Annotated in this window: 44 protein-coding genes and 1 riboswitch (2 of these 45 only partly in view); of the genes, 32 read left to right on the plus strand and 12 right to left on the minus strand. The window is 72.9% G+C overall.

The window, feature by feature from the left end:
- From ACIGXE_RS23070 to ACIGXE_RS23090, 5 genes are all read left to right on the plus strand, one after another.
- On the plus strand, positions 1-1,062 hold the 3' portion of the coding sequence (locus ACIGXE_RS23070; protein WP_399750252.1) for a diaminobutyrate--2-oxoglutarate transaminase family protein. Its footprint begins 369 nt before the window's first position; 1,062 of the gene's 1,431 nt are visible here — the last part of the coding sequence; the start codon falls outside the window, past its left edge; it ends in the stop codon at positions 1,060-1,062.
- Between the two features lie 49 nt (positions 1,063-1,111).
- Positions 1,112-3,040 carry an IucA/IucC family protein gene (locus ACIGXE_RS23075; RefSeq protein WP_399750254.1) on the plus strand — a complete coding sequence of 643 codons (1,929 nt, stop codon included), beginning with the start codon at positions 1,112-1,114 and terminating at the stop codon, positions 3,038-3,040.
- Positions 3,041-3,142: 102 nt separating this feature from the next.
- A complete protein-coding gene (locus ACIGXE_RS23080; protein WP_399750256.1) occupies positions 3,143-3,853 on the plus strand; it encodes a GNAT family N-acetyltransferase in 711 nt (236 codons plus the stop codon).
- Between the two features lie 60 nt (positions 3,854-3,913).
- Positions 3,914-5,716 carry an IucA/IucC family protein gene (locus ACIGXE_RS23085; RefSeq protein WP_399750258.1) on the plus strand — a complete coding sequence of 601 codons (1,803 nt, stop codon included), beginning with the start codon at positions 3,914-3,916 and terminating at the stop codon, positions 5,714-5,716.
- A gap of 50 nt (positions 5,717-5,766) precedes the next feature.
- On the plus strand, positions 5,767-7,743 hold the full coding sequence (locus ACIGXE_RS23090; RefSeq protein ID WP_399750260.1) for an ATP-dependent DNA helicase: 1,977 nt from the start codon (positions 5,767-5,769) through the stop codon (positions 7,741-7,743).
- Between the two features lie 145 nt (positions 7,744-7,888).
- Here ACIGXE_RS23090 and lexA read toward each other — a convergent pair whose 3' ends face one another.
- Positions 7,889-8,680 (minus strand): transcriptional repressor LexA, encoded by a 792-nt coding sequence (gene lexA, locus ACIGXE_RS23095; protein ID WP_399750262.1) that lies wholly within the window; start codon positions 8,678-8,680, stop codon positions 7,889-7,891.
- A 525-nt stretch (positions 8,681-9,205) separates the two neighbouring features.
- Between lexA and nrdR the strand changes: the two genes are divergently transcribed.
- The 3 genes from nrdR to ACIGXE_RS23110 all read left to right on the plus strand — a co-directional run bounded on the left by nrdR (position 9,206) and on the right by ACIGXE_RS23110 (position 13,610).
- The gene (gene nrdR / locus ACIGXE_RS23100) at positions 9,206-9,715 is read left to right on the plus strand and encodes a transcriptional regulator NrdR (protein ID WP_399750552.1); all 510 of its coding nucleotides are present in this window, start codon (positions 9,206-9,208) and stop codon (positions 9,713-9,715) included.
- 175 nt (positions 9,716-9,890) lie between these two features.
- Positions 9,891-12,782 (plus strand): vitamin B12-dependent ribonucleotide reductase, encoded by a 2,892-nt coding sequence (locus ACIGXE_RS23105; protein ID WP_399750264.1) that lies wholly within the window; start codon positions 9,891-9,893, stop codon positions 12,780-12,782.
- A 141-nt stretch (positions 12,783-12,923) separates the two neighbouring features.
- Positions 12,924-13,610, plus strand: a complete 687-nt coding sequence (locus tag ACIGXE_RS23110; protein WP_399750266.1) for a DUF6215 domain-containing protein — start codon at positions 12,924-12,926, stop codon at positions 13,608-13,610.
- A 135-nt stretch (positions 13,611-13,745) separates the two neighbouring features.
- Here ACIGXE_RS23110 and ACIGXE_RS23115 read toward each other — a convergent pair whose 3' ends face one another.
- The gene (locus ACIGXE_RS23115) at positions 13,746-14,276 is read right to left on the minus strand and encodes a TerD family protein (RefSeq protein ID WP_399750554.1); all 531 of its coding nucleotides are present in this window, start codon (positions 14,274-14,276) and stop codon (positions 13,746-13,748) included.
- Between the two features lie 60 nt (positions 14,277-14,336).
- Between ACIGXE_RS23115 and ACIGXE_RS23120 the strand changes: the two genes are divergently transcribed.
- Together ACIGXE_RS23120 and ACIGXE_RS23125 are read left to right on the plus strand one after the other, a co-directional pair.
- Positions 14,337-15,182: an arylamine N-acetyltransferase gene (locus ACIGXE_RS23120; RefSeq protein ID WP_399750268.1), complete on the plus strand. Its 846-nt coding sequence runs from the start codon at positions 14,337-14,339 to the stop codon at positions 15,180-15,182.
- Positions 15,183-15,214: 32 nt separating this feature from the next.
- Complete coding sequence (locus tag ACIGXE_RS23125) at positions 15,215-15,820, plus strand: YdbC family protein (protein ID WP_399750270.1); 606 nt, start codon at positions 15,215-15,217, stop codon at positions 15,818-15,820.
- A gap of 125 nt (positions 15,821-15,945) precedes the next feature.
- On the opposite strand, the gene ACIGXE_RS23130 is transcribed toward ACIGXE_RS23125, so the two are convergent.
- The gene (locus ACIGXE_RS23130; RefSeq protein ID WP_399750271.1) at positions 15,946-16,197 is read right to left on the minus strand and encodes a hypothetical protein; all 252 of its coding nucleotides are present in this window, start codon (positions 16,195-16,197) and stop codon (positions 15,946-15,948) included.
- Positions 16,198-16,264: 67 nt separating this feature from the next.
- Here ACIGXE_RS23130 and ACIGXE_RS23135 point away from each other — a divergent pair, with 67 nt between their 5' ends.
- From ACIGXE_RS23135 to ACIGXE_RS23145, 3 genes are all read left to right on the plus strand, one after another.
- Entirely contained in the window at positions 16,265-16,924 is a 660-nt protein-coding gene (locus tag ACIGXE_RS23135; RefSeq protein WP_399750273.1) for a phosphoglycerate mutase family protein, read from the plus strand.
- A 12-nt stretch (positions 16,925-16,936) separates the two neighbouring features.
- Complete coding sequence (locus tag ACIGXE_RS23140; RefSeq protein WP_399750276.1) at positions 16,937-17,848, plus strand: ADP-ribosylglycohydrolase family protein; 912 nt, start codon at positions 16,937-16,939, stop codon at positions 17,846-17,848.
- Between the two features lie 231 nt (positions 17,849-18,079).
- Complete coding sequence (locus tag ACIGXE_RS23145; RefSeq protein WP_399750279.1) at positions 18,080-20,137, plus strand: DUF4153 domain-containing protein; 2,058 nt, start codon at positions 18,080-18,082, stop codon at positions 20,135-20,137.
- Between the two features lie 71 nt (positions 20,138-20,208).
- Here ACIGXE_RS23145 and ACIGXE_RS23150 read toward each other — a convergent pair whose 3' ends face one another.
- Positions 20,209-21,762, minus strand: coding sequence for an MFS transporter (locus ACIGXE_RS23150; protein WP_399750282.1), 1,554 nt, complete (start codon positions 21,760-21,762; stop codon positions 20,209-20,211).
- A 134-nt stretch (positions 21,763-21,896) separates the two neighbouring features.
- Here ACIGXE_RS23150 and ACIGXE_RS23155 point away from each other — a divergent pair, with 134 nt between their 5' ends.
- From ACIGXE_RS23155 to ACIGXE_RS23165, 3 genes are all read left to right on the plus strand, one after another.
- On the plus strand, positions 21,897-22,514 hold the full coding sequence (locus tag ACIGXE_RS23155) for a TetR/AcrR family transcriptional regulator (RefSeq protein ID WP_399750285.1): 618 nt from the start codon (positions 21,897-21,899) through the stop codon (positions 22,512-22,514).
- A gap of 152 nt (positions 22,515-22,666) precedes the next feature.
- Positions 22,667-23,377: a ribonuclease HII gene (locus tag ACIGXE_RS23160; protein ID WP_399750287.1), complete on the plus strand. Its 711-nt coding sequence runs from the start codon at positions 22,667-22,669 to the stop codon at positions 23,375-23,377.
- Between the two features lie 128 nt (positions 23,378-23,505).
- On the plus strand, positions 23,506-24,135 hold the full coding sequence (locus ACIGXE_RS23165; RefSeq protein ID WP_399750289.1) for a hypothetical protein: 630 nt from the start codon (positions 23,506-23,508) through the stop codon (positions 24,133-24,135).
- A 94-nt stretch (positions 24,136-24,229) separates the two neighbouring features.
- Here ACIGXE_RS23165 and ACIGXE_RS23170 read toward each other — a convergent pair whose 3' ends face one another.
- Positions 24,230-24,856 (minus strand): hypothetical protein, encoded by a 627-nt coding sequence (locus ACIGXE_RS23170; protein WP_399750291.1) that lies wholly within the window; start codon positions 24,854-24,856, stop codon positions 24,230-24,232.
- A 216-nt stretch (positions 24,857-25,072) separates the two neighbouring features.
- The gene (locus tag ACIGXE_RS23175) at positions 25,073-27,256 is read right to left on the minus strand and encodes a RecQ family ATP-dependent DNA helicase (protein WP_399750293.1); all 2,184 of its coding nucleotides are present in this window, start codon (positions 27,254-27,256) and stop codon (positions 25,073-25,075) included.
- A gap of 133 nt (positions 27,257-27,389) precedes the next feature.
- Between ACIGXE_RS23175 and ACIGXE_RS23180 the strand changes: the two genes are divergently transcribed.
- The 7 genes from ACIGXE_RS23180 to ACIGXE_RS23210 all read left to right on the plus strand — a co-directional run bounded on the left by ACIGXE_RS23180 (position 27,390) and on the right by ACIGXE_RS23210 (position 38,455).
- Positions 27,390-28,898, plus strand: coding sequence for a DUF4192 domain-containing protein (locus ACIGXE_RS23180; RefSeq protein WP_399750296.1), 1,509 nt, complete (start codon positions 27,390-27,392; stop codon positions 28,896-28,898).
- 340 nt (positions 28,899-29,238) lie between these two features.
- On the plus strand, positions 29,239-31,170 hold the full coding sequence (locus ACIGXE_RS23185; RefSeq protein WP_399750556.1) for a glycogen debranching N-terminal domain-containing protein: 1,932 nt from the start codon (positions 29,239-29,241) through the stop codon (positions 31,168-31,170).
- Between the two features lie 142 nt (positions 31,171-31,312).
- Positions 31,313-32,077: an NUDIX domain-containing protein gene (locus ACIGXE_RS23190; protein ID WP_399750298.1), complete on the plus strand. Its 765-nt coding sequence runs from the start codon at positions 31,313-31,315 to the stop codon at positions 32,075-32,077.
- Positions 32,078-32,197: 120 nt separating this feature from the next.
- Positions 32,198-34,450, plus strand: coding sequence for an ATP-binding cassette domain-containing protein (locus ACIGXE_RS23195; RefSeq protein WP_399750301.1), 2,253 nt, complete (start codon positions 32,198-32,200; stop codon positions 34,448-34,450).
- A gap of 160 nt (positions 34,451-34,610) precedes the next feature.
- On the plus strand, positions 34,611-35,495 hold the full coding sequence (locus ACIGXE_RS23200; protein WP_399750303.1) for a FadR/GntR family transcriptional regulator: 885 nt from the start codon (positions 34,611-34,613) through the stop codon (positions 35,493-35,495).
- A gap of 428 nt (positions 35,496-35,923) precedes the next feature.
- Positions 35,924-37,471, plus strand: a complete 1,548-nt coding sequence (locus tag ACIGXE_RS23205) for an RNA polymerase sigma factor (protein WP_399750305.1) — start codon at positions 35,924-35,926, stop codon at positions 37,469-37,471.
- A 165-nt stretch (positions 37,472-37,636) separates the two neighbouring features.
- The gene (locus ACIGXE_RS23210) at positions 37,637-38,455 is read left to right on the plus strand and encodes a serine protease (RefSeq protein WP_399750307.1); all 819 of its coding nucleotides are present in this window, start codon (positions 37,637-37,639) and stop codon (positions 38,453-38,455) included.
- Between the two features lie 121 nt (positions 38,456-38,576).
- Here the strand turns inward: ACIGXE_RS23210 and ACIGXE_RS23215 are convergent, their stop codons facing one another.
- Positions 38,577-38,807, minus strand: a complete 231-nt coding sequence (locus tag ACIGXE_RS23215; RefSeq protein WP_365340701.1) for a hypothetical protein — start codon at positions 38,805-38,807, stop codon at positions 38,577-38,579.
- Between the two features lie 429 nt (positions 38,808-39,236).
- Here ACIGXE_RS23215 and ACIGXE_RS23220 point away from each other — a divergent pair, with 429 nt between their 5' ends.
- The 3 genes from ACIGXE_RS23220 (at position 39,237) to ACIGXE_RS23230 (ending at position 43,743) form a co-directional block, all read left to right on the plus strand.
- Positions 39,237-41,354 (plus strand): type IIA DNA topoisomerase subunit B, encoded by a 2,118-nt coding sequence (locus ACIGXE_RS23220; RefSeq protein WP_399750310.1) that lies wholly within the window; start codon positions 39,237-39,239, stop codon positions 41,352-41,354.
- A 320-nt stretch (positions 41,355-41,674) separates the two neighbouring features.
- Positions 41,675-42,154 carry a DUF485 domain-containing protein gene (locus ACIGXE_RS23225; RefSeq protein WP_399750312.1) on the plus strand — a complete coding sequence of 160 codons (480 nt, stop codon included), beginning with the start codon at positions 41,675-41,677 and terminating at the stop codon, positions 42,152-42,154.
- Complete coding sequence (locus ACIGXE_RS23230) at positions 42,151-43,743, plus strand: cation acetate symporter (RefSeq protein ID WP_399750314.1); 1,593 nt, start codon at positions 42,151-42,153, stop codon at positions 43,741-43,743. The genes ACIGXE_RS23225 and ACIGXE_RS23230 overlap by 4 nt, the downstream gene beginning before the upstream one ends.
- 6 nt (positions 43,744-43,749) lie before the next feature.
- Here the strand turns inward: ACIGXE_RS23230 and ACIGXE_RS23235 are convergent, their stop codons facing one another.
- Positions 43,750-44,469: a response regulator gene (locus ACIGXE_RS23235; protein ID WP_399750316.1), complete on the minus strand. Its 720-nt coding sequence runs from the start codon at positions 44,467-44,469 to the stop codon at positions 43,750-43,752.
- Positions 44,466-46,145: an ATP-binding protein gene (locus tag ACIGXE_RS23240; RefSeq protein ID WP_399750318.1), complete on the minus strand. Its 1,680-nt coding sequence runs from the start codon at positions 46,143-46,145 to the stop codon at positions 44,466-44,468. Before ACIGXE_RS23240 ends, ACIGXE_RS23235 begins: the two co-directional genes overlap by 4 nt.
- Before the next feature lie 169 nt (positions 46,146-46,314).
- Here ACIGXE_RS23240 and ACIGXE_RS23245 point away from each other — a divergent pair, with 169 nt between their 5' ends.
- Positions 46,315-47,427: a CobW family GTP-binding protein gene (locus tag ACIGXE_RS23245; RefSeq protein ID WP_399750320.1), complete on the plus strand. Its 1,113-nt coding sequence runs from the start codon at positions 46,315-46,317 to the stop codon at positions 47,425-47,427.
- Positions 47,428-47,566: 139 nt separating this feature from the next.
- Here the strand turns inward: ACIGXE_RS23245 and ACIGXE_RS23250 are convergent, their stop codons facing one another.
- Entirely contained in the window at positions 47,567-49,003 is a 1,437-nt protein-coding gene (locus tag ACIGXE_RS23250; protein WP_399750322.1) for an FAD-dependent monooxygenase, read from the minus strand.
- A gap of 92 nt (positions 49,004-49,095) precedes the next feature.
- Here ACIGXE_RS23250 and ACIGXE_RS23255 point away from each other — a divergent pair, with 92 nt between their 5' ends.
- On the plus strand, positions 49,096-49,755 hold the full coding sequence (locus tag ACIGXE_RS23255) for a TetR/AcrR family transcriptional regulator C-terminal domain-containing protein (protein ID WP_399750324.1): 660 nt from the start codon (positions 49,096-49,098) through the stop codon (positions 49,753-49,755).
- 69 nt (positions 49,756-49,824) lie between these two features.
- Here the strand turns inward: ACIGXE_RS23255 and ACIGXE_RS23260 are convergent, their stop codons facing one another.
- Positions 49,825-52,281, minus strand: a complete 2,457-nt coding sequence (locus tag ACIGXE_RS23260) for a DNA topoisomerase (ATP-hydrolyzing) subunit A (RefSeq protein WP_399750326.1) — start codon at positions 52,279-52,281, stop codon at positions 49,825-49,827.
- Positions 52,282-52,462: 181 nt separating this feature from the next.
- Between ACIGXE_RS23260 and ACIGXE_RS23265 the strand changes: the two genes are divergently transcribed.
- The 4 genes from ACIGXE_RS23265 (at position 52,463) to ACIGXE_RS23280 (ending at position 57,206) form a co-directional block, all read left to right on the plus strand.
- Complete coding sequence (locus ACIGXE_RS23265) at positions 52,463-53,818, plus strand: M16 family metallopeptidase (protein ID WP_399750328.1); 1,356 nt, start codon at positions 52,463-52,465, stop codon at positions 53,816-53,818.
- Between the two features lie 26 nt (positions 53,819-53,844).
- Positions 53,845-55,212, plus strand: coding sequence for a M16 family metallopeptidase (locus ACIGXE_RS23270; protein ID WP_399750558.1), 1,368 nt, complete (start codon positions 53,845-53,847; stop codon positions 55,210-55,212).
- A 202-nt stretch (positions 55,213-55,414) separates the two neighbouring features.
- A riboswitch (cyclic di-AMP (ydaO/yuaA leader) is annotated at positions 55,415-55,581 on the plus strand.
- A 12-nt stretch (positions 55,582-55,593) separates the two neighbouring features.
- The gene (locus tag ACIGXE_RS23275; RefSeq protein ID WP_399750330.1) at positions 55,594-56,364 is read left to right on the plus strand and encodes a M23 family metallopeptidase; all 771 of its coding nucleotides are present in this window, start codon (positions 55,594-55,596) and stop codon (positions 56,362-56,364) included.
- 158 nt (positions 56,365-56,522) lie between these two features.
- The gene (locus tag ACIGXE_RS23280) at positions 56,523-57,206 is read left to right on the plus strand and encodes a GntR family transcriptional regulator (RefSeq protein ID WP_399750332.1); all 684 of its coding nucleotides are present in this window, start codon (positions 56,523-56,525) and stop codon (positions 57,204-57,206) included.
- A gap of 281 nt (positions 57,207-57,487) precedes the next feature.
- Here the strand turns inward: ACIGXE_RS23280 and ACIGXE_RS23285 are convergent, their stop codons facing one another.
- Positions 57,488-57,671: the 3' portion of an HPr family phosphocarrier protein gene (locus ACIGXE_RS23285; protein ID WP_128976898.1), read on the minus strand. The gene runs 98 nt beyond the window's last position; 184 of the gene's 282 nt are visible here — the last part of the coding sequence; the start codon falls outside the window, past its right edge — the gene reads right to left on this strand; it ends in the stop codon at positions 57,488-57,490.

Below are 57,671 nucleotides of genomic sequence, written 5' to 3' on the forward strand. Positions count from 1 at the left end.
CTGCCGGAGAAGCTCGCCGCCGACGCCCGCATCCAGTTCTGCGGGCCCGCCGGCACGGACGCCGTCGAAGCCGCCCTCAAACTCGTCCGCACCGCCACCGGCCGGCGCGGCGTCCTCTCCTTCAGCGGCGCCTACCACGGCATGACCGCCGGAGCCCTCGACGCCTCCGGGGGCGCCACCGACGTCCGCGTCGCCCGGCTGCCCTACCCGCGCGACTACCGCTGCCCCTTCGGCGTCGGCGGCGAACGCGGCGCCGAACTCGCCGCCCGCTGGACCGAGTCCCTGCTCGACGACCCCAAGAGCGGCGTCCCCGCCCCCGCCGGGATGATCCTCGAACCCGTCCAGGGCGAAGGCGGCGTCATCCCCGCCCCGGACAGCTGGCTGCGCCGTATGCGGGAGATCACCGAGGCCCGCTCCATCCCGCTCGTCGCCGACGAGATCCAGACCGGCGTCGGCCGCACCGGCGCCTTCTGGGCCGTCGAACACAGCGGCGTCGTCCCCGACGTGATGGTCCTGTCCAAGGCCATCGGCGGCTCCCTCCCGCTCGCCGTCGTCGTCTACAAGGCGGAACTCGACGCCTGGGAACCGGGCGCCCACGCCGGCACCTTCCGCGGCAACCAGCTCGCCATGGCCGCCGGCGCCGCCACCCTCGCCTACGTCAGGGAGAACGGGCTCGCCGAACGCGCCGGTACTCTCGGCGCCCGCATGCTCGGACAGCTCCAGGGCCTCGCCGCCACCGACCCCCGCATCGGCGACGTCCGCGGCCGCGGCCTGATGATCGGCGTCGAACTGGTCGACCCCGAGGCCACCCCCACCGAGGCCCCCGGCACCCACGACCTCGCCCCGCCGCCCGACCCCGAGCTCGCCCTCGCCGTCCAGCGCAACTGCCTCGACCGCGGCCTCATCGTCGAACTCGGCGGCCGCCACAACGCCGTCGTCCGCCTGCTGCCCCCGCTCACGCTCACCGACGAGCAGGCGGCCGCCGTCCTCGACCGCTTCGCCGACGCCCTGGCCGCCGCCGAACGGACCGACCGGCCCCGCCCGTCCCAGCCGTCCCGCTGAACCCGGACCGATCCCGCCCGGCCCGCTCCCCCCTCCCAAGGAAGCCCCCGTGAACCCCACTCCCGCCCCCGAGACCACCGGCACCGGAACCGGCACCGGAACCGGCGCCGCCGGCGGCCCGCTGACCGTCGAGCACACCGTCCCCCGCCAGTACCCGGGACACCACCCCAGCCCCCACACCGTCCTCGGCCCGCCCCCCGCCTCCGCCCCCACCCTCACCTCCGACCGGCTCTCCGCCGCCTCGCCCGGCCCCTCGGCCGATCCGCTGGACGACCCCGACCCCGCCCGGGCCGCCGACAGCGCCACCGTCGAGAACCTGCTGCGCTGCTGGGTACGGGAGAAGAACCTGCCCGCCCCTGACGGCGCCGGCCCCCTGCGCATCCCCCTCGACGCGAGCGGCACCGCCCTCCTCGTGCCCGTCCGCCACTGGTCGCCCACCGGCTGGCACCGCTTCGGCGCCCCCGTCCTCGAAGGCCTCCCCGCCACCGCGCCCGCCGTCGACGCGGTGACCGTCGCGGCCCTGCTCAGCCGCGAGACCGGCCGCCCCGAAGGCACCGAACTCGTCGGCCGCGTCGCCGACTCCGCCCGCCGCACCACCGAGTTCATCGCCGAACGCCGACGCGACCCGCGCCCCCACCCCGAGGCCGACCTCTTCCTCACCGCCGAACAGTCCCTCCTGCTCGGCCACCCGCTGCACCCCACCGCCAAGAGCCGCGAAGGCCTCTCCGAGGCCGAAGCCCGGCTCTACTCACCCGAGTTGCACGGCTCCTTCCCCCTCCACTGGATGGCCGTCGACCACACCGTCCTCGCCACCGACTCCGCCTGGACCGAACAGGGCCGCCCCGTCGCCGCCCCCCAGCTCACCACCGCCCTCGCCGACGGCCTCGACCTCCCCGCCGGCACCGCCGCCCTGCCCCTCCACCCCTGGCAGGCCCGCGAGCTCCGGCACCGCCCCGCCGTCGCCGCCCTCCTCGACGCCGGCCTGCTCCACGACCTCGGCCCCCACGGGAGCCACTGGCACCCCACCTCCTCCGTGCGCACCGTGCACCGCCCCGGCGCCCGCGCCATGCTCAAGCTCTCCCTCGGCCTGCGGATCACCAACTCCCGCCGGGAGAACCTCCGCAAGGAACTCCACCGCGGCGTCGAGGTGCACCGCCTCCTGCGCACCGGCCTCGTCGACCAGTGGCAGGCCGCACATCCGGCCTTCGACATCGTCCGCGACCCGGCCTGGCTCGCCGTCGACACCCCCGACGGCGAGCCCGTCCCCGGACTCGACGTCATGATCCGCCACAACCCCTTCGCCGCCGGCGACGACGCCGTCTGCCTCGCCGCGCTCACCGCCCCGCGCCCCTGGCCCGGCTCGATCCGGATGCGCTCCCGCCTCGCGGAACTCGTCCTCCGGCTCGCCGCCCGCACCGGCCGCCCCACCACGGCCGTGGCCACCGAGTGGTTCCTCCGCTACCTCGACCTCGTGGTCCGCCCCGTCCTGTGGCTCGACGGCCAGGCCGGCGTCGCCCTGGAGGCCCACCAGCAGAACACCCTCGTCCTCCTCGACCCCGAAGGCTGGCCCGTCGGCGGCCGCTACCGCGACAACCAGGGCTACTACTTCCGCGAGTCCCGGCGCGACGAGCTGGAGAGCCGCCTCCCCGGCATCGGGGCCGCCAGCGACACCTTCGTCTCCGACCAGGTCACCGACGAACGCTTCGCCTACTACCTGGGCATCAACAACGTCCTCGGCCTCATCGGGGCCTTCGGCTCCCAGCAGCTCGCCGACGAACGCGTCCTGCTCGCCGCCCTGCGCCGGTTCCTCGCCACCGCCACCAGCCTCGGCTCCCCGCTGCCGCACCGACTCCTGGAGGCCGCGACCCTGCGCTGCAAGGCCAACCTCCTCACCCGGCTGCACGGCCTGGACGAACTCGTCGGACCCGTCGACACCCAGTCCGTCTACGTCACCATCACCAACCCCCTCCGACCCTGAACCACACCCGCCCGGCCACCCCGCCCGGACACCCCGCCCCGAAGCCCCGGGCCGACCCGTGCCCGTCCCACGTCACCGACCCGCCGAGAGGAGAGCGCCCCCGTGCCTCCCACCGAAGCGCACCCCGGCACCACCACCCCGCCCGGCGCGGACCGGGGCGCCGACGACACCCTGGACCTCCACCTGTCCGAGGAACTCGTCGCCCTCCTCGCCCCGGGCGAGCCGAGCGCCGGCACCCGCGGCGACCTTCTCGACGACCTCGCCGGCTGGCAGCCGGCCGTCACCCCGGTCGGCAGCTTCCAGCTGGTCCCCGTCCGGCTCGACCGTGACCTGCCGCTCATCGCCCGCTGGATGAACGACCCGGCCGTGGCCGCCTTCTGGGAACTCGAAGGCCCCGAGAGCGTGACCGCCGAGCACATCCGCGCCCAACTCGACGGCGACGGACGCAGCGTGCCCTGCCTCGGCGTCCTCGACTCCACGCCGATGAGCTACTTCGAGATCTACCGCGCCGATCTCGACCCGCTCGCCCGCCACTACCCCGCGCGCCCGCACGACACCGGCATCCACCTCCTCATCGGCGGCATCTCCGACCGCGGCCGAGGAGTCGGCACCACCCTCCTGCGGGCCGTGGCTGACCTGGTCCTCGACCACCGTCCCCGGTGCACCCGCGTCCTCGCCGAACCCGACCTGCGCAACACCCCCTCCGTGGCCGCCTTCCTCGGCGCCGGCTTCCGGCTCTCCGCGGAAGTCGACCTGCCCGACAAACGAGCCGCGCTCATGGTCCGCGACCGCGCCCTGCGTCACGTCCTCTGAACACCCTCTGCCTTACATACACCGCTCGACCCACAGCGGTTCCCACCCCGAGGAGTCCTCGTGTCGACGTCCCCTGCACCCCACGACTCCGCACAGCCCGCGCCGCCGGCCCTCTTCTCGCCACCCGAGCTCAACCCCGACGCCTGGTCGCGGGCCGCCTCCCGGCTGCTCGCCAAGGCCGTCGCGGAGTTCGCGTACGAGGAGATCGTCCGACCACGGCCGGCCGACGGCCCCGACCGCTACACCCTCACCCTCGACGACGGCGCCACGCTCGCCTTCAGCGCCCGCCGCGGCGCGTACGACGGCTGGCTCGTCGACCCCGACTCGCTCACGCTCGACGGGCGCCCCGCCACCGACCCCCTCGACTTCCTGGCCCGGGCACGCCGCCTCCTCGGCCTCGACGGCGCCACCCTCGGGCACCTCATCCGCGAACTCACCACCACCCTCGCCGCCGACGCCCGGCTCGCCCACACCGCCCTGCCCGCCGCCCGCCTCGCGGACCTCGGCTACGCGGAACTCGAAGGACACCAGACCGGGCACCCGTGGCTCGTCGTCAGCAAGGGCCGCATCGGCTTCTCCGCCACCGACGCCGCCCGCTGGGCCCCCGAGGCCCGCCGCCCCACCCCGCTGCCGTGGATCGCCGTCAGCAGCCGGATCGCCGCCTACCGCGGCGTCGCCGGCCTCGACACCCCCGACCTGCTCTACGCCCGGGAACTCGACCCCGAGGTACGCGAGACCTTCCACGCGACGCTGCGCGCCCGCGGCCTCGACCCGGACGCGTACCTCCTGCTGCCCGTCCACCCCTGGCAGTGGGACGAGATCCTGCTGCCGCTCTTCGCCCCCGCCGTCGCCTCCGGAGCGGTCATCCCGCTGCCGTCCGACGGCGACCTCCGGCTGCCGCAGCAGTCCATCCGCACCTTCCTCAACACCAGCCGCCCCGACCGGCACACCGTCAAGCTGCCGCTGTCCGTCCTCAACACCCTGGTCTGGCGCGGCCTGCCCACCGAGCGCACCCTCGCCGCGCCCGCCGTCACCGCCTGGGTCCACGGGCTGCGCGACGCAGACCCCTTCCTCCGCGAGGAGTGCGGCGTGATCCTGCTCGGCGAGGTCGCCTCCGTCACCGTCGAGCACCCGCTGTACGACCGCCTGCCGGAGGTGCCGTACCAGTACAAGGAGCTCCTCGGCGCGATCTGGCGCGAGCCCCTGCGGCTGCCGCCGGGCGAGCGCGCCCGCACCCTCGCCTCGCTGCTCCACACCGACCCCGAGGGCCGGGCCTTCGTCGCCGAGCTCGTCGAGCGCTCGGGACTCGCCCCGCGGGCCTGGCTCCAGCGCCTCTTCGCCGCGCTGCTGCCCCCGCTGCTGCACTTCCTCTACCAGTACGGCACGGTCTTCTCCCCGCACGGCGAGAACGCCATCGTCGTCTACGACGAGCAGGACGTGCCCGTCCGCCTGGCGATCAAGGACTTCGTCGACGACGTGAACATCAGCGCCGTCCCCCTGCCCGAGCACGCCACGATGCCGGACGACGTGCGGGCCGTGCTGCTCACGGAGGAGCCGGACTTCCTCACCCAGTTCATCCATTCGGGCCTTTTCGTGGGTGTCTTCCGCTACCTGGCGCCGCTGTGCGAGGAGCAACTGGAGGTTCCCGAGGAGGAGTTCTGGACGCTCGTGCGCGCCGAGATCCTGCGCCACCAGGCGCGCTTCCCGGAGCTGAAGGAACGGTTCGAGCTGTTCGATCTCCTCGTCCCCCGGATCGACCGGCTCTGTCTCAACCGCAACCGCCTCCACCTCGACGGCTACCGCGACCGCCCCGAGCGGCCGCACGCCGCCGTCCACGGCACCGTCCCGAACCCGCTCGCGTGATCACCGGCACGGCCCCGGCTGTCGGTGCCGCCCCGTAGGGTGGAAGGGCTATGACGAAGCCATCCCTCCCCGATCTCCTCCACGCCGCCGTCTCCGCCGTCGGCGGTGTGGAGCGCCCCGGCCAGGTCACCATGGCCGAGGCCGTGGCCGAGGCCATCGACGACGGTTCCCACCTCCTCGTCCAGGCCGGCACCGGCACCGGTAAGTCCCTCGGCTATCTCGTGCCGGCGCTGGCGCAGGGGGAGCGGGTGGTGGTCGCCACGGCGACGCTGGCGCTCCAGCGCCAGCTCGTCGAGCGGGACCTGCCGCGGACGGTCGACGCGCTGCACCCGCAGCTGCGGCGCCGCCCGGAGTTCGCCATGCTCAAGGGCCGGTCGAACTATCTGTGTCTGCACCGTCTCCACGAGGGCGTGCCGCAGGACGAGGAGGAGGGCCTCTTCGACCCCTTCGAGGCGGCGGCCCCCACCAGCAAGCTCGGGCAGGACCTGCTGCGGCTGCGGGACTGGTCCGACGAGACCGAGACCGGCGACCGCGACGACCTCACGCCGGGCGTTTCCGACCGGGCCTGGGCCCAGGTCTCCGTCTCCTCGCGCGAGTGCCTGGGCGCGAGCAAGTGCGCGTACGGGGCCGAGTGCTTCGCCGAGGCGGCCCGCGAGCGCGCCAAGCTCGCCGAGGTCGTCGTCACCAACCACGCGCTGCTCGCCATCGACGCGATCGAGGGCGCGCCGGTGCTGCCGCAGCACGAGGTGCTGATCGTCGACGAGGCCCACGAGCTGGTCTCCCGGGTGACCGGGGTCGCCACCGGTGAGCTCACGCCGGGGCAGGTCAACCGGGCCGTGCGGCGGGCGGCGAAGCTGGTCGACGAGAAGGTCGCCGATCAGCTGCAGACCGCGGCCGAGGGCTTCGAGAAGCTGATGGAGCTGGCCCTGCCCGGCCGCCTGGAGGAGATCCCGGAGGACCTGGGGTACGCGCTGATGGCGCTGCGTGACGCCTCGCGTGCGGTGATCACGGCCCTCGGCTCCACGCGGGACCGCTCGGTGCAGGACGAGGACGCGGTCCGCAAGCAGGCCCTGGCCTCGGTGGAGACCGTCCACGGGGTCGCCGAGCGGATCACCCAGGGATCCGAGTACGACGTCGTCTGGTACGAGCGGCACGACCGTTTCGGCGCGTCGCTGCGGGTCGCGCCGCTGACGGTGTCGGGCCTGCTGCGCGAGAAGCTGTTCGCCGACCGCTCGGTCGTCCTCACCTCCGCCACCCTCAAGCTGGGCGGCGACTTCAACGGGGTGGGAGCCTCGCTGGGCCTGGCCCCGGAGGGCACCCAGGGCGACGACCTTCCGGTCTGGAGGGGCATCGACGTCGGCTCGCCCTTCGACTACCCCAAGCAGGGCATCCTGTACGTCGCCAAGCACCTGAACCGGCCCGCGCGGGACGGCGAGCGCGGCGACATGCTGGACGAGCTGACCGAGCTGATGCAGGCCGCCGGCGGGCGCACCCTCGGCCTGTTCTCCTCGATGCGCGCCGCCCAGCAGGCGGCCGAGGAGCTGCGGAGCAGGATTCCGGAGCTGCCGATCCTGCTCCAGGGCGAGGACACCCTCGGTGAGCTGATCAAGAACTTCGCCGCCGATCCGAAGACCTGCCTCTTCGGCACGCTCTCCCTCTGGCAGGGCGTGGACGTCCCCGGGCCGAACTGCCAGCTGGTCGTGATGGACAAGATCCCCTTCCCGCGTCCGGACGACCCGCTGATGAGCGCGCGCCAGAAGGCGGTCGAGGACGCCGGCGGCAACGGGTTCATGGCGGTGGCCGCGACGCACGCGGCGCTGCTCATGGCGCAGGGCGCCGGCCGACTCGTACGGGCGACGGGGGATCGCGGTGTGGTCGCCGTGCTCGATCCGCGGCTGGCGACGGCGCGGTACGGCAGCTATCTCAAGGCCTCGCTGCCCGACTTCTGGTACACGACGGACCGCAACCAGGTGCGGAAGTCCCTGGCGGCGATCGACGCGGCCGCCGGCGCCGCGGCGGGGGTCTAGCGGCCGCAGCCGGCGGACGGGTGTGGGCCATGGGAAGAGCCCGATCGCCGTTGGCGACGGAGCCGCTGCCTGTGCAGGACACAAGCAGGGCCCCGGGACCGGCGCAGTGGGTCCCGGGGCCCGGTTCAGGGCCGACGAGGTGGGGTCACACCCGTCGCAGCACGGCGACGACCTTGCCGAGGATGGTGGCCTCGTCGCCAGGGATCGGCTGGTACGCCGCGTTGTGCGGCAGCAGCCAGACGTGGCCGTCCTCGCGCTTGAAGCGCTTGACCGTGGCCTCGCCGTCGAGCATGGCGGCCACGATGTCACCGTTCTCGGCGACGGGCTGGCGGCGGACCGTGACCCAGTCCCCGTCACAGATCGCGGCCTCGATCATGGAGTCGCCGACCACCTTGAGGACGAACAGCTCGCCGTCACCGACCAGCTGCCGGGGGAGCGGGAAGACGTCCTCGACGGACTCCTCGGCCAGGATGGGGCCACCGGCCGCGATGCGGCCGACCAGGGGGACGTAGGAGGCGGCGGGCTTGCCCGTGGTGTCCGTCGGCTGGGTGCTCGGCTGGTCGGAGCCACGCACCTCGTACGCCCGGGGCCGGTGCGGGTCGCGACGGAGGAAGCCCTTGCGCTCCAGAGCCATGAGCTGGTGGGCCACGGAGGAGGTGCTGGAGAGGCCGACGGCCTGGCCGATCTCGCGCATCGACGGCGGGTAGCCACGGCGCTGCACCGAGTCCCGGATGACCTCGATGACCCGGCGCTGCCGGTCGGTGAGGCCGGAGCTGTCGGCCCGGATGCCTGGAGGTCGTCCGGGGAGCGAGCGCGCGGGTCGCCCGGGCTCCCCCTCCCCGTTCATGAGTGCGTCATTCATCGCGTGTACCGGCTCGAGTCGGCCCTGGGAGCGGTCCTGGGCAGTGATGGTGGCACTGTCTGCGGTGGTGGTCACGTCGGCGGCCCCTCTCGAATGGTCTCCCTGGCTGGCACAACGGTAGTGGCTTTCGAAAGGTTGCGCCAAACACACGTTCGAGTGAAAATTCGCAGTTCGCCTTACGTGGGTGCGCGTGTGGGTGTATATGCAGACCCGGCCGCCGTCTCAAATCGGTCATTACGGTAGCCTTCGCGACCGGGCCGGACCGACCGGGGCGGGTCGCGCCGGAAGGCCCGGCGCCCGCCGGAGCCGCTCTCCCAGTGTGGCACCGGCCACCCCGGAATCGGCGCCGCCGCGCCCTTCCCGTACGCTCGTGGCCGGCCGCAGGCGCCCCGGAGCGCCCGCCGCGAGCGCGACACGCGCACGGGGGCGAAATTGCGGACCAACCCAAGATCTAGTGGTTGCATGTCAGCTGCAACCCACAAGTAGTGGTCCCCGGTCGGCCGGGGGTGCTCGGATCGCCTATGCTGGTGGTCGCTTCGAGGGGCCTTGACGGGCCCGGCGAGGCTATTCAGTCGTGCCGTGAGGGAGGGTCGGAACCACATGCACTGCCCCTTCTGCAGGCACCCCGACAGCCGCGTCGTCGACAGTCGCACCACCGACGACGGGACGTCGATCCGACGCCGCCGCCAGTGCCCCGACTGCTCCCGTCGTTTCACGACGGTGGAGACGTGTTCGCTCATGGTGGTCAAGCGGTCCGGGGTCACCGAACCCTTCAGTCGCACCAAGGTCATCTCCGGCGTCCGCAAGGCATGCCAGGGGCGGCCCGTCACCGAGGACGCCCTCGCCAAGCTCGGCCAGCGGGTCGAGGAGGCGGTGCGCGCCACCGGGAGCGCCGAGCTGACCACCCACGACGTGGGTCTGGCCATCCTCGGCCCGCTGCAGGAGCTCGACCTCGTCGCGTACCTGCGATTCGCGTCCGTCTACAAGGCCTTCGACAGCCTCGAAGACTTCGAGGCCGCCATCGCGGAGCTCCGCGAGCGGCCTCCCGCTGAGAACGGCGGGACCGGAGCGACCCCCGCGGTCCCCGTTCCCGCCACCGCCGCCGACTGACCGGCGGGCCGGACCGGAAGGGTCCGGCGACCGGCCGCCACGCGGCCCCACAAGACCTGCCCCGAACGATCCGCGAGGCGTTCGTGGCAAGAGCACTACAGACAGCAGTACAGAAAACGGAGCCCTGGAATTTTCCGGGCGCTCCAGGGTGTTTTGCCCGTATATGGGAGGCGGCATGACAGAGACGGCGAGCGGTCCGGCACGTGGTTCCCGCGCCAAGGGAGCCAAGGCGGCGAGCAAGGGCCTGCGTATCGAGCGCATCCACACCACCCCCGGCGTGCATCCGTACGACGAGGTGAACTGGGAGCGTCGTGACGTCGTCATGACCAACTGGCGCGACGGCTCGATCAACTTCGAGCAGCGCGGCGTCGAGTTCCCCGACTTCTGGTCGGTGAACGCGGTCAACATCGTCACCAGCAAGTACTTCCGCGGGGCCGTCGGCACCCCGCAGCGCGAGACCGGTCTCAAGCAGCTCATCGACCGGATCGTGAAGACCTACACGAAGGCCGGCGAGGAGTACGGCTACTTCGCCTCGCCCGCCGACGCCGAGATCTTCGAGCACGAGCTGGCCTACGCCCTCCTGCACCAGATCTTCAGCTTCAACTCCCCGGTGTGGTTCAACGTCGGTACGCCGCAGCCCCAGCAGGTCTCCGCCTGCTTCATCCTGTCCGTCGACGACTCCATGGAGTCGATCCTCGACTGGTACAAGGAAGAGGGCATGATCTTCAAGGGCGGCTCCGGCGCCGGCCTGAACCTCTCCCGCATCCGCTCCTCCAAGGAGCTGCTCTCCTCCGGCGGCAACGCCTCCGGCCCGGTCTCCTTCATGCGCGGCGCCGACGCCTCCGCCGGAACGATCAAGTCCGGTGGCGCCACCCGCCGCGCCGCCAAGATGGTCATCCTCGACGTCGACCACCCCGACATCGAGGACTTCATCGAGACCAAGGTCAAGGAGGAGGAGAAGATCCGCGCCCTGCGTGACGCGGGCTTCGACATGGACCTGGGCGGCGACGACATCACGTCCGTCCAGTACCAGAACGCCAACAACTCCGTCCGCGTGAACGACGAGTTCATGAAGGCCGTGGAGTCCGGCGGCAAGTTCGGCCTGCGCGCCCGCATGACCGGCGAGGTCATCGAGGAGGTCGACGCCAAGGCGCTCTTCCGCAAGATGGCCGAGGCCGCCTGGGCCTGCGCCGACCCGGGCATCCAGTACGACGACACGATCAACCACTGGCACACCTGCCCCGAGTCCGGCCGCATCAACGGCTCGAACCCGTGCAGCGAGTACATGCACCTGGACAACACGTCCTGCAACCTCGCCTCGCTGAACCTGATGAAGTTCCTCAAGGACGACGGCAAGGGCAACCAGTCCTTCGACGTCGAGCGCTTCGCCAAGGTCGTCGAGCTCGTCATCACCGCGATGGACATCTCCATCTGCTTCGCCGACTTCCCGACCCAGAAGATCGGCGAGAACACCCGCGCCTTCCGCCAGCTCGGCATCGGCTACGCCAACCTCGGCGCCCTGCTGATGGCGACCGGCCACGCGTACGACTCCGACGGCGGCCGCGCCCTCGCCGGTGCCATCACCTCCCTGATGACCGGCACCTCGTACAAGCGCTCCGCCGAGCTCGCCGCGGTCGTCGGCGCGTACGACGGCTACGCCCGCAACGCCGAGCCGCACCAGCGCGTCATGCGGCAGCACGCCGACGCCAACGACAAGGCCGTCCGCATGGACGACCTCGACTCGCCGATCTGGGCCGCCGCCACGGAGGCCTGGCAGGACGTCGTCCGCCTCGGCGCCAAGAACGGCTTCCGCAACGCGCAGGCCTCGGTCATCGCCCCGACCGGCACCATCGGTCTCGCGATGTCCTGCGACACCACCGGCCTCGAGCCCGACCTCGCCCTGGTCAAGTTCAAGAAGCTGGTCGGCGGCGGCTCGATGCAGATCGTCAACGGCACCGTCCCGCAGGCCCTGCGCCGCCTGGGTTACCAGGAGGAGCAGATCGAGGCGATCGTCGCCCACATCGCCGAGCACGGCAACGTGATCGACGCCCCCGGCCTGAAGACCGAGCACTACGAGGTCTTCGACTGCGCCATGGGCGAGCGTTCCATCTCCGCGATGGGCCACGTCCGCATGATGGCCGCCATCCAGCCGTGGATCTCCGGCGCCCTCTCCAAGACCGTCAACCTGCCGGAGACGGCCACGGTCGAGGACGTCGAGGAGGTCTACTTCGAGGCCTGGAAGATGGGCGTCAAGGCGCTCGCCATCTACCGCGACAACTGCAAGGTCGGCCAGCCGCTCTCCGCCAAGAAGAAGGAGGACGAGAAGGCCGAGGTGACCGCGAAGACCGAGGCGACGATCCGTGAGGCCGTCGAGAAGGTCGTCGAGTACCGCCCGGTCCGCAAGCGCCTCCCGAAGGGCCGCCCGGGGATCACCACCTCCTTCACCGTCGGTGGCGCCGAGGGCTACATGACCGCCAACTCCTACCCGGACGACGGTCTCGGCGAGGTCTTCCTGAAGATGTCCAAGCAGGGTTCGACCCTCGCCGGCATGATGGACGCCTTCTCCATCGCCGTCTCCGTCGGTCTGCAGTACGGCGTGCCGCTGGAGACCTACGTCTCGAAGTTCACCAACATGCGCTTCGAGCCGGCCGGCATGACGGACGACCCGGACGTGCGGATGGCGCAGTCGATCGTCGACTACATCTTCCGCCGCCTGGCGCTCGACTTCCTGCCGTTCGAGACCCGCTCCGCGCTCGGCATCCACTCCGCCGAGGAGCGCCAGCGTCACCTGGAGACGGGCTCGTACGAGGTGGCCGAGGACGAGGTCGACGTCGAGGGCCTGGCCCAGTCGGCCCCGCGCGCCCAGGAGCTGAAGGCCGTCGAGACCCCGGTCGCCAAGGCCGAGATCCCCGCCCCGAAGCAGGCGCACACCTCCGCGGAACTCGTCGAGATGCAGCTCGGCATCAGCGCGGACGCCCCGCTCTGCTTCTCCTGCGGCACGAAGATGCAGCGCGCCGGCTCCTGCTACATCTGCGAGGGCTGCGGCTCGACCAGCGGTTGCAGCTGACCGTCCTGAACAGCGCATGAGAGAGGGCGCCGGCCACGAGCCGGCGCCCTCTCTTGCGTCCGCGCACCGCTCGGGTCCGCCTCGGAACGATCACCGGCTACGCTCTGCGGCGCATGACGTGCACGGAGAGCAGGGGGAAACATGGCTGGTGACGAGGCCGGGGCGGCCGGGCGGCCGAACGTGGGCGCTCAGGTGGCGACCGCGCTGATCCTGGGCGGCATGCTCGCCGGGGGCTTCTGGTACATGGCGAAGACCTCGCAGGAGAGTGTCGCCGCGGAGAAGCCGGCCGTGTGCACGGCGTCGACCGGACACCTGCCGGCCCGGTACGTCTCCGGGACGCGGCTGTGCGAGGTGCTGAACCGTCCGGATCTTCCCGCGCTGCTGGGCACCCCCGCGGAGCAGGCGCGCACGGCCTGGGGCAGCGACGGCTGGACCGGCGGCGACGACAAGAGCCCTTCGCCCGAGGGGAACGTGACCCTGCCGACGTACTCCGTGAAGCTCGGGGTCTCGTACGACCGGCTCCCCGTGGCCCAGTTGGGCCGGCTCCTGGGCAACATGGCGGAGCCCACGAAGGTTCTGGGGCGCCAGGCCTTCTTCTACTCGGACCGCACCATCGCGTTCTCCGTGCCGCTCGGCGGCGGGGGCAAGGCCGAGACCCGCACCGGCGGCATCGCCCGCCATCTGCTCGTCGCCAAGGACGCCAGGGACGGCGGCGGCTCCTACGAGCTCGTCATCTGGCGCTACGACACGGCGGCCCCCGACGACGCGGCCCTGCTGCGTATGGCCGAGAGCGTGCTGCCGACGGTCCCGGGGTGGGACGGGCGCTGAGGGACGGTTTCGGGCTGGGACGGGCTCCACGGGCGGGCGCTGAGGACGGTCCGGGCTGGGGCGGGTGCCGGTGGAAGAGGGGCGGCCCGCGGCCGGTCCCTCTTCCATGCCGTCCTGAGGCGTCGGTACCGCGTCTCAGGTGCGCCGCTCGCCCATCACGGTGCCGAAGTCACGCGGATCCATGTCGAAGCCGTGAAGGAGGGCGCGGAAGACCCAGCCCTCCGCGCCGTCGCGGACGAACTCGACGATCGTCGCCGCGGTCGTGTCCGCCACGGACGAGAGGTCGTCGTTCAGGAGGTCCGTGTACCCCTCGCGGACGCGTACGCCCCGTCCCGCCACCTGACCGAAGGTGAGCCGTCCGCCGCCCTGCTGTATGGCCACGCCCACCACCACGCGCGCGTACCGCGGTGCTAGCCGCGTGAGCTCCAGGGTCATCGCCTCGTCGTAGCCGAAGCCCTGCCCCGTACGGCTGTCGCGGTGCAGGGTGATCGTGCCGTCGGGGGAGCGGCTGTCGAAGTGCACGAGATAGGCCGGAGGACCGTACGGGGCGTCCTCGGCGTAGACCCCCGCGACGATGTCCAGATCGTGCGCCGGAGCGCCCGCCGGGCTGGGGTCCCACTTGAGCGCCACCTCGGCCTTGCCGACCCCCTTGTTGAGCCCGCTCATCATGAATCCCCTCTCTCCGCACGGTTCCTGACGAGCCGTTCATGGTGTCATGTGATCAACATGTCATCGGAAGAGGGGGGCCGCGGAATGTGGGGCGGGGAAGAGCTGGATCTGGACGCATATCTGGCGCGGATCGGGTACTCGGGGAGGGTCGCGCCCGATCTCGCGACCCTGCGCGCCCTGCACCGGGCGCACGTGGCGGCGATCCCCTTCGAGAACCTGGACGTGGCGCTGGGACGGCGCGTCTCCCTCGACGTCAAGGATCTCGAGGCCAAGCTCGTCGGCCGGCGGCGCGGCGGCTACTGCTACGAACAGAACAGCCTGCTCGCCGCCGCCCTGGAGCGGATCGGCTTCCAGGTGGCGGGGCGGGGCGCCAGGAACCGCACGCGAGGGGACGTGCTGACGCCGATCACCCACGCCCTGCTCGTCGTCACTGTCGACGGCGGACAGTGGCTGGCGGACGCCGGCTTCGGGTGGCAGGGCCCCCTGGAGCCGGTGCCGCTCGTCGACGGCGCACGCGTCGAGCAGGACGGCTGGGTCTTCGGCGTCGCCACTGAGGCGGAGGGCGTCCACGTGCTGCGCTCGCTTCGCCCGGAGGGGTGGACCGACCTCTACTCCTTCGCGCCGCACACCCTGTACCCCGTCGACTTCGAGCTCATGAACCACTACAGCTCGAGCCATCCGCGCTCGCGCTTCCTCGGGCAGGTGGTGGCCCACCAGCCCGGCGCCGAGGTCCGCAGGGCCCTGGTCCGCGACGGTCTCACCGCCATGGGCCTGGACTGGGCGCCAGAGGAACGGCGTGTCGGGCCCGAGGAGTTGGCCGGGACCCTCGCCGAACTCTTCGGAATCGAACTGGACGACGAGGAGGTCGACGGTCTCGTCCGGGTGCAGTCCGGAGAGATCTGACGGGGCTTCGCTCCGCCCCGTACCATGGCGCGGTGCTGGTCAAGTGGATTCGCTGCACCGTGGTGGACCGTCGAGGGTTCGAGCGGGGGCAGCGGAAGTGGGCGGGGCTGCTCGGTGAGCCGGGATTCCGGGGGCAGGGTGGGGGCTGGAGCCGGCGGAGGCCGGATGTCGCCCACATCTTCGCGTTCTGGGAGAGCAGGGCGTTCTACGACTCGTTCATGGCGAGGTCGCACGACCGGCTCGCGGCCGCGCAGGTCGGCACGCACCGGAATCTCCAGGCCAAGCTCTTCGACCACCGCTTCGACGTGAAGACGGGCTTCGAGCCGCTCTTCACCGACGCCGACGTGGTCCGGGTCGCGCACTGCCGGGTGCACGAGGAGCGCGTGGAGCACTTCGCCCTGATGCAGGAGAAGGTGTGGAACCCGGCGATGGCCGGGTCTCCCGGCATGCTCCGGGGGATGTTCGGTGACGCGCCCGGGCACGAGTTCCTGGTCCTGTCGATGTGGAAGTCGGCGGCGGAGCACGGCAAGTACCGGGTCGAACGGCTGGAGCGCCTCGGCCTGCGGGCGCAGACCGAGGCGGACGTCGCCGCGATGACGGGCGACGTGGTCCAGCTCGAGCCGGCGTGGACGGTCTGAGGGGCGTCCGTGGTTCGCACGGTCCGAGGGGCGTCTGCCGTTCGCGCGGCCTGAGGGGCGTCTGCCGTTCGCACGGTCCGAGGGGCGCCGCCGTTCGCCTGGCCGGCCGGGGAGGCGGTCGGTGATCAGCCGTCTCGACCGTCCGGGAGCGCCGGGTAGCCGTGCTCGGCCAGGCCCGTCAGCAGGACGGCGGCGCGGACGGCTGCGCAGACGGCGGCGCGGGTGCGGGCGGCGCGCCCGCCGGGGCGCCGGCTGCCGGGAGCGGGGGAGGGGCGGCGGCCGGGCTGGGGCCGGACCTCAGGTCGGGGGCAGTGGCAGGGGGCCGTGGTCGTCGTCTGCCACGACCGTGAACCGCGCCGCAGGTTCACCGGCCGCATACGCCGGATGGACTCCGGACGCCTCCTCGACTGAGCCGTCCGGCAGACGGCCGTCTAGGGTCGTCGCATGGCAAGACCGCGACGCATCGTTCTCGTACGGCACGGAGAGTCCGAGGGCAATGTCGATGACACGGTGTACGAGCGGGAGCCCGACCATGCCCTCCGGCTCACCGCGACCGGATGGCGGCAGGCGGAGGAGACGGGGGAGCGACTGCGGGAGCTGTTCGGGGAGGAGCGGGTCAGCGTCTACGTCTCGCCGTACCGCCGCACCCACGAGACGCTGCGCGCGTTCCGGCTCGACCCCCGTCGCGTCCGGGTCAGGGAGGAGCCCCGGCTGCGCGAGCAGGACTGGGGAAACTGGCAGGAGCGGGAGGACGTGCGCCTCCAGAAAATCTACCGGGACGCCTACGGGCACTTCTTCTACCGCTTCGCCCAGGGCGAGTCGGGGGCCGATGTGTACGACCGGGTCGGCGCCTTCCTGGAGAGCCTCTACCGGAGCTTCGAGGCGCCCGACCACCCTCCCAACGTCCTGCTCGTCACCCACGGGCTGACCATGCGCCTGTTCTGCATGCGCTGGTTCCACTGGACCGTCGCCGAATTCGAGTCCCTGTCCAACCCCGGGAACGCCGAGACCCGGATGCTGCTGCTCGGAGCGGACGGCAAGTACCGGCTCGACCGGCCCTTCGAACGCTGGCATACCCCGGAACCGTACGGCCCCACCGGATAGAGTGGCAGGGCGATGACCGCTGACTCCTCTCTCGACCGGCGCTTCGACCGCGCCCTGGCCAGCCTGCGCGGGCTGGCCGTGGGAGACGCCCTGGGCTCCCAGTACTTCGTCCCCGCCAACTACCCCCTGCTGAAGCGGCACGAGCCGCCGACCGGTCCCTGGCAGTGGACCGACGACACGGAGATGGCCTGCTCGGTCCTCGCCGTGCTCGTCTCCCACGGCCGCATCGACCAGGACGCGCTCGCCCAGTCCTTCGCCCGGCACCACGACTTCGACCGCGGCTACGGCCCCGCCGTCAACCGGATGCTCCGGCTCATCCGCGAGGGAGGGGACTGGCGGCAGCTCGCGGCAGAGCTCTTCAACGGACAGGGCTCGTGGGGCAACGGTGCCGCCATGCGGATCGCGCCGCTCGGCGCCTGGTACGCCGACGATCCCGAACAGGCGACCCATCAGGCCGAGATCTCCGCGTACACGACCCACCAGCACCGCGAGGCCGTGGTCGGGGCGATGGCCGTCGCCGCCGCGGCCGCGCTCGTCGCGGACCCGGCCGGACCGCCGACGCCCGAGGCGCTGCTCGACGGAGTCGTGGCGCTCATCCCGCGCAGCGCGGTCGGGGCCGGGCTGCGCCGGGCCCGCGACATGCTCGACTACGGCGACGCCGGGACGGTCGCGGCGGTCCTCGGCAGCGGCCGGCGCACCAGCGCGCACGACACCGTGCCGTTCGCGCTCTGGTCCGCGGCCCGGTCCCTCGGCGACTTCGAGCGCATGTTCTGGACGACCGCGGGCGTGGGCGGTGACGTGGACACCACCTGCGCCATCGCCGGTGGCGTCGTCGCCGCCGGTTCGGCCGGTGCCCCGCCGGCCGCGTGGCTGGAGCAGACCGAGGAGCTGCCCGACTGGGTGCCCGCCGCGGCCCACTCCTAGGCGTACCACCAGTGGCGCCCGCGCCCCCGGCGCCCTCGGGACCCGGGCGTCGGCAGGACGGGCCGAGTGTCACGGTCCTGCCACAGCTGCGGCCGGGCCGGTTCACCTGGGGGTACCGCGGTTAGAGTCGGCCACTCCCAGCGCTGATCATGACAACAGCGTGCCGACGAGACACCCGGGACCGCCGCCTTCGGCCGTAAGGCCGCGCGGACCGGGCCGGGAGGGGGTCCCGTGACCGACACACCATCCGCAGAGCCGCCGAAGGACAGCCCGCCGCCGCAGGGAGGCGCGTCACCGCAGGGAGGCGCGTCACCGCAGGACGGCGCCGAACCCAGGGCCGCCGTCGGCGACGCCGCGAACGGCAGCGCCGGCGGCGCCTCGAGCGAGCAGGCCGAATCGCCGAAGCCGCCGGCCTCGGCCGCGTCGCCCACCGAGAAGCCGGCCTCGGCCGCGTCGCCCACCGAGGAGCCGGCCGCAGGCGCGTCGCCCACCGAGAAGCCCGCAGCGGCGACGCCCACCACGCCGCCGACCGCGGCCGGGCAGCCGCCCGTAGGACCGGCGGCCACTGCGGCGGCTGCCGCCGGCGGGCCCGCCGGTCCACAGGGCGTGACGTCAGCCGCCGGTCCACAGGGCGTGACGTCAGCCGCCGGGCAGCCCGCCGCCGCGGCGGGCGGGTTCGCCGGGCCGGCCGGTTGGCGACCCGCTCCCGGCGGGAGGGCTCCCGGGCCGTACGGGCCGGGAACCTATCCGCCGTACCAGGCCTGGGGGCCGCCGCGGAAGCCGGCGCCGAGCAAGCTGCGGCCCGCGGAGCCGGCCCGCCCGACCGTCGCGACCCTCTGGGCGATCCTGGCCACCGCGCTGTTCGCCGCGCTCTTCATCGGTGCGGGCGCCGGCGTGAACCTGCTGCTCGTCGCCGTGCCCGCGACCCTCGCCGGCGCCTTCGCCGCCCGTGCGGCCGGCCGCCGGCTGCGCCCCTGGACACTGGTCTGGGCGATCGGCGGCGGGGGCCTGCTCGTCGTACCCGCGCTGAGCGACGCGGGCTGGCCGACCTTCCTCGCGATCGTCGCCGCCCTGGGGCTCACCGGCTACGCCCTGCACGGCGGCCGGGGCTGGCCGAGCATGCTGCTCGGACCGCTCGGCCTCTTCGACTCCGTCGGCACCGGCATGGCGTGGACGTGGCGCGGCGTGCGCGAGCGGGCGAGCGGTTCACAGGGACGCCTGGTGCCGGTGCTGCGGACCCTGCTGATCGCCTTCGGCCTGCTGGTCGTCTTCGGCGCGCTGTTCGCCGGGGCCGACGCCGCCTTCGCCGACCTGCTCGGCTCGCTCATGCCCGACATCTCGCTCGAGCAGGCGCCCTGGCGGGTGCTCTGCTTCCTCCTCGGCCTGTTCGGCGCCCTCGCCGTCGCCCGCACCGGCGCGGCCCCGCTGCGCTGGGACCGGCTGACCTTCAGCCCCGGCCGGGCCCGCGGCCGGTTCGAGTGGGCGCTCCCGCTGATCGTCCTGAACCTGCTCTTCGCGGCCTTCAACGCGATCCAGCTCGCCGTGCTCTTCGGCGGCTACGACAAGGTGCTCCGCGAGACCGGGCTCACCTACTCCGAGTACGCCCGGCAGGGCTTCTGGCAGCTGCTGTGGGCCACGCTGCTCACCCTCGTCGTGATCGGCCTGGCGCTCCGCTGGGCGCCGCGTGACGGCGCCGGCGACCGGCGGCTGGTCCGGTCGGTGCTCGGCACCCTGTGCGTCCTCACCCTGGTCGTGGTCGCCTCGGCCCTGCGCCGGATGGACCTGTACGTGGACGCGTACGGGCTCACCCGGCTGCGGATCTCCGTCCTCACCATGGAGCTCTGGCTCGGCGTGACGATCCTGCTGATCATGGCCGCCGGCATCTGGGGCGCCCGCATGCTGCCCCGGGCCCTCGCGGTGAGCGCCGCCGGGTTCGTCCTCGCCTTCGGCGTGATCCGGCCGGACGCGGTCATCGCGCAGCAGAACGTCGAGCGTTACGAGCGGCTCGACAAGATCGACGTCCGCTATCTGCGGGGCCTGTCGGCCGACGCCGTACCCGCCCTCGACCGGCTGCCCGAGCCGCTGCGCTCCTGCGCCCTCCGGGACGTCGCCGAGCACCTCCAGGAGGAGCCCGAGGAGAGCTGGTACGAGACGAGCCTGTCCGAGGCCCGGGCCAGGGACATCCTGGCCGAGCGGGGCGTGAGCCGCGCGGCCTCGTGCCGCGGCGCCACCCGTGACGAGGACTACGACCCGGACGCGGATCCGTACCCGGACCCGTACGCCCCCTGATCCGCCCGGCCCGGCACAGCGGACGGCGTGCTCCCTTCCCGTACGGGAAGGGAGCACGCCGTCCGCGTGTGTCAGGCGACCGGCCCGGCGGCCTCCGCCCTGCCGCTGAGGGCCTCCAGGTCGCTCTTGCGGACCCGGATGACGGTCACGGCCGTGACGAGCGCGATCAGCGCCATGACGACGGCGGCGGTGAACGCGCTGGATATGCCGGCCGTCAGCACGTCGTGGGACCACGGCGCCGGCAGCTGCTTGTCCTTGAGGAACGCCGCCTGCTGCTCCGGGGTCGCGTGGGCGAGGAAGTCCGGGACCTGCCGCTTGCCCTCGTCCTTGCTCGCCGTGCCGAAGACCGTGACCAGGATCGACAGACCGAGCGAACCGCCCACCTGCTGGGTGGCGTTGAGCAGGCCCGAGGCGGCGCCGGCCTCGTGCTGGGCGACTCCGGAGACCGCGGTCAGCGTGAGCGTCACGAAGTTGAGGCCCATGCCGAAGCCGAAGGTCACCATCGGACCGAGCACGCCGGTCAGATAGGAGCTGTCCGGCCCGATGAAGGTCAGCCAGAACAGGCCGGTCCCGGTGAGCGCCGCGCCCGTCACCATGAACGGCTTCGGGCCGAGGACGGGCAGCAGCCGCTGGGCGAGTCCGGCGCCGACGCCGATCGCGAGCGTGACCGGAAGGAAGGCGAGTCCGGCGCGGATCGGGCTGTAGCCCAGCACGTTCTGCACGAAGAGGACGATGAAGAAGAACATGCCGAACATGGCGGCGGCCAGGCTGAGCATGATCACGTACGTGCCCGAGCGGTTGCGGTCCGCGAACATCCGCAGCGGCGTGATGGGTTCGCGCGCCCGCGACTCGACGACGGCGAAGGCGGCGAGCAGGACCACCGCGGCGATGAACGAGCCGATGGTCAGCGAGTCCTTCCAGCCCTCCTCGGAGGCGCGGATGAAGCCGTACACCAGCGCGGCCATGCCGAGCGTGGAGGAGAGCGCGCCCGCGAGGTCGAAGCGGCCCGGGTGCCGCTCGGACTCGTTGATGAAACGGGGTGTCAGGAAGGCGATGAGCAGGCCGATCGGCACGTTCACGAAGAACACCCAGCGCCAGTCGAGCCACTCGGTGAGCATGCCGCCCGCGAGCAGACCGATCGCGCCGCCACCGGCCGAGACCGCCGCGAAGACGCCGAACGCGCGGTTGCGCTCGGGGCCCTCGGGGAACGTCGTGGTGATCAGGGCGAGCGAGGTGGGCGAGGCGATGGCACCGCCGGCGCCCTGGAGGGCGCGCGCGGCGAGGAGCTGCCACGGCTCCTGCGCGAAGCCGCCCAGCAGGGAGGCGAGGGTGAAGAGCAGGATGCCGGTCAGGAACACCCGGCGACGCCCGAGGATGTCGCCGGCCCGGCCGCCGAGCAGCAGCAGCCCGCCGAAGGTCAGCGTGTACGCGCTGAGCACCCAGGACAGGTCGGTCGTCGAGAAGGAGAGCGCCTCCTGGATGTGCGGAAGCGCGATGTTCACGATCGTGGCGTCCAGAACGACCATCAACTGGCAGGCGGCGATGACGGCGAGGGCGATTCCCGGCCGATTCGGATACCGGGCGGTCCCGGGATCGGTCTGGGTGTCCACCGGCGATGTTGTCACTATGTATCCCCCACGGAAGAATTTAGTGAACGCACTCGTTCACTGTCGTCCACGGTAGTGACTCCCCCTCAAGGAACGCAACCGTTCACTGAGCACCGCCGGACGATCCGATCGATCTCAACAGAGAGGTAGCGATGGGCACTTCGCACTCCGAGGCCGCCGCTCGGCCGCACGGGGCGACGCCGCGGCGGCGCGGTCCGGTACTGGAACGCGCCATTCTGGAAGCCGCTCTCGAGCAGCTCAGCACCGTCGGCTGGAACGGTCTGACCATGGAGGGTGTCGCCGTCGGCGCGCAGACGGGCAAGGCCGCGGTGTACCGCCGGTGGCCGTCCAAAGAAGATCTGGTCGCGGACGCGCTCAGGACGGGGCTCCCCGCCCTCGACGAGACACCGGACCACGGCGGCGTGCGCGAGGACCTGTACGAGCTGTGCCGACGGGTGCGGGCCGCGATGTACTCGAAGCCCGGCTACGCCCTCCGGTCCGTTCTTCACGAATGCGACAACGAGTCGGCCGAACGCTTCCACGAGCTGATCCTCAAGGGAGTGATCGAGCCCTCGCAGCGACTGCTGCGCGAGGTGGTGGGGCGCGGCATCGCCCGGGGCGAGGTGCGTGAGGAGGCCGCCCACGAGGTGGTCTACGACGTGATCCCGGCGATGATGATGTACCGCGCCAAGGTGTGCGGCAGCGAATGGGACGACGCCGAGCTTGCCGAGATGATCGACCTGGTCATGGTGCCCCTGCTGCGGCGGTAGCCGGGCGGGCGGGGCGGCCGGGCGCGGACCGAGGGCGGAGGGAAGGGGCGGCGAAGAGGGCGCGTGGGCGGGGGGTCTTTCGGCCTGGAGTGGATCATCACGTGGAATCCGGGTACCGAGGGAGGTATTCCGCGGCGTAACCTGAGGGCGCCATGCCGTACGAACCACCCACCCACAGTGTCGAGCGCTCGATCCGAGCCACCACCGGCGCCAAGATCATCGCCGGGATCGACGAGGTCGGACGCGGGGCATGGGCCGGTCCCGTCACGGTGTGCGCCGCCGTCACCGGCCTGCGCCGCCCGCCCACCGGACTCACCGACTCCAAGCTGATCACGCCGAAGCGCCGTACGACGCTCGCCGCGGAGCTCGAGCAGTGGGTCACGGCGTACGCGCTGGGCGACGCCTCGCCCGCCGAGATAGACGAGCTCGGGATGACCGCGGCGCTGCGGCTGGCCGCGGTCCGCGCCCTGGAGGGCCTGCCGGTCCGTCCCGACGCCGTGATCCTCGACGGCAAGCACGACTACCTGGGCGGTCCTTGGCAGGTCCGTACGGTGATCAAGGGTGACCAGTCCTGCGTCGCCGTCGCCGCCGCCTCCGTGATCGCCAAGGTCCGGCGCGACGCGCTGATGGCCGAGCTGGAGGCCGAGGCGGAGACATACGTCCCGTACGCCTTCGCGGCCAACGCGGGCTACCCTTCGCCGGTCCACAAGGCGGCGCTGCAGGAGCTCGGGCCCAGCCCGCAGCACCGGCTCTCCTGGGCCTACCTCGACGCGATGCCCCGCTGGCGGCATCTCAAGAAGGTCCGCATCTCCGCCGAGGCGGCCGCACTGGAAAGCGGGGGCCAACTCGGCTTCGACTTCTGACTTCCGGCTTCTGGATTCTCCGGCGGACCCCTAGGGAACCTTCCGGCAGAGCCCTTTCAGCAGCCGGGGCACGCCTGTGTGCCCACCCGCCGGAGCCCCGCGCGACGGCGTTTGATAGACATCCACCCATGCCTCTCATCCCCGAGGAGCCTCAGATTCACGAGAGTGCCCAGGGTCCCCGCGCGACCGCGGCCGCCGGCCGCCCCGTGCCGACCCCTCGACCCGTACCCGGCCCGCGTTCCGCGGCCTCCCCGCGTCCCGGGCGTCCGGGCCCCGGTCCGGCCAGGCCCGCACCGCCGGGGCCGCGCCCGCCCGTTGCCGGAGCGGCCCCCGCCGCCCCGGCGGAGAATCGTTCCGACGAACGGTCCGGCCCGCAGATCCAACTGATCCCCGCCCCCGCCGACGGCGCGATCGACGCCGCCGAGGAGGCCGTGGACCTGCTCCTGGAGTCCGGACGCGCCCCCGGCGACGTCCTCGTGCTCACCACCGGTGAGCAGCACCCGTGGGCGGCGCACGAGCTGTCCTTCGGCGAGGCCGCCTACTGGGCGCAGCAGGACGCCCGCGAGGACGTGTTCTTCGCGGACGCCGCCGCCGTGACCCGGGCCACCGCCCGGCCCGTGGTGGTCGTCGCGGTCAACGGCGGCTCCGACGAGGACGTCGCGCGCCGGCTGCCCGAGGCGCTGACCCGGGCGACCGCTCTGCTGATCGTCTGCGGCGATCCGCAGCGCGTCGACGCCGTGCTCGGCGCCGGCGTCTGATCCCACCGGTCCACACCCCGGCCGCCCGACGGGCGGCCGGGTGGCCGTCCGCCACTGCTGACCGCTCCGGCTCCGGGCGCCCCCGGATCTCCGCTCAGCGGGCGGCGGCCCGCCGCAGGGGCTCGGGGGCACCGCTCGCGATCCGCGGCACCAGCCGGTCGAGCGCGGAGTCCTCGCCCAGCGGCGTCGGGGGCGAGTCGGAACTGGGACTGCGCCCGCCCCGGCCCTCGCCCAGCACCTGCCAGCCGCCCGAGGTCAGCGTGATGTACGCGCCGCAGCGCAGCCCGTGGAGCGTGCAGGCGTCCCGCAGCCCCCACATCCAGGCCCCGTCCTCCTCGGTCCAGCGCTCGTCGCCCTCGCGGCAGTAGAGCAGCACGGCCGTGCGCACGGGCGTCCGCCGGCGCAGGTCGTGCGGCAGGACCCGGCGCAGATGGGCGAGCAGCGCGTTGCGGAACTCCCAGCCGTCCGCCGGAGTGGGCCGACGGAGGAACGAGGCGCTGGCGGCGAGCCGTTCCTCGTGGTCGAGGACGGCCACCACCGCCGTCGAGGGCGTCGGCCTGTGACGGGAGTGCAGGCCGCTGACGACCTCACGGGGACTGCGCAGCAAGGGGATTCCGGCGGCTGCCCACTCGGCCGGTTCGAGCATCCGAGCGAGGCGGCTGGCCGACCCGGACGACGATGCGGCAGGAGCGGATGAGGACGGAGCGAATCCGAGGGTCACGATCCTCCCTTCGGAGACGCGCCCGCTCCGCGGGCAGGGTCGGGTGAGGGCGCACCACGGCACGGTCCAACCGGACCGCGTTCGGGCCGTGCGGGGCGGATTCCCAATTCTTCCTGGCCCGTGCGCGGGCGGCAACGAGCAATTGAGGCCGCTGACTGGAATCATCCGGTATGCCTCTCATATCCCTGCCCAGTTACCTATTCTTCACTCGCCGTTTCATGCCTGGACAGCGAGCACCAGTGGGAACACTCCCTCCGCCCCCGCCCGTCGCAGCAGCCGCGCCGCCACCGCCAACGTCCAGCCGCTGTCGGCGAGATCGTCCACGAGCAGGACCGGTCCTCCCGCCGAGGCCAGACGCTCCGTCAGTCCGGCCGGGACGACCAGCGCCCGCTGCAGACCGACCACCCGCTGCGCGCTGTTCGTCCGCGAGATCCGCAGGTCCTCCGCCTCCGGCGCGTACTCGACCGAGCCGAGCAGCGGCATCCGCCCGATCTCGGCGATCCGGTGGCCGAGCGAGCCCACGAGCCGCGGCTTGCGGTGCGAGGCGACCGTCACCACGCCGGCCGGCCGGGGCGGGGCGTCCGCCGCGCCCGACGCCCAACCCCCGGGCCCCTTCGCCCAGTCGGCGAGCACCCGCACCACCGCCTGCACGACGTCGTCCGGCACCTCCCCGTCCGGAGCGGACTCGGCGAGCATCGGACGCAGGCGGTTGCCCCAGCCGATGTCCGAGAGCCGGCCGAGCGCGCGGCCCGCGTACGCCTGCTCGCCCGCCGGGATACGCCCCTTCAGATCCACGCCGACCGCGGCGAGTCCGGTCGGCCACATCTTGCGCGGCTCCACCTCCACACCGGCCCGGCCCAGCTCGCCGCGGGCGGTGTCGAGCGCCGCGTCCGAGACCTTCGGGTCGAACCTGACGCCCGCGCAGTTGTCACACCGCCCGCACGGGGCCGCCGCCTCGTCGTCCAGCTGACGGCGCAGGAACTCCATCCGGCAGCCGTCCGTCGCCGCGTACTCCCGCATGGCCTGCTGCTCGGCCTCCCGCTGCCGGGCCACCCACGCGTACCGCTCCGTGTCGTAGACCCAGGGCCGCCCCGTGCTCTCCCAGCCGCCCTTGACCCGCTTGACAGCCCCGTCCACGTCGAGGACCTTCAGCATCGTCTCCAGGCGTGTCCTGCGCAGCTCGACCAGCGGTTCGAGAGCGGGCAGCGACAGCGGTCGGCCCGCCTGGGCGAGGACGTCCAGGGTGCGCCGCACCTGCTCCTCCGGCGGGAAGGCCACCGAGGCGAAGTACTGCCAGATCGCCTCGTCCTCCTTGCCGGGCAGCAGAAGCACCTCCGCGTGCTCCACACCGCGCCCGGCCCGCCCCACCTGCTGGTAGTAGGCGATGGGGGAGGAGGGCGAACCGAGGTGCACCACGAAGCCCAGGTCGGGCTTGTCGAAGCCCATGCCGAGCGCCGAGGTCGCGACGAGAGCCTTGACGCGGTTGGCGAGCAGATCGTCCTCGGCCTGCTGCCGGTCGGCGTTCTCCGTCCGGCCCGTGTACGAGGCGACCGCGTACCCGCACTGGCGCAGATGGGCGGTCACCTCCTCGGCCGCCGCCACCGTCAGCGTGTAGACGATCCCCGAGCCGGGCAGCTCGCCGAGGTGGTCGGCCAGCCAGGCCAGCCGGTGCGCCGCGTCCGGCAGCCGCACCACGCCGAGGCTGAGGCTCTCGCGGTCCAGCGGCCCGCGCAGCACCAGCGCGTCCGTGTCCGTGCCGGTCCCCAGCTGCTCGGCGACGTCCGCGGTCACCCGGGCGTTGGCCGTGGCCGTCGTCGCCAGCACCGGCACCCCGCTCGGCAGGTCCGCGAGCATCGTGCGGAGCCGCCGGTAGTCGGGCCGGAAGTCGTGGCCCCAGTCGGAGATGCAATGCGCCTCGTCGACGACGAGCAGCCCCGTCGCCGCCGCGAGGCGCGGCAGCACCTGGTCCCGGAAGTCCGGGTTGTTGAGCCGCTCGGGGCTGACCAGCAGCACGTCGACCTCGCCGGCCGCGACCTCCTGCTGGACGGTGTCCCACTCCTCGGTGTTCGACGAGTTGATCGTGCGGGCGCGGATGCCCGCCCGCGCGGCCGCGTCCACCTGGTTGCGCATCAGCGCGAGCAGCGGCGAGACGATCACGGTCGGACCCGCGCCGCGCTCGCGCAGCAGCGAGGTCGCCACGAAGTACACCGCCGACTTGCCCCAGCCCGTCCGCTGCACGACCAGCGCCCGGCGCCGGTCCGCGACCAGGGCCTCGATGGCGCGCCACTGGTCCTCGCGCAGTCTCGCGGCACCCGTCGGGTCCGAGACGAGACGGGCGAGCACGGCGTCGGCGGCCGCGCGCAGCGCGGCGCGGTCCTCGGGGCGGTCTGCGTTGGTCATGCCTCCATGCAACCCGATCGGTCCGACAATGCGCGAACGAGCCGCGAAGCCTGTGGACAACTTCCCGGGCCGTCCGGCCGGAGTTATCCACAGGGGTTTCGCGATCGGCGGGGCTCGCGGGACCGTCGTGACCATGAACGCGAACCACCACGAATCCCACGCACCGTCCACGAGCCGGCAGATCACCCTGCGCGGACCGGCCGAGCTGGCCGACGCCCTGCCGTTCATGCTCGGCTTCCATCCCAGCGACTCCGTCGTCCTCGTCGCGCTGCACGGCGAGCGCGGACGGTTCGGCGGCCGGGTCAGGGTCGGCATCCCCGGATCACCGCGCGAATGGTCCGCCACCGCCGACCACCTGGCCGAATGCCTCGTCGAGGGCAGCGCCCGGCGCGGCGACCGCCCCGACGCCATCGTCGTCTTCCTCTGCCAGGAACCCGCGCCCGGCGAGACCGGCCGACGGGTGATGGAGCGGCTGCGCCCCTTCGCCCAGCGCCTGCGCACCGCCTGCGGCGCGCTCGACATCCCCGTCCTCGAAGCCCTCTGCATCTCCGACGGCCTCTACTTCTCGTACTGCTGCCCCGACGCCCGCTGCTGCCCGCCCGACGGGACACCGCTCGCCCTCTCCGGTACGTCGGTGATGGCGGCGTCCGCCGCCTACGCCGGCATCCAGGTACGCGGCACGCTCAAGGACATGGAGGCCCGGCTGAAGCCGCAGGGATCGGACGGCGACGCGGTGCAGCGCGCCGCCCTCGACGAGGCCGCCACGGTCGTCGTGCCCCGCCTGCTGGCCACGCCGACGGGCGCCCTGGGGCGGCAGGAGACGCGCGAGACCACCCTGGCCGTCGTCCGCCGCCTCATCGAGCGGTTCTCGCGCCCGGCGGAGCGCCCGGCGACGGACCCGGACGCGGGCCGGAGTGCCGTTCCGGCCGGGCTCGCGGGCCTGGCGAGCGGGGCGGCGACGGGCGCGGCGACGGCCGACGCCCGCGACGACGAGCTCCTCACGCCCGACGAGGCCGCCACGGTCATCCTCGGACTGCAGGACCGCGAGACCCGCGACCGGGCCGCCGAATGGATGGAGGGCCCCGAGGCCCTTCCGGCCCTACGGCTCTGGCGCGCCCTGTCCCGCCGGTGCGTCGCCCCCTACCAGGAATACGCGGCGGCCCCGCTCACCCTCGCCGGCTGGGTGGCCTGGTCCACCGGCGACGAACCCTCCGCCCGAGTCGCCCTCGGTCTCGCCCTGGAGGCCGACCCCGAGTACCTGTTCGCCCGACTGCTCCATCAGGCGTGCAACGAGGGCCTGGACCCGGAGTCCTTGCGCGACTGTCTGCGCAAGGAACGAGACGCCCGCGTCACGGCCGAGCACGCCTCGGGACAGGAGCCGGCCCCCGCCCCCGGCAGCCCGACGGCCGACGTCCAAGACCCTCGCCCGGTCCAAGGCGAACCCCCGGCCCGAACGCGACAGCAGGCCCGCCGGGCCGCCCGCCGCACCGCCCGCCACGCGAGCCTGCGCGCCGCCGGCGCGGGCCGAAGCCCGGCGCGCGTGACGGCCACCCGCCGGCCCGCCGCGGAACCCAGGCCGCCCCGGGCGGCAGCGGCGCGGCGGACGCGGACGCGACGGCGTGGGGCGAGGAGCGGGGAATGAAGGGGCTCGACGCCCCGCCGGGTGTCCGGATGCTGCGGGCCTGGGTGCGGTCGGCCGTGACCCCGCGGGCCGTAGGGGCGTTCAGGTCTGTGGCGGTCCCGCAGGAGCCGTACCGCCGACCCACGGACGGACCCGCGGACCGTCGGTGCCGCACGCACGGGCCCGACGGGGATCGCCCTCGGGGCCGGCGGGGTCGCCCGGACCGCACAGAGAGCGCCGTACTTCCGTCATGGCCCCCAGCCCCACCCAGGCACCCGGACACCCCGCCCGCAACGGAGCTCCGCCCCCGGGGCCGGGAGCCGGGCCCGTTCGCCCCGGTGACCTCCCCGCCGTGCACGACATGTGCGTCGGGGTCGCTCTCCCCGCGCTCTCCGTCAGCCCCCGGCACGGACAGCTCACGGGCTCCGGCCTCGAAGGCGTCTTCCTCGCCGGACGCCGGCTTCTCTCCCGCTGCCTCCTGCGCGTCGCCGGGCGCGAGCCCGTCCCGCTCCGGAGCCGGTCCACCGGCGCGGACCGGGCGGACTTCCTGGGCGTCCTGCGGGTGCCCGGGGACACCGGCCCGGATCCAGGCCTCGTCGTCGAGCGGTCGCGCGAGGCGGACGGGACCGAGCGGATCACCCTGCGCAGCTCCGTCGCCCGCCCGCTGCGGCTCCCGGTGGAGCTCGCTCTGGGAACGGATCTCGGGGAGCTGGGCCCGGTGGCGGCCGGGTGGCCCGCGGCGGAGCTCTCCGCGAGCGTCCACGGCACCGGGCTGCGCTGGACCGCCGCCGACGGCGTGGCCGTCACCGTCTCGGCGGACCCGCCGCCCACTGACGCGCTGGCGACGGCCGGACTCCTCCGGTGGGAGGCCGAACTGGCCCCGGGGGGCTGCTTCGTCCTCACCCTCCGGATCCGTGGCGAGCGGTCCGGGCGGCCGCTCGGCGCGAGCAACGGCCGACCCGGCGGGCATGTCGTTGCCGACGCCGTCGCCGAGGGGGACGATCCGCGCCTCGGCCCCTTGCTCCGGGCCTCCGTCGCCGATCTCCGCGCCCTCCTCCAGCGCGATCCCGCGCACCCCGCCGACGTGCACCTCGCCGCCGGAGTGCCCTGGCGATCGGGACCCGTCACCGCCGAGGCACTCTGGGCCGCTCGCATGGCCCTTCCACTCGGCACCCGGCTCGCCGCGACCACCCTGCGGGCCCTCGCCCGCACCCAACTCGCGGGGGCGGGGACCGAATCGGGGCGGATTCCCGGACCGCTCAGGGACGCCGGCCCGCACCTCCCGCCCCGGTGCACCGGCATCGAGGCGACCCTCGCCTTCCCCGCCGTCCTCGCCGAGGCCCGGCGTTGGGGCCTGCCGGAGCAGGACCTGGCCGACCTGCTCCCCGTCGCCGAACGCTGCCTCGACTGGCTGCGCGGCGCCGTCGACGACAGCGGCTTCGTGCCGGACCCGTGGCCCGCCGGGCCGGCGCGGGCCGAGACCCAGGCGCACGCGCACCGCGCGGCCGTGCTCGGCGCCGATCTCCTCGACGCCTGCGGGCGGCCGGGCGGCGAGGCGTGGCGGGAGTGGGCCCAGGGACTGCGCGAGCGGTTCCGCGGCAGGTTCTGGCTCGACGACCCCTCCGGTGGCCGGCCCGTGCTGGCCCGCACGGCGGACGGCCGGCCGCTGCCCCACCTGGGCGGCTGGGCCGCCCATCTCCTCGACACCGGGCTGACCGCCGCCGGGCACCAGGCGCCGGGACTGCTGCACAAGGCGCAGACGGAGCGCCTGGCCCGGTTGCTCGCGGCCCCGGGGCTCGACTCCGGCTGGGGCCTGCGCGGCCTGGGGGAGAAGGAGCCCGGATACAGCCCGTTCGGGCACCGGTCGGGGGCGGTCCGGGTGCACGAGACGGCGGTCGCCGTCGCGGGGCTCGCCGCGGCGGGGCACGAGAGCGAGGCGGCGGCGCTGCTGCGCGGAGCGCTCGACGCCGCGGAGGCCTTCGAGTACCGGCTGCCCGAGATGTACGCGGGGGAGCGGCGGACGGCCGGCACCGTGCCCGTGCCGCACCCCGCGGCCTGCCGGCCCGCTGCCGTGGCCGCCGCGGCCGGGGTGCAGCTGCTGACCGCCGTGCTCGGCGTCCGGCCCGACGCCCCCGGTCGCACGGTGGCGCTGCGCCCGCTCCGGTCGGCACCGCTCGGCGAGGTGCGCCTGTCGGGGCTGCGGGTCGCGGGCGAGCCGTTCGCGGCGCGGGTGGGCCGGCTCGGGCTCGGCATGGTCGAGGAGGCCGCGCCGGGTCTTCAGCTGGGGCTCTGACCCCGCCTCGGGCGTTTCCGCGGCGGAAAGCGAGTCCGAGCGGAAGAAGAGGGGGACGGGGAGGGGCGGGGCGGGGAAGAAGTGGTGCCGGATCCTTCCGGCAGGCGTGTTTATCGTCAGGAAGACGACTATGATCGCGGGCATGTCTCCCTACGACCCGTCGGCCTTTCCGCCCTTCGCCGTCACCGTCGATCTGGTCGTCCTCACCGTGCGGCGCCACGCCCTGTGCGCCCTGGTCGTGAAACGGGGGGAGGCCCCGTTCCAGGGCCGCTGGGCGCTGCCGGGCGGCTTCGTCCGGGCCGACGAGGACCTCGACACCGCCGCCGCGCGCGAGCTCGTCGAGGAGACCGGGCTCTGCGTCCACGACCCGGGCGATCCGGAGCTCGGAGCCGGCAACGGCGCGCACCTGGAACAGCTGGCGACCTACGGGGCGCCCGACCGCGACCCGCGGATGCGGGTGGTCAGCGTCGCTCACCTCGCCCTCGCACCCGACCTGCCCGCACCCCGGGCCGGCGGCGATGCCAACAGCGCCCGCTGGGCACCCGTCGAGGAGCTGCTCGGGCAGGACGCGGCGGCGGAGGGCGAGCCGCCGGCGCCGCTCGCCTTCGACCACGCCAGGATCCTGGGCGACGGCGTGGAGCGCGCCCGCTCCAAGATCGAGTACTCCTCCCTGGCCACCGCCTTCTGTCCGCCCGAGTTCACGGTCGGCGAGCTCCGCCGGGTCTACGAGGCCGTGTGGGGCGTGGCGCTGGATCCGCGCAACTTCCACCGCAAGGTCACCGGCACGCCCGGCTTCCTCGTACCGGCCGGCGGCACCACGACCCGCCAGGGCGGGCGCCCGGCCCAGCTGTTCCGCGCTGGTGGGGCCACACTGCTGAACCCGCCGATGCTCCGCCCGGAGGTCTGACGGGCGGTCGTCCGGCCGCCCCGAGCCGCCAATCCTGCGCCAAAAGTCCGAAATGTGGCGTTATCTTGCTGGGACAGCCGCCCTGCCGCGGAGCGGTCTCACCTACCCGCGAGAGAAGCGATGCTCCAGGCCATCGGACTCACCAGCACCCCCCGCCGGGATCTTCCGCCCGCCGTGGACGATCTCTCCTTCGAGGCCCGGCCAGGCACCGTCACCGCCCTGCTCGGGCCCGCCGGCGCCGGAAAGACCACCACCCTGCGGCTCATGCTGCAGCTCGAACCGGGCCGTGGCGTCACCTACTTCCGGGGCCGCCCGCTGCACCGCGTCGCCCACCCCGCCCGCGAGGTCGGCGTCCTCCTCGGCGACGTCCCCGGCCACCCCTCCCGCACCCTGCGCAGCCAGCTGCGCATGCTCTGCGCCGCCGCAGGCGTCCCCGGCACCCGCGCCGACGACATGCTCCAGGCGGTGGGGCTCACCGGGATCCACGACCAGCGCATCGGCACCCTGTCCCGTGGCATGGACCGCCGACTGGGCCTCGCCTCCGCCCTGTTGGGCGATCCGCACACCCTCCTCCTCGACGAGCCCGGCGCCGGACTCTCCGTACGCGAGAGCGCCTGGCTCCACGAACTCCTGCGCGCCCACGCCGACGAGGGCGGCACCGTCCTCTACACCACGGCCGATCCCAAGGACGCCGCCCGTAACGCCGACCGGGTCGTCACCCTCGACGGCGGGCGGCTCGCCGCCGACCAGGACGCCGCCGACTTCACCCGCACCCGGCTGCGCCCCCGGGTCGCCGTACGCACTCCGCACGCCGCCCGGCTCGCCGCGGTCCTCGTTCAGGAGGCCCGTGCCGCCCGCCGCCCGGTGGAGGTGGTGACGGAGGGCGGCAACCGCCTCTCGGTGTACGGCAGCGACTGCGCGACCGTCGGCGAGAGCGCCTTCCGCAACGGCGTCCTCATCCACCAACTCGCCGACGAGGTCGGCGCCGCCGGCGACACGGGTGGCGCCGGCGGCTCGGGCGGGCCCGGGAGCGTGGTCGGCACCGGGGGCGCGGGCGGGAGCGGGGACGTGGGCGGTGCGAGGGGCGGCCGTGCGAGGCCCGCCCTCGCGGGCGGTGCGTATCCCCACCTCGCGGGCCGTACGCACCCCACCTTCGCCGACTTCGCCCTCCCCGCTTCCACCGGGCCAGCCTCAACCGGGACAGCCTCCGCCGGGACAGCCTCCGCCGGGACCGCCTCCGCGGCGACTGCCTCCGCCCGGGCCACCCCCTTCGCCCCCTCGACCCCCTCCACCCCCTCGATCCCCTCGATCCCCTCCACCCCCGCTACCCCTGCCACCGCAGCCGCCGAGGTGCCCGTCTCCCGTCACGCAGCCGTGCGCCCGTCCGGCCACCGCCCCGCCGGCCACCGCCCTGCCGGGCACGACCCGGCCGAGGAGTGGCACGGCGACGAGGCGCCGGCCGGGAAGAAGCCGGCTTGGAAGAAGTGGCCCAGGAAGGGGCGGGCCGGTGAGGACTTCGCCGCCGGAGGCACGCCCTCCGGCGGGCGAGCGGTGCCTGAGCGGCCCGTCGCCCGCGCTGCCCGGGCGCGGCGGGCGCCGTGCCGTTCCCCGCTGCGTCCCCTGCGCTACGAGATCCGCAGGCTGCTCGGTGTGCCGTCGACGCCGCTCGTCTTCGTGGGCGTGCTGCTGGTGTCCGTGACGCTCGCCGTGCTGCTCGCGCGCGGTGGGCGCACGCCCTTGCCCGCCCTTCTGGCCGGCTGGCCGGGGATCTCCCCGCTGCCGCCCGCGGCCGTCGGGGCCGGGCTCCTCGGCGCCTTCTCCTTCGGTGAGGAGTACCGCTACCCCGCCCTGACCACCGGGCGCGGCGCCGTCCCCCGCCGTCTCGGCCTGCTGCTCGCCAAGCTCGCGGTCGCCGCGGCCGTCGGGGCGGTCCTCGCGGTGCTGGTCGTCGTGGCCGACCTGGAGGCCCTGCGGCTCGTCTGCGGCGACGAGTTGATCCCCGTACCGGAGAACTGGTCCACGCTGTGTGCCAATTGGTTCGGCCTGGTGGTCGGGTGTGCCTGGGCCGGAGTGCTCGGCGCGGGGGTCTTCCGGGCGGCGGCCGCGGGAGTGGCCGCGGTCCTCGCCGTGCCGGTGCTGTTCGCGCCGCCGCTGCAGCGCGTCCTGGCCGGGGCGCCCCGCCGGTCCGTCACCGGACTTCCGGCCCGCCTCCGCGAGTTCGCCCGCGCCGAGTGGGCGTCCGCCGCCGACCGGTGGCTGCTGGGGGCGCTGAGGGTGGTCGGACAGCCCGTGGGGGTGGCTCTGACCCTGACGTTGACGGTCCTGCTCTGCGCCTATGTGCTCACCGGCCGCCACAGCAGAGCGCGTTGGTGATCATGTTTGGATCGAAAGGTTTCGCTTGGCGGGCAACTGCCTTAAAAAATGCCCTCTATGTCCGATTAATCGTCAATTGTGTAGGGGGTGCCGATCACCCTTTCGTGTGCTTTTCACCAAAGACCTCAAGGGGCACGAGAGCCACGCCGACAAAGGATGCGTGAGTACCCTTGCGCACACGATGATGACCCCCGCCCGCCCCGTCGAGTCCGGCCTCGGCGCCCCGGGCGACCTCGACCGCTACCCCTACGCGGAGGCGCCCGGAGCCGACCGCGTCGGTCCGCCCGTCTGGGAGGCGACGGAAGACCTCGGCCGGGTCGGCCGCAGGACCGCCGGCAGTCGCGGCCGCGGTCTGCACGGACAGCTCGTCCAGCAGCTCGGCCAGATGATCGTCTCCGGCGACCTCGGCGCCGACCGCCCCCTCGTCCCCGAGGAGATCGGCCAGCGCTTCGAGGTCTCGCGCACCGTCGTCCGCGAGTCGCTGCGGGTGCTCGAGGCCAAGGGTCTGGTCAGCGCCCGCCCCAACGTCGGCACCCGGGTCCGGCCGGTCAGCGACTGGAACCTGCTCGACCCCGACATCATCGAGTGGCGCGCCTTCGGCCCACAGCGCGACGACCAGCGTCGTGAGCTCAACGAGCTGCGCTGGACCATCGAGCCCCTCGCCGCTCGGCTCGCCGCCGGACACGGCCGTGAGGACATCCAGCAGCGCCTCTCCGACATGGTCGAGATCATGGGCCACGCGTACGCGCAGGGCGACGGCATCACCTTCTCCCGCGCCGACGCCGAGTTCCACGCCCTCCTCATCCAGCTCGCCGGCAACCGCATGCTGGAGCACCTCTCCGGCATCGTCACCGCGGCCCTCCAGGTGTCCGGGGCGCCCGCCACCGGCTGCGACCGGCCGAACGAGAGCTGCCTCGCCCACCACGCCCGGATCGTCGACGCACTCGCCGCCGGGGACGCCACCGCCGCCGAGTCGGCCATGCGCCAGCTGCTGACCGTCCACCCCGAGGTGGAGCGCGTCGTTCCGGCTCCCCGCGAGCACTGATCCCCCCGTCGTGGCCAGGAGCGCCGTCACACCCGCGCCGCGTGCCGCCGGACCCGAGCGGCACCCGGGGGCGGGAAACCGCCCCCGGGTGCGCCCGGGTCTGGCGGCGCGAAGGTGCGACCGTGGAAGGTGGGACCGGAATCGGCCGGTCCGAACCCCTTGATTGTGTCGCGTTCCGGAGGTTTCATGGTGGATTCGTCGCAAATGAGGTGTGACTCGGGCCACGCGGATCGGGCGTAACACTCCTCGAAGCCGCGCGATGACCTAAGAGGTGACAGCCGAGGAAGGAATACAGCAGCCGCTCAGGGCGCTGTGCAGTTCCCCGGTCCAGCCCGCGCCGTCGGCACACTCCTGGCCGTCGGTCGTCGGCTCCAGCCTGATCCAGGGCGGGGCCGGAAGCCGTTTTCCATCGTTCCGAGAGGTTGTTCGTGTCGGCCAGCACATCCCGTACGCTCCCGCCGGAGATCGCCGAGTCCGAGTCTGTGATGGCGCTCATCGAGCGGGGAAAGGCTGATGGGCAGATCGCCGGCGATGACGTGCGTCGGGCCTTCGAGGCTGACCAGATTCCGCCAACCCAGTGGAAGAATGTTCTGCGCAGCCTCAATCAGATCCTCGAGGAAGAGGGTGTGACGCTGATGGTCAGTGCAGCGGAGTCGCCGAAGCGCGCCCGCAAGAGCGTCGCAGCGAAGAGCCCGGCCAAGCGCACCGCCACCAAGACCGTCACCGCCAGGACGACCGTGACGAAGACCGTCTCGGCCGCCACCGCGGCCCCGGCGGCCGAGAGCGCGGACCCGGCCGACGAGGCCGGAGCCCCGGCCAAGAAGGCCGCGGCGAAGAAGACCGTCGCCAAGAAGACGGTGGCCAAGAAGACCGTCGCCAAGAAGACGGCGGCCAAGAAGACCACGGCCAAGAAGGGCGAGGACGACGAGCTGCTCGAGGGCGAGGAGCTGCTCGAGGACGTCGCGCCCGGCAAGGACGACGAAGAGGCCGAGGGCGAGAGCAAGGGCTTCGTCCTGTCCGACGAGGACGAGGACGACGCACCGGCGCAGCAGGTCGCCGTCGCCGGTGCCACCGCGGACCCGGTCAAGGACTACCTGAAGCAGATCGGCAAGGTCCCGCTGCTCAACGCCGAGCAGGAGGTCGAGCTCGCCAAGCGCATCGAGGCCGGTCTGTTCGCCGAGGACAAGCTGGCGAACTCCGACAAGCTGGCGCCGAAGCTCAAGCGCGAGCTGGAGATCATCGCCGAGGACGGCCGCCGCGCCAAGAACCACCTCCTGGAGGCCAACCTCCGTCTGGTGGTCTCGCTGGCCAAGCGCTACACCGGCCGCGGCATGCTCTTCCTGGACCTGATCCAGGAAGGCAACCTGGGTCTGATCCGCGCCGTCGAGAAGTTCGACTACACCAAGGGCTACAAGTTCTCCACGTACGCCACCTGGTGGATCCGTCAGGCGATCACCCGCGCCATGGCCGACCAGGCCCGCACCATCCGTATCCCGGTGCACATGGTCGAGGTCATCAACAAGCTCGCCCGTGTGCAGCGCCAGATGCTCCAGGACCTGGGCCGCGAGCCCACCCCGGAGGAGCTGGCGAAGGAGCTCGACATGACCCCGGAGAAGGTCATCGAGGTCCAGAAGTACGGCCGTGAGCCGATCTCGCTGCACACCCCGCTGGGCGAGGACGGCGACAGCGAGTTCGGTGACCTCATCGAGGACTCCGAGGCGGTCGTCCCGGCCGACGCGGTCAGCTTCACGCTTCTGCAGGAGCAGCTGCACTCCGTCCTCGACACGCTCTCCGAGCGTGAGGCCGGCGTCGTCTCCATGCGCTTCGGCCTCACCGACGGTCAGCCGAAGACCCTCGACGAGATCGGCAAGGTCTACGGCGTGACGCGTGAGCGCATCCGTCAGATCGAGTCGAAGACCATGTCGAAGCTGCGTCACCCGTCGCGTTCGCAGGTGCTGCGCGACTACCTCGACTGATACGGGACCCGCTCAGGGACTCGTCCGGCCGAGGGCCCGTACGACGAACGAAGGGCCCGGTTCCCCGCGTGGGGAGCCGGGCCCTTCGGCGTGCGCGCGGGTGCACGGCGGGCGCGCCTGGACGACGCTGGGTGAACCGACATCACCGGAGAGTCAGGAGGCTCCATGCGTCGTCCCATCGCCCGAGCAATGACCGGTGCCCTGGGCCTGATCGCGGCGGCCGTGGCACCGCTCGCCGCCTCGGCCCCCGCGTCCGCCGACAGCGTCGTGGTCGGCGGGCAGCCGACCCGCATCACCGAGGCCCCCTGGGTCGTCGCGCTGTCCAGTCGTGACCGGTTCGGGGGTATGCGGGCAGGGCAGTTCTGCGGAGGGGTGGTCGTGGCCCCGACGAAGGTCCTCACGGCGGCCCACTGCCTGGGCCGTGACGTGCTGGGCGGAGAGCCGTGGCAGCTCTCCGACTTCACGGTGATCGCGGGACGCACGTCCTTGCGCGGACACGGCGGCCAGGAGGTCAGGGTCGGCGACACCTGGGTGAACCCGGGCTACGACCCGAGGAGCAACTCCGGCGATCTGGCGGTGCTCACGCTCGAGAAGGCGCTGCCGACGTCGTACGTGATCGCCGTGGCCGGCCCGAAGGACCCGGCGACGAGGGCCGGGACGCCGGCGACCGTGTACGGGTGGGGGGACATGACCGGCAACGGCTCCTACGCGATGTCCCTGCGCTCGGCCCAGGTGCAGGTGCTGCCGGACAGCGCCTGCGAGCGGGCGTACCCGGGCGGCTTGGGCGTCTCGTACCGCGGCGAGGACATGCTCTGCGCCGGGGATCCGAACGGCGGCCGGGACGCGTGCCAGGGGGACAGCGGGGGCCCGCTGGTGGCGCGGGGGCGGCTGATCGGCCTCGTCTCCTGGGGGAGCGGGTGCGGTCAGGCCGAGAACCCGGGGGTCTACACCCGGGTGTCGGCAGTGCTGCCACAACGCTTCTGACTGTCCGTCGTCACGTCGTGACGGTACGAGAACGGGCGGCCACCCCCCTTGAACGGCGGGAGTGGCCGCCCGTCGGCCGGTCGTCAGGGACCGGCACTTCGCTCGTCGTGGATGCGAGGCGTCAGTGCTCGTCGCCCATGGTGCGCGCCGGCACGTCGGTGAGCCGGTCGGTCTCGTCCTGTATCTCTGCGGCGATCTTCTTGAGTTCCGGCTCGAACTTGCGCCCGTGGTGGGCGCAGAAGAGCAAGTCACCGCCGCTGACAAGGACGACACGCAGGTAAGCCTGGGCGCCGCATCGGTCGCAGCGGTCAGCGGCCGTCAGGGGGCTCGCGGGGGTCAGAACAGTAGTCACGTCGCCTCTTCTCTAGCTCGACGAGCTGTCGTACCAGGGTCAACATCCAACCAGGCCGAAAACGTTCCCGCTCGTGCCTTTTCCTCGAAAGTTCTTCAAGGTGGCTGTCTGCTGCCGGTTGGCGGCGAATGAGCCGTATTGCTTCGCTCTACGGGTTTCGCATTGCTGTGTGTGGTCGTGTCCCTCCGGCGGGTTGCCGGTTGTTCATGAGGACGTGCCCGAACCCTAAATGGTTCATGCCTGGAAGGGAACGTGATGTTCGCGTCACCCCATCGAGGGATCGAACATCCATGCGACCCTGGACTAGCATGAGGAATCAAGAGGGTGGCGTGACAACGGCTCTACCAGGCATCGGTACCCTCTGACCGGTGACCGACGCCGGGCCTTACCCACCGGGCCAGATTTCAAATTCAGCGAGGAGCGAACCGCGTGACCGCCGAGAAGTCCGTGCCGTCCAGTGCGCTGCTGACCGCAGACCGTGACGGTTCCAACTACACCGCTCGGCATCTGCTCGTCCTCGAAGGGCTCGAAGCGGTTCGCAAGCGTCCGGGTATGTACATCGGGTCCACGGACAGCCGTGGTCTGATGCACTGCCTCTGGGAGATCATCGACAACTCCGTCGACGAGGCCCTCGGCGGCTACTGCGACCACATCGACGTCATCCTCCACGACGACGGCTCGGTCGAGGTCCGGGACAACGGCCGTGGCATCCCCGTGGACGTCGAGCCGAAGACCGGCCTCTCCGGTGTCGAGGTCGTCATGACCAAGCTGCACGCCGGCGGAAAGTTCGGCGGCGGCTCCTACGCGGCCTCCGGCGGTCTGCACGGTGTGGGTGCCTCCGTGGTGAACGCGCTCTCCGCCCGCCTCGACGTCGAGGTCGACCGCAACGGCGCGACGCACGCGATCAGCTTCCGCCGCGGCGTGCCGGGCATCTTCACCGAGCAGGGCCCCGACAGCCCCTTCGACCCCTCGGGCGGCCTCCTCAAGGGCAAGCGCGTCCCCAAGACCCGCACGGGCACCCGGGTGCGCTACTGGGCGGACCGGCAGATCTTCCTCAAGGACGCCAAGCTCTCCCTGGAGACGCTGCACCAGCGCGCCCGCCAGACCGCCTTCCTCGTCCCCGGCCTCACCATCGTCGTCCGTGACGAGCGCGACCTGGACGGGATCGGCAAGAGCGAGGAGACGTTCCGCTTCGACGGCGGCATCAGCGAGTTCTGCGAGTTCCTCGCCCAGGACAAGGCCGTCTGCGACGTGCTGCGCCTCACCGGCCAGGGCACCTTCAAGGAGACCGTCCCGGTCCTCGACGACCGCGGCCACATGACCCCGACCGAGGTCACCCGCGAGCTCGGCGTCGACGTCGCCCTGCGCTGGGGCACCGGCTACGACACCACCGTCCGGTCCTTCGTCAACATCATCGCCACGCCCAAGGGCGGCACCCACGTCTCCGGCTTCGAGCAGGCGATCACCAAGACGGTCAACGAGGTCCTGCGCGCCGGCAAGATGCTGCGCGTCGCCGAGGACGACATCGTCAAGGACGACGCCCTCGAAGGCATGACCGCCGTCGTCACCGTGCGCCTCGCCGAGCCGCAGTTCGAGGGCCAGACCAAGGAGGTGCTCGGCACCTCGGCGGCCCGCCGGATCGTGGCCAACGTGGTGAGCAAGGAACTCAAGGCGTTCCTGACCTCCACCAAGCGTGACGCCAAGGCCCAGGCCCGCGCCGTCCTGGAGAAGGCCGTCGCCGCGGCCCGTACCCGGATCGCGGCCCGCCAGCACAAGGAGGCGCAGCGCAGGAAGACCGCCCTGGAGTCCTCCTCGCTGCCGGCCAAGCTGGCCGACTGCCGCAGCGACGACGTCGAGCGCAGCGAGCTCTTCATCGTCGAGGGAGACTCCGCGCTCGGCACCGCCAAGCTCGCCCGCAACAGCGAGTTCCAGGCCCTGCTGCCGATCCGGGGCAAGATCCTCAACGTCCAGAAGTCCTCCGTCTCGGACATGCTCAAGAACGCCGAGTGCGGAGCGATCATCCAGGTCATAGGGGCTGGCTCGGGCCGCACCTTCGACATCGACGCCGCCCGGTACGGGAAGGTCATCATGATGACCGACGCCGACGTCGACGGCTCCCACATCCGCACCCTGCTGCTGACCCTGTTCCAGCGCTACATGCGGCCCATGGTCGAGCAGGGACGCGTCTTCGCCGCCGTGCCGCCGCTGCACCGCATCGAGCTGGTCCAGCCCAAGAAGGGCCAGGACAAGTACGTCTACACGTACTCGGACAACGAGCTGCGCCAGACCCTGCTCGAGTTCCAGCGCAAGGGGGTCCGCTACAAGGACTCCATCCAGCGCTACAAGGGCCTCGGTGAGATGGACGCCGACCAGCTGGCGGAGACCACCATGGACCCGCGCCACCGCACCCTGCGCCGGATCAACATCGGCGACCTGGAGGCGGCCGAGCAGGTCTTCGACCTGCTGATGGGCAACGACGTGGCGCCCCGCAAGGAGTTCATCACCAGCTCCGCGGCGACCCTCGACCGCTCGCGCATCGACGCCTGACGCCCGACCGACGCCCGACGCCCGACCGACACCTGAGGCCCGACGCCTGACGTCGGCGCCCGGACCCGCGCCCCCGGCACCCCCGTGCGTGCCCGGCGGGCGCGGCCACCGGCGCCCACGCCCCGGCGCCCACGCCGGCACATGACCGACCCGCCCTGACCGGCCCGCCCGATACGACTGTCGGACGGGCCGGTCAGGCATGTCGGGGGCGGCATCACACAATGGGGTGAAGAGAGGCGGGAGAAGAGTCCGGGATCTTCCCGCTCTGTCCATCCTTGGGCACGCGGCCGAAACGGTTCGCTGACAAGGAGAGTTCACCGGTGGAGAAGCAGGAAGGGCGCGACCCCGCGGCGGTGCGGATCGACGATCCCTGGTACGACGAGCTGGCGGCGGGCTGGGGCGAGCACGAAGCGGGCGGTCCCGAGGACCCCGCCGCGACGCCGGGCGCCCTGCCCCGGCAGCCGAGCGCGCCGACCACCGCCGACATCTACCTGGAGGTCCAGCGCAGCCCCGCCTTCCAGGAGGTGCGCGGCCGCTACCGCCGGTTCGTCTTCCCGGCCGCCGCCGCCTTCCTCCTCTGGTACCTGGCGTACGTGGTCGCCGCGACCGCCGCGCCCGGCCTCATGGCCCGCCCCGTCGCCGGAGCGGTCAACGTCGCCATGGTCGCCGGACTCGCCCAGTTCGCCACCACCTTCCTGCTGACCTGGGCCTACGCCCGGCACGCCCGGCTGCGCCGGGACCGGGCCGCCCTCGAACTGCGCTGGGACACCCAGGAGATGACCCGGGGGGTGCGGCCGTGAGCGAGAACCACCAGACCCTGGCGCTGCTGCTGTTCAGCGCGTTCATCGCGGTCACCCTGGGGATCACCACCTGGGTCAGCCGTAACCGGCGCGGCTCCGCCGAGGAGTTCTACGCCGGCGGCCGCCTGTTCTCGCCCCTGGAGAACGGCTTCGCCATCGCCGGCGACTACATGTCCGCCGCCTCCTTCCTCGGCATCTCCGGCCTCATCGCGCTGTTCGGCTACGACGGGATGCTGTACTCGGTCGGCTTCCTCGTCGCCTGGCTCGTGGTGCTCCTGCTGGTCGCCGAACTCGTCCGCAACTGCGGCCGGTTCACCCTCGCCGACGTGGTCGCCTCCCGGATGGCCGAGCGCCCGGTCCGCATCGCGGCCGGCGCCTCCTCCGTCACCGTCTCCGTGCTGTACCTGGTGGCCCAGATGGTGGGTGCCGGAAGCCTCGTGGCCCTGCTGCTCGGCGGCACCAGCGACGCGGCCCGCTCCTGGACGGTGATCGGCGTCGGGGCGCTCATGGTCGTGTACGTGACGCTCGGCGGCATGCGGGCCACCACCTGGATCCAGATCGTCAAGGCCGTGCTCCTCATGGCGGGCACGATCGCCCTCACGGTGCTCGTCCTGGTCCGCTTCCACGGCGACGTCGACCAGCTGCTCACCGCCGCCGCCGAACGCAGCGGACACGGCCGGGACTTCCTCGCCCCAGGACTGCGCTACGGCGGCGACTGGGCCGCCCGCCTGGACTTCGTCAGCCTCGGGATCGCCCTCGTCCTCGGCACCGCCGGACTCCCGCACATCCTGTCCCGCTTCTACACCGTGCCCACGGCGCGCGCCGCCCGCCGTTCCGTCGTCTGGGCCATCGGCCTCATCGGCAGCTTCTACCTGATGACGATCGTGCTCGGTTTCGGCGCCGCCGCCCTCGTCGGGCCCGATGCCGTCCGCGCCTCCAACGCCGCGGGCAACACCGCCGTACCGCTGCTCGCCCTCGACCTCGGCGGCGGCGCGGGATCCACCGGCGGCACCGTGCTCTTCGCGGTGGTCGCCGCCGTGGCCTTCGCCACCATCCTGGCCGTCGTCGCCGGCATCACCCTCGCCTCCTCGGCGTCCGTCGCGCACGACCTCTACGCCTCGCTGTGCCGCCGGCACGCGCGGCAGGTCAGCGAGGTCACCGTCGCCCGGTGCGCCGCCGCCGGGATCGGGGTCGCCGCGATCGGGCTCGGGCTGCTCGCCCGCGACCTCAACGTGGCCTTCCTCGTGGGCCTCGCCTTCGCCGTCGCCGCCTCCGCGAACCTGCCCGTGCTGCTCTACTCGCTGTTCTGGCGCAGGTTCACCACCCGCGGCGCGGTCTGGTCGGTGTACGGAGGGCTGATCCCCGCGGTGCTGCTCGTGGTGGTCTCGCCCGTCGTCTCCGGCAGCCCCGAGTCGCTCTTCCCGGGAGCCGACCTCCAGCTCTTCCCGCTGCAGAACCCCGGCGTGGTCTCCATCCCGCTGGGCTTCCTCGCGGGCTGGCTCGGCACCGTCACCTCGAGCGAGCCGCCGGACGAGGCCCGGCACGCCGAGACCGAGGTCCGGGCGCTCACCGGCGCCGGGGCCGTCTGAGCACGCTCAGCGCGCCGCCGAGGCGGCCCAGACGTACCGGTGCTCGGGGCGGCCCGTCTCGCCGTACTTCAGCGAGAGCCGCACCCGGGCGGTGCGCTCCAGGAGCTTGAGATAGCGCTGGGCGGTCTGCCGGCTCACCCCGGCGCGCTCCGCGATCTCCTGCGCCGACAGCGGCCCGTCCGCCGCGAGCAGTACCTGCCGCACCAGCTCGGCCGTCGTGGGGGAGTGGCCCTTCGGCAGCTCGGGCTCGACCGCGCCCGCCGACAGCGCCGCGAAGATCCGGTCCACCTCGGCCTGTTCCGCCTCGCCGCCGCCGTCCAGGGTGCGCCGCAGCTCCGCGTACGCCTCCAGCTTGGCCCGCAGGCCCGCGAAGCTGAACGGCTTCACCAGGTACTGCAGCGCTCCGTGGCGCATCGCCGCCTGGACGGTGGCCACGTCACGGGCCGCGGTCACCATGATCACGTCGCACGGCCGGCCGAGGGCGCGCAGCTCGCGGACGACCGCGAGCCCGTTGCCGTCCGGCAGGTAGTGGTCGAGCAGGATCAGCTCCACCGGGGTATCGGCCTCGGCGAGTTCGGCGCTGCGGGCCAGCGCCTCGGCCGCCGAGTGGGCGATGCCGACCACCCGGAAGCCGGGCACCTTGGCCACGTAGGCGGCGTTGATCCGCGCCACCCGCTCGTCGTCGTCGACGACGAGGACACCGATCGCCGCCGGGTCCGCGGTCATCGCTCCTCCCCGGCCGGGGCGGGCACCGGCGATCCGTCGGTGCCGGGTCCGGCGTCCGCCAGTGCCTCCGGCAGGACCACGGTGAACGCGGCGCCCCCGTCCGCGCCGGTGGCGACCCGGGCGCTGCCGCCGCGGCGCTCCGCGAGGCGGCGCACCAGGGCGAGGCCCAGACCGCGCTTGCCGTGCGCCGGAGGTTCCTTGGTGCTCCAGCCCTCGGTGAAGATCAGCTCGCGCCGCTCGTCGGGCACACCGGGGCCGCTGTCCGCCACCCGCAGCACGACCGTCCGGCCCTCGGCCCGCAGATCCACCTCCACGCGCGCGTGGCGGCTGCCGGAGGCGGCGTCCAGGGCGTTGTCGACGAGATTGCCGACGACGGTGACCAGCTCGCGGGGGTCGACGAGCCGGTCCGGGAGGAGCGAGCCGGCCGCCATGCGCAGCGAGACGCCCCGCTCGGCGGCGACGGCGGCCTTGCCGACGAGGAGCGCGGCGAGCAGCGGGTCGTGGACCTTCTCGGTGACCTGCTCGGCCGTGGCGCGGTGCACGCCGACCACCTCGGTGACGAAGTCGGCCGCCTCGTCGTACATCTCCAGTTCGAGCAGCCCGAGCAGGGTGTGCATCCGGTTGGCGTGCTCGTGGTCCTGGGCGCGCAGCGCGTCGATCAGGCCGCGCGTCGAGTCCAGCTCGCGGCCGAGCCGCTCCAGCTCGGTGCGGTCGCGGAGGGTGGCGACGGCGCCGCCGTCGTCCGTGGGCATCCGGTTGGCGATCAGCACCCGGCTGCCGCGCACGGTGACGAGGTCCTCGCCGGTGGCCCGGCCCGCGAGCACATCGGCCGTACGGCCCTCGCCCAGCACGTCCTCCAGCGGGCGTCCGGTGGCCTCGGGGCCGAGCCCGAGGAGTCGCTGCGCCTCGTCGTTCATCAGCCGGATCCGGCCGGTCCGGTCGAGGGCCACGACGCCCTCGCGGATGCCGTGCAGCATCGCCTCCCGCTCGGCGAGCAGCGCCGAGATGTCGGAGAAGGCCAGGTCGTGGGTCTGCCGCTGGAGCCGGCGCGAGATCAGGTACGCGGCGAGCGCGCCCGCCGCCAGGGCGCCGCCGGCGTACCGGAGGAGGCCGGGGATGGCGGCCACGAGCCGGTCGCGGACGCTGTCGTACTCGATGCCGACCGAGACCGCGCCGACGATCTCGCCCCGGGAGTCCCGCAGCGGCGCCTTGCCCCGGGCCGAACGCCCGAGAGTGCCGCTGTCGATCTCCATGACCGCGTAGCCCGCGAGCACGTCGCTCGGATCGGTGGAGACCACCCTGCCGATCCGCTCCGGGTCGGTGTGCGACCAGCGGACCCCGTGGGTGTCCATCACGACCACGTACTCGGCGCCGGTCGAGCGCCGGATGCGCTCCGCCTCCGCCTGCACGGGCCCCTGGGCGGACGGCCGGGTCGTCGCCACCTCGGCGGCGACCCGCGGCGAGGCCGTGGTCTGGGCGATGGCGAGGGCACGGCGCATCGCCTGGTCGTCGAGCTGGGCGCTGAGCGGGGCCAGGAACAGGCCGGTCGCGAGCACCGTCACACCGGTCGCGATGGCCAGCTGCATCAGCAGGACCTGCGAGAACACCCGCCTGGGCCACCCGAACCTGCGCCGGCGGCCGGGCGGCCGCGCGGAGGGGCTCGATCCGGGGCTCATGACGGAAAAGGTACGGGGACGAGGAGGCCGACCGGAAATACCGCTTCCGCCCCGAGGGGACCGGCGCTGCCCGGATCCGCGCCGGGGCCTGCCTATCCTGAAGCCTTCGCGGCCGCGGGACCGACCGCGGACACCACCCGTACGCACCGACGGTCCGGAGGCATGACCCTTGACCAGCCAGCAGATCCCCGTCGTCGTCCTGGCCGGGTTTCTCGGGGCGGGGAAGACCACCCTGCTCAACCATCTGCTGCGCAGCGCGCGCGGGACGCGGATCGGGGTCATGGTCAACGACTTCGGTGACATCGGCATCGACGCGATGACGGTGGCCGGCCAGGTCGGCTCCACCGTCTCGCTGGGAAACGGCTGCCTGTGCTGCGCGGTGGACGCGAGCGAGCTCGACGAGTACCTGGAGGTGCTGACCCGCCCCGAGCTCCGGCTGGACGTGATCGTGATCGAGGCGAGCGGCCTCGCCGAGCCGCAGGAGCTCGTCCGCATGGTCCTGGCCAGCGACAACGAGCGGATCGTCTACGGCGGTCTGGTCGAGGTGGTGGACTCGGCCGAGTTCGCCGCGACCCGCGCCCGCCACCCGGAGACCGACCGCCATCTCGCGGTCGCCGACCTCGTCGTCGTCAACAAGGCCGACCGGGTGCCGCCGGAGGAGCTCCGCACCGTACGGAAGACGGTCGCCGGGATCGCCCCGCGGGCGGCGGTGGTCGAGGCGGCGCACGGGCGGATCGACCCGGAGCTGCTCTTCGACCGGGTCGTGCCCGAGGACGAGATCGCGGGCCAGATGTCGATCGAGGACATCCTGTACGGCCCCGAGGACGACGCGCACGCCCACCCGCACGCGGCCTACGAGACGGTCTCGCTGACGTCCGCGACCCCGCTGCACCCGCGCCGGCTGATGGCCTTCCTCGACTCCCGGCCCGAGGGCCTCTACCGGATCAAGGGCTTCGTCGACTTCGGCGCCGCCGACCCGGCCAACCGCTATCTCGTCCACGCGGTCGGCCGTTTCCTGCGCTTCTACCCGGAGCCGTGGCCGGCCGGCGAGGAGCGTCTCACCCAGCTCGTCCTCATCGGCTCCGGGGTGGACGCGGCGGCGCTCCGCAAGCAGCTGGCCGCCTGCGAGCTCGACGGCCCCCAGGACGTGCCGGACGAGCCCAGCATGTGGGGCGTCCTTCGCTATGTGACGGGCAACGAGGACGAGCCGGAGACGGCCGAGCCGAACGTGACCGGCGACGAGGACGAGACGGGGGCCGCCGAGCCGCCCTGGGCGGGCTGACGCCCGTCCGAGCCTGGGACCTCGGGCAGGGTGTGCACTCTCGGCATGGGTCCAGGCCGGCCGGGCCGACCGGGCCGGACATCCCCCCGCGGAGCGGTCCGCCTCGGCCGGGCGGCGGAGACGGGCATCGACCCCGGGGCTAGGCCAGGACCGCGCCGACGGCGGCCAGGTAGTCGTCGACGCCGTCCGGGGTCGCGCCGGCCCAGCCCACGTAGCCGTCCGGGCGTATCAGGAAGAGGCCCGTGCCGTATGACTCGTACGCGTCGAGGCGGGCCGTGCGCACGTGCCCCGAGGCCGGTGCCGGGAGCGGGACGCCGACCGCGAGCAGGGTGAAGTGCGGTCCCCGGAAGACGTCGAAGAGGCGCGCCTCGCCGTACGGTCCGTCCGGTGCGCGGTCGCCCGCGCGCAGCGCGTCCTCGGCGAGTCCGTCGCGGGTCTCCACGGCGAGCGTCGAGTCGCGGTATCCGAGCGTGAGCTGCTGGACCTCCTCGCCGCGCTGGGCGCCCCCGCCCTCCGAGCTCGCCCGGTGGAGACGGGTGCTGATGCCGAGGACGTCGGCGGCGACGGGCATCCGCTCGGCCTCGTACGAGTCGAGCAGGGCCGCCGGAGCGCCGTGCCGCAGCACCTGTCCGAGCTTCCAGCCCAGGTTGTAGGCGTCCTGGACGCTGGTGTTGAGGCCCTGACCGCCGGCCGGGGAGTGCACATGGGCCGCGTCGCCCGCCAGGAAGACCCGGCCCGCGCGGAACCGGTCGGCCATCGCCGCGCGGGCGCGGAAGTCCGAGGCCCAGAGCACCTCGACGACGTCGGCCCCGGTCAGCGGGGTGCGGGTGGTGAGGAGCGTGCGCACCGCCTCGGGAGCGGTGTCCACGGCCGCCGTCCCGTCCTCGAAGCCGGCGATGAGCTGGAACCGGTCGCCCCCGGGCAGCGGGCACAGCGCCACGGCGCCGCCCGGGGCCTTGAGCCAGATGTGCCAGTTGCCCCGGTCGACGATCGCGTCGGGGGAGAGGCGGACGTCCGCGACGAGCATCGGACGGGGATCCACGGTCTCGCCCGTCATCCCGATGCCGAGCGCCTTGCGGATCGTGGAGCGCCCGCCGTCGGCCGCCACCAGATAGGCGGCGCGCAGCGTCTCACCGGTGGAGAGATCCGCCTCGACGCCGTCCTCGGACCGGCGGAGCCCGGTGAGGGCGGTGCCGAACCGGACGTCGCCGCCGAGCTCGGTGAGCCGCTCGTGCAGCAGCTCCTGGGTGCGGAACTGCGGGATGAGCAGCGTGTTCGCGTACGGAACCTGCTCCGTGGGCTGCGAGCGCGCCAGCATGTCCCACTCGGCGAGGCGCTCGGCGCCCTCCCAGCCGAGCATCCGCGGATAGAGCGAGCCCGCCTCCTGGACGGCGGGCAGCACGCCGAGGTCGTCGAGGACCTCCAGGCTCCGCGGCTGCAGGCCCTTGCCCCGCGAGCCGGGGAACAGCCCCTCGCCCTTCTCGACGAGCACCGCGCGCACCCCGCGGCGGACCAGGTCGATGGCCAGCACCAGTCCCGTGGGCCCCGCTCCGACGATGACGACGTCCGTGTCCATGCCGCTCCTCCCGTTTCCTTAACGTCGTTAAGTTCCGACGGGAAGAGCATCCCCTTAACGCCGTTAAGCTGTCAAGGGGATAACGTGACGGGGTGGCGACCAAGAAGACGACCCGGCTGCAACCCGAGACAGTGGCGGAGACCGCCCTGCGCCTGCTGAACGAGCGGGGGCTCGACGGACTGACCCTGCGCGCCATCGCCCAGGAACTGAACGTCCAGGCACCCGCGCTCTACTGGCACTTCAAGAACAAGCAGGCGCTGCTCGACGAGATGGCGACCGTGATGTACCGGCGGATGGTCGCCGACCCCGCGGCCCGCCCCGCCGGCGACGTGAGCTGGCAGGAGCGCCTCCTCGCGGCCAACCGGGGCCTGCGCGCCGGCCTGCTGCGCTATCGCGACGGCGCCAAGGTCTACAGCGGCGCCCGGTTCACCGGCACCGACCACGCCGCCGACATGGAGGAGCAGCTCGGCGCCCTCGTCGACGCGGGCTTCACGCTGCGCGACGCGGTCCGGGCCAGCACCACCGCGTACATGTACACGCTCGGCTTCGTCACCGAGGAACAGGGCACCGAGCCCGTCCCCGGCGAGCCCCGGCAGGGCTTCGACGTCACCGAGCGCGCGGAACGCCTCGCCGAGTTCCCGCTCGCGGCGGCCGCCGGGGCGGAGATCTTCACCGACTACGACAGCCGCTTCGAGGAGGGGCTGCGCCTGATCGTCGCCGGGATCGAGGCGACCTACTTCGCCGACGCCTGACACGACGACGCCCCCCGCCCCGCGCACTCGCGCGGGACAGGGGGCGTACGAAGCGGGACTCCGGGCCGCCTAGCTCGTCGGACCGGCCAATACGTCCACCGGCTTGGCCAGCGGCGTGCCCGAGCCGTCCCGGCGCGGGTCGAGCTCGGGAAGCTCGGCCGGCATGCCGTTCTTCTGCGCGGCACGGGCCGGGGCGGCGCCCGCCCAGGCCAGGATCAGGACGTCCTCGCCCTTCAGGAAGCGCTGGCAGCGGACGCCACCGGTCGCGCGGCCCTTGCGCGGGTACTGGTCGAACGGGGTCAGCTTCGCCGACGTGCCGGCCGAGGAGTCCAGCGTGCCCGTCGCACCGGCCACCGTGAACACCACGGCCTCCACCGCCGGGTCCACCGCGGTGAACGAGATGACCTCGGCGCCCGCCGCCAGCTTGATGCCCGCCATACCGCCGGCGGGCCGGCCCTGCGGCCGCACCTGGGAGGCCGGATAGCGCAGCAGCTGGGCGTCGGAGGTGATGAAGACCAGGTCCTCCTCGCCCGTCCGCAGCTCGGTCGCGCCGACGATCCGGTCACCGTCCCTGAGGGTGATGACCTCCAGCTCGTCCTTGTTCGCCGGGTAGTCCGGCACCACACGCTTGACCACACCCTGCAGCGTGCCGAGCGCCAGACCGGGCGAGGCCTCCTCGAGGGTCGTCAGGCACACCACGGTCTCGTCCGCCTCCAGGGAGACGAACTCCGACAGCGGCGCGCCGCCCGCCAGGTTGGGCGCCGTCGCGGTGTCGGGGAGCTGCGGCAGGTCGATCACCGCGAGCCGCAGCAGCCGGCCGGCCGACGTGACCACACCCACGTCACCACGCTGGGTCGCCGCCACCGCCGAGACGATCACGTCGTGCTTGGTCCGCTTGCCGTCCTCGGCGGGCGGGAGCGCCTCGGTCACCGTACGGGCCAGCAGACCCGTCGAGGACAGCAGCACCCGGCACGGGTCGTCCGCGACCTCCAGGGACACGGCCGCGACCGGCGCGCCCGCCGACTCGAGCAGGACCGTGCGCCGGTCGGTGGCGAACTTCTTCGCGACCGCCGCCAGCTCCGCCGAGACCAGCTTGCGCAGCTCCGCGTCGGACTCCAGGATCCCGGTCAGCTCGTCGATCTCGCCGTTGAGGCGGTCGCGCTCGCTCTCCAGCTCCAGCCGGTCGAACTTGGTCAGCCGGCGCAGCGGGGTGTCCAGGATGTACTGCGTCTGGATCTCGCTCAGCGAGAAGCGCTCCATCAGGCGCTGCTTGGCCTCCGCCGAGTTCTCGCTCTCGCGGATCAGCCGGATGACCTCGTCGATGTCGAGGAGCGCGACGAGCAGACCCTCCACCAGGTGGAGCCGGTCGCGCTTCTTGCCGCGGCGGTACTCGGAGCGGCGCCGGACGACGTCGAAGCGGTGGTCGAGGTAGACCTCCAGGAGCTCCTTCAGGCCCAGCGTGAGCGGCTGGCCGTCGACCAGCGCCACGTTGTTGATGCCGAAGGACTCCTCCATGGGCGTCAGCTTGTACAGCTGCTCCAGGACGGCCTCCGGCACGAAGCCGTTCTTCACCTCGATGACCAGGCGCAGGCCGTGGTTGCGGTCGGTGAGGTCCTTGACGTCGGCGATGCCCTGGAGCTTCTTCGAGCCGACCAGGTCCTTGATCTTGGAGATGACCTTCTCGGGGCCGACGGTGAAGGGCAGTTCGGTGACGACGATGCCCTTGCGGCGGGCCGTCACCGTCTCCACGGTGGCCGTCGCGCGGATCTTGAACGTGCCGCGGCCCGTCTCGTACGCGTCCTTGATGCCGGACAGGCCGACGATCCGGCCGCCGGTGGGCAGGTCGGGGCCCGGCACGAAGCGCATCAGCGCTTCCAGATCGGCGTTCGGGTAGCGGATCAGATGCCGGGCGGCCGCGACGACCTCGCCCAGGTTGTGCGGGGGCATGTTCGTCGCCATGCCGACCGCGATCCCGGACGCGCCGTTGACCAGCAGGTTCGGATACGCCGCCGGGAGGGCGACGGGCTCCTGCTCCTGGCCGTCGTAGTTCGGCGCGAAGTCGACCGTGTCCTCGTCGATGGACTCCGTCATCAGCAGCGCGGCCGGGGCCATCCGCGACTCCGTGTACCGCATGGCGGCCGGCGGGTCGTCGTTGCCCAGGGAGCCGAAGTTGCCGTGGCCGTCGACGAGCGGCAGGCGCATGGAGAACGGCTGCGCCATGCGGACCATCGCGTCGTAGATCGACGCGTCGCCGTGCGGGTGCAGCTTGCCCATGACCTCGCCGACGACACGGGCGCACTTGACGAAGCCGCGCTCGGGCCGCAGACCCATCTCGCTCATCTGGTAGACGATGCGGCGCTGCACGGGCTTCATGCCGTCGCGGGCGTCGGGCAGCGCGCGGGAGTAGATCACCGAGTACGCGTACTCGAGGAAGGAGCCCTGCATCTCGTCAACGACGTCGATGTCGAGGATTCGCTCCTCGAACGCGTCGTCCGGCGGCGGTGTCTTCGTGCTGCGGCGGGCCATCGCGGCTGCGGCTCCTTCACCAACAAGGTTGATCTGACGCGGACCATTGTGGACCGTGCCACCGACAACGCCGACCTCGACCCGGAAGAGGGACATCACGAACGGGCGGGAACTTCGCCAGGTGTCGGCGCGCTTGCATACAGTGGCAGGACTTTTCCACACCGCGATCGAAGGGACGTACATGCCCATGGGTCACACGGCCACGGCCGAGGCCGGCTCCGGCGGCCTGACAGCGACCGAGCACCGGCTGGCCAACGGCCTGCGCGTGGTGCTGTCCGAGGACCACCTGACCCCGGTCGCCGCGGTCTGCCTCTGGTACGACGTCGGCTCACGGCACGAGGTCCAGGGCCGCACCGGGCTCGCCCACCTCTTCGAGCACCTGATGTTCCAGGGCTCGAAGCAGGTCCACGGCAACGGACACTTCGAGCTGGTGCAGGGCGCCGGCGGCTCGCTCAACGGCACGACGAGCTTCGAGCGCACCAACTACTTCGAGACCATGCCCGCGCACCAGCTGGAGCTGGCGCTCTGGCTGGAGGCCGACCGCATGGGCTCGCTGCTCGCGGCCCTCGACGACGAGTCCATGGAGAACCAGCGGGACGTCGTCAAGAACGAGCGCCGCCAGCGCTACGACAACGTGCCCTACGGCACCGCGTTCGAGCGCCTCACCGCCCTCGCGTACCCCGACGGCCACCCGTACCACCACACCCCCATCGGCTCGATGGCCGACCTGGACGCCGCCACCCTCGAAGACGCGCGGAACTTCTTCCGCACGTACTACGCGCCGAACAACGCCGTGCTGTCGGTCGTCGGCGACATCGACCCGGCGCAGACCCTCGCCTGGGTCGAGAAGTACTTCGGCTCCATCCCCGGCCACGACGGCAAGCCCGAGCCGCGCCCCGGCGACCTGCCCGAGGTCATCGGCGAGCAGCTCCGCGAGGTCGTCGAGGAGGAGGTCCCGGCCCGCGCGCTGATGGCCGCCTACCGCCTGCCGCACGACGGCACGCGCGCGTGCGACGCGGCCGACCTGGCGCTGACCATCCTCGGCGGCGGCGAGTCCTCCCGCCTCCACAACCGGCTGGTCCGCCGCGACCGCACCGCCGTGGCGGCCGGCTTCGGCCTGCTGCGGCTCGCCGGAGCGCCCTCGCTGGGCTGGCTGGACGTGAAGACCTCCGGCGGCGTCGAGGTCCCGCAGATCGAGACGGCCGTCGACGAGGAGCTGGCGCGGTTCGCCGCCGAGGGCCCGACGCCCGAGGAGATGGAGCGCGCCCAGGCCCAGCTGGAGCGCGAATGGCTGGACCGGCTCGGCACGGTCGCCGGCCGCGCCGACGAACTGTGCCGCTACGCGGTGCTGTTCGGCGACCCGCAGCTGGCCCTCACCGCCGTCAACCGGGTCCTCGACGTCACCGCCGAGGAGGTGCAGGAGGTCGCCAAGGCCCGGCTGCGCCCGGACAACCGCGCCGTCCTGGTCTACGAGCCGGTGAGCCCGGACAGCGCCGACGACAGCGACAGCGACGAGGAAGAGGGAGCGGACCAGTGACCGACGCTGCCGCGTCTTTGACGAGCATGACCTTCCACCCGCAGCCCCAGCCGGGCGCGGCCAAGCCCTGGGCCTTCCCCGCCCCCGAGCGCGGCGCTCTCGACAACGGCCTGACCGTGCTGCGCTGCCACCGCCCCGGCCAGCAGGTCGTCGCCGTCGAGATCTTCCTCGACGCCCCGCTCGACGCCGAGCCCGAGGGCCTGGACGGCGTCGCCACGATCATGGCCCGCGCCCTGTCCGAGGGCACCGACCAGCACTCGGCCGAGGAGTTCGCGGCCGAGCTGGAGCGCTGCGGAGCCACCCTCGACGCGCACGCCGACCACCCCGGCGTACGGGTCTCCCTCGAGGTCCCGGTCTCCCGGCTGCCCAAGGCGCTCGGCCTGCTCTCCGAGGCCCTGATCGCCCCGGCGTTCGCCGAGTCCGAGATCGAGCGCCTGGTGCGCAACCGGCTCGACGAGATCCCGCACGAGACGGCCAACCCGGCCCGCCGCGCGGCCAAGCAGCTCTCCAAGGAGCTGTTCCCGGCCACCGCGCGCATGTCCCGGCCGCGCCAGGGCACCGAGGAGACCGTCGAGGCCATCGACGCCGCCGCCGTCCGCGCCTTCTACGACGCGCACGTGCGGCCGGCCGCGGCCACCGCCGTGGTCGTCGGCGACCTCACCGGCGTCGACCTGGACAAGGTGCTCGACGACACCCTGGGCGCCTGGACCGGCGCCCCGGCCGCGCCGCGCCCGATGCCGCCGGTCACCGCCGACGACACCGGCCGGGTCGTCATCGTGGACCGCCCGGGCGCAGTGCAGACGCAGCTGCTCATCGGCCGCGTCGGCGCCGACCGCCACGACCGCGTGTGGCCGGCCCAGGTGCTCGGCACGTACTGCCTCGGCGGCACCCTCACCTCCCGGCTCGACCGCGTCCTGCGCGAGGAGAAGGGCTACACCTACGGCGTGCGCGCCTTCGGCCAGGTGCTGCGCTCCGACGGCGCGGGCCACGGCGCGTCGATGCTCGCCATCAGCGGTTCCGTCGACACCCCCAACACCGGTCCGGCACTTGACGACCTGTGGAAGGTGCTGCGCACCCTCGCCGCCGAGGGCCTGACGGACGCCGAGCGCGATGTCGCGGTGCAGAACCTGGTGGGCGTCGCCCCGCTCAAGTACGAGACGGCCGCCTCCGTCGCCGGCACGCTCGCCGACCAGGTCGAGCAGCACCTGCCCGACGACTTCCAGGCCCAGTTGTACGCGCGTCTGGCCGAGACGGGCACCGTGGAGGCGACCGCGGCCGTGGTCAACGCCTTCCCGGTGGACCGGCTCGTCACCGTCCTGGTCGGGGACGCGGCGCAGATCGAGGAGCCGGTGCGCGCCCTCGGCATCGGTGAAGTGCGCGTCGTCACCGGCTGATTGAGCCGCCGTCACGCACGGACGAGGACCCCGGCGACCTGGTTCGCCGGGGTCCTCCCCTTTGTCCGTATTGAGGGTGGCTGTGATCGAATGCCCTGTGGCATGTCTTACAAATCATGCGCTCTGTTTGGCGATTGACCGAAGATCCGCCTAGCGTCGATCCGGCTGTCCGGCCGACGCACGACGCCGCACCCGCGGCAACGGACAGTCATCGCCGAGTCCCCGCAAGGCGCGAGCCTGGGGAGCCGGGGACCCACACGTAGTCCCCTGGGGTGAATCGGACGCCTTCGCGCGACGCGGAGGGGCCCGTAGGAGACCTTCCTGCTCCGAACCCGTCAGCTAACCCGGTAGGCGAGAGGGAAGGAAAGGATCAGCCACTACATGGCGTTCACCCGTGCCACCGGGAAGCATCGTGGTCCGAGCCGAATGGCGCGCCGTGGCGCGGGCTTCGCCGGCGTGGCGACCCTCGCCACCACCGGCGTCATCGGCACCCTCGCCTCCCCGGCGCTCGCCGCCGACACGGAGCAGCCCTCCGTCGAGGACACCGGTCTCACCCAGGTGATCACCGAGGAGTCCCTCGCCGAGCGGGTCGACGTCCAGGCCGCCGCGCAGGAGAAGGAGGCCTACGAGGCCGCCGCCCGCGCCAGGGCCGCCGCCGAGGCCAAGCGCAAGGCCGAGGCCCGAGCCAAGGAGATCCGCGCCGCCAAGGAGCGCGCCGCCCGCGAGGCCGAGCGCAAGCGCCTGGCGTCCTTCCAGCTCCCCGTGGCCGGCTCGTACGTGAGCACCGGCTACAAGACCGGCGGCTCGCTCTGGTCCTCCGGCAGCCACACCGGCATCGACTTCCACGCCGCCTACGGCACCAAGGTCGTCTCCGTCGGCTCCGGCACCGTCGTCGAGGCCGGCTGGGGCGGCGCGTACGGCAACAACATCGTGATCCGGATGAACGACGGCACGTACACGCAGTACGGCCACCTCTCCGCGATCCAGGTGCACGTCGGCCAGAAGGTCACCCCTGGAGAGCAGATCGGCGTCTCCGGCTCCTCGGGCAACTCCACCGGCCCCCACCTCCACTTCGAGGCGCGCACCGGAGCCGAGTACGGCACGGACATCAACCCGATCGCCTACCTCCGCTCCCGCGGCGTGAACGTCTGACGGTCGAATCCCGTACGAAAGCCCCGGCTCGAAACGAGTCGGGGCTTTTTTGCGTCCCTTTCCATCGGGCGGCATCGGAAATTCCGGCGTCCTGCAATAGAGTCGCCGGACAGACGCCGCGAGACGGTGTTTCGCGCGGACAAAAGCGGAGGTCGGACATGCGCGTTCCCGCGCACTCGGTATGCACGGCGATCCGGGACGACATCGTCTCCGGGGTGTACGCGCGGGGCGCCAGACTGACGGAGGAACAGCTGGCCCGGCGCTACGGCGTCTCCCGCGTCCCGGTCCGCGAGGCCCTGCGCACCCTGGAGTCCGAGGGCTTCGTGGTGAGCCGCCGGCACGCGGGCGCCCATGTCGCCGAGCCCACCGAGCAGGAGGCGGCCGATCTGCTCGAGATGCGCTCCCTGCTGGAGCCGCTGGGCGCCGCCCGGGCCGCGCAGCGGCGCACCGAGGCCCACCTGAAGGTCCTGCGCGGCCTGGTCAGGCTGGGTCAGGAGCGGGCCAGGCGGGGCCGCGGCGAGGACCTGGCCTCGCTGGGCGGCTGGTTCCACGAGACCCTGGCGCAGGCCTCCGGCAGCCCGCCGCTCACGGCGCTGCTCACCCAGCTGCGGCACAAGATCGCCTGGATGTACGCGGTCGAGCCGTCGGAGCGGCCCGTCGAGGCCTGGGCCGAGCACGGGGCCATCGTGGACGCGGTCGCGCGCGGCGACGCCGAGCGGGCCCGGGCGCTGACCGCCCTTCATGCCGAGCACGCCTGGCCGCTGCACCGCCTGAAACAGGCGGAGCGGCCTCGTGTGAGGGTTTCGCAACATGTCGTCAACACGGCCGGCCCTCGGAATTAACACGCGCGCCGTATACAAAGAGGCGAAGAATTCCGTGCGGCGTGAGTGCCGTAATCGGATGACGCGGAGTCGGCGGAGTGTGCGGCGGGGTAAGCGTGCACCGATACGCGCTGCCCGAATTACTCCTCGCGGCGAAAGAGGCCGTGGCATTTCGCGACGAAAGAAGCCGTGGCCACTTCGAGGCGAAAGAAGCCGTGACGCCTCGCGACGAAAGAAGCCGTGGCCACCGGAATGCGGGTGGGCACGGCTTCTTCGTGATCCGTCGTCGGGGAGGACACGGGTCAGACGGTCTCGGGAAGCTCCTCGAGACCCTCGGCGACCAGCTTCGCGAGGCGGTCGAGCGCGGCCTCGGCGCCGTCGGCGTCCGAGGCGAGCACGATCTCCTCGCCGCCCTGGGCACCCAGTCCGAGCACCGCGAGCATGGACGCGGCGTTGACCGGGTTGCCTTCGGCCTTGGCGATCGTC

Source organism: Streptomyces sp. NPDC053431 (genome assembly GCF_044544925.1).
Classification (GTDB): domain Bacteria; phylum Actinomycetota; class Actinomycetes; order Streptomycetales; family Streptomycetaceae; genus Streptomyces.

Coding starts and splice junctions, on each gene's coding strand:
- ACIGXE_RS23175 (WP_399750293.1), bottom strand. CDS start 27,256: ATGACCAACGCAGACCGCCCCGAGGACCGCGCCGCGCTGCGCGCGGCC.
- ACIGXE_RS23090 (WP_399750260.1), top strand. CDS start 5,767: ATGACGAAGCCATCCCTCCCCGATCTCCTCCACGCCGCCGTCTCCGCC.
- ACIGXE_RS23155 (WP_399750285.1), top strand. CDS start 21,897: ATGGGCACTTCGCACTCCGAGGCCGCCGCTCGGCCGCACGGGGCGACG.
- ACIGXE_RS23135 (WP_399750273.1), top strand. CDS start 16,265: ATGGCAAGACCGCGACGCATCGTTCTCGTACGGCACGGAGAGTCCGAG.
- ACIGXE_RS23110 (WP_399750266.1), top strand. CDS start 12,924: ATGGCTGGTGACGAGGCCGGGGCGGCCGGGCGGCCGAACGTGGGCGCT.
- ACIGXE_RS23185 (WP_399750556.1), top strand. CDS start 29,239: ATGTGCGTCGGGGTCGCTCTCCCCGCGCTCTCCGTCAGCCCCCGGCAC.
- ACIGXE_RS23190 (WP_399750298.1), top strand. CDS start 31,313: ATGTCTCCCTACGACCCGTCGGCCTTTCCGCCCTTCGCCGTCACCGTC.
- ACIGXE_RS23275 (WP_399750330.1), top strand. CDS start 55,594: ATGGCGTTCACCCGTGCCACCGGGAAGCATCGTGGTCCGAGCCGAATG.
- ACIGXE_RS23235 (WP_399750316.1), bottom strand. CDS start 44,469: ATGACCGCGGACCCGGCGGCGATCGGTGTCCTCGTCGTCGACGACGAC.
- ACIGXE_RS23165 (WP_399750289.1), top strand. CDS start 23,506: ATGCCTCTCATCCCCGAGGAGCCTCAGATTCACGAGAGTGCCCAGGGT.
- nrdR (WP_399750552.1), top strand. CDS start 9,206: ATGCACTGCCCCTTCTGCAGGCACCCCGACAGCCGCGTCGTCGACAGT.
- ACIGXE_RS23130 (WP_399750271.1), bottom strand. CDS start 16,197: ATGCGGCCGGTGAACCTGCGGCGCGGTTCACGGTCGTGGCAGACGACG.
- ACIGXE_RS23140 (WP_399750276.1), top strand. CDS start 16,937: ATGACCGCTGACTCCTCTCTCGACCGGCGCTTCGACCGCGCCCTGGCC.
- ACIGXE_RS23115 (WP_399750554.1), bottom strand. CDS start 14,276: ATGAGCGGGCTCAACAAGGGGGTCGGCAAGGCCGAGGTGGCGCTCAAG.
- ACIGXE_RS23120 (WP_399750268.1), top strand. CDS start 14,337: ATGTCATCGGAAGAGGGGGGCCGCGGAATGTGGGGCGGGGAAGAGCTG.
- ACIGXE_RS23240 (WP_399750318.1), bottom strand. CDS start 46,145: ATGAGCCCCGGATCGAGCCCCTCCGCGCGGCCGCCCGGCCGCCGGCGC.
- ACIGXE_RS23210 (WP_399750307.1), top strand. CDS start 37,637: ATGCGTCGTCCCATCGCCCGAGCAATGACCGGTGCCCTGGGCCTGATC.
- ACIGXE_RS23105 (WP_399750264.1), top strand. CDS start 9,891: ATGACAGAGACGGCGAGCGGTCCGGCACGTGGTTCCCGCGCCAAGGGA.
- ACIGXE_RS23280 (WP_399750332.1), top strand. CDS start 56,523: ATGCGCGTTCCCGCGCACTCGGTATGCACGGCGATCCGGGACGACATC.
- ACIGXE_RS23270 (WP_399750558.1), top strand. CDS start 53,845: ATGACCTTCCACCCGCAGCCCCAGCCGGGCGCGGCCAAGCCCTGGGCC.
- ACIGXE_RS23250 (WP_399750322.1), bottom strand. CDS start 49,003: ATGGACACGGACGTCGTCATCGTCGGAGCGGGGCCCACGGGACTGGTG.
- ACIGXE_RS23180 (WP_399750296.1), top strand. CDS start 27,390: ATGAACGCGAACCACCACGAATCCCACGCACCGTCCACGAGCCGGCAG.
- ACIGXE_RS23260 (WP_399750326.1), bottom strand. CDS start 52,281: ATGGCCCGCCGCAGCACGAAGACACCGCCGCCGGACGACGCGTTCGAG.
- ACIGXE_RS23265 (WP_399750328.1), top strand. CDS start 52,463: ATGCCCATGGGTCACACGGCCACGGCCGAGGCCGGCTCCGGCGGCCTG.
- ACIGXE_RS23160 (WP_399750287.1), top strand. CDS start 22,667: ATGCCGTACGAACCACCCACCCACAGTGTCGAGCGCTCGATCCGAGCC.
- ACIGXE_RS23195 (WP_399750301.1), top strand. CDS start 32,198: ATGCTCCAGGCCATCGGACTCACCAGCACCCCCCGCCGGGATCTTCCG.